The sequence below is a fragment of the Mitsuaria sp. WAJ17 genome, assembly GCF_014174515.1.
In the GTDB taxonomy this organism is placed as follows: domain Bacteria; phylum Pseudomonadota; class Gammaproteobacteria; order Burkholderiales; family Burkholderiaceae_C; genus Roseateles_B.
This window is the reverse complement of the sequence record NZ_JACJUG010000003.1, coordinates 224,933-280,721: the sequence shown is the minus strand read 5'-3', so window position 1 is coordinate 280,721 and position 55,789 is coordinate 224,933. Positions and strand designations below refer to the sequence as shown.

52 protein-coding genes (2 of these 52 cut by a window edge) are annotated in these 55,789 nt (G+C 68.3%); 29 read left to right on the top strand and 23 right to left on the bottom strand.

Annotation, left to right across the window (positions count from 1 at the left end; genetic code table 11):
* Positions 1–1,246: the 5' portion of a PhoX family phosphatase gene (locus tag H5407_RS04330; RefSeq protein WP_183103185.1), read on the bottom strand. The gene continues 1,013 nt to the left of window position 1, outside the view; the window shows 1,246 of its 2,259 coding nt (coding positions 1–1,246); its start codon is at positions 1,244–1,246; its stop codon lies off the left edge, out of view.
* Positions 1,247–1,529: 283 nt separating this feature from the next.
* Here H5407_RS04330 and H5407_RS04325 point away from each other — a divergent pair, with 283 nt between their 5' ends.
* A complete protein-coding gene (locus tag H5407_RS04325; protein ID WP_183103184.1) occupies positions 1,530–2,966 on the top strand; it encodes a peptide MFS transporter in 1,437 nt (478 codons plus the stop codon).
* A gap of 107 nt (positions 2,967–3,073) precedes the next feature.
* Here H5407_RS04325 and H5407_RS04320 read toward each other — a convergent pair whose 3' ends face one another.
* Positions 3,074–5,584 carry a UvrD-helicase domain-containing protein gene (locus H5407_RS04320; RefSeq protein WP_183103183.1) on the bottom strand — a complete coding sequence of 837 codons (2,511 nt, stop codon included), beginning with the start codon at positions 5,582–5,584 and terminating at the stop codon, positions 3,074–3,076.
* Between the two features lie 55 nt (positions 5,585–5,639).
* On the opposite strand from H5407_RS04320, the gene H5407_RS04315 reads away from it, so the two are divergent.
* Both H5407_RS04315 and H5407_RS04310 read left to right on the top strand, forming a co-directional pair.
* A complete protein-coding gene (locus H5407_RS04315) occupies positions 5,640–6,056 on the top strand; it encodes a YchJ family protein (protein ID WP_183103182.1) in 417 nt (138 codons plus the stop codon).
* Positions 6,053–6,820 carry a pseudouridine synthase gene (locus H5407_RS04310; RefSeq protein ID WP_255501053.1) on the top strand — a complete coding sequence of 256 codons (768 nt, stop codon included), beginning with the start codon at positions 6,053–6,055 and terminating at the stop codon, positions 6,818–6,820. Before H5407_RS04315 ends, H5407_RS04310 begins: the two co-directional genes overlap by 4 nt.
* A 60-nt stretch (positions 6,821–6,880) precedes the next feature.
* Here H5407_RS04310 and H5407_RS04305 read toward each other — a convergent pair whose 3' ends face one another.
* The 5 genes from H5407_RS04305 to H5407_RS04285 form a co-directional block, all read right to left on the bottom strand.
* Entirely contained in the window at positions 6,881–8,176 is a 1,296-nt protein-coding gene (locus H5407_RS04305) for a C2 family cysteine protease (protein WP_183103181.1), read from the bottom strand.
* Positions 8,177–8,356: 180 nt separating this feature from the next.
* Positions 8,357–9,181, bottom strand: a complete 825-nt coding sequence (locus H5407_RS04300) for a hypothetical protein (RefSeq protein WP_183103180.1) — start codon at positions 9,179–9,181, stop codon at positions 8,357–8,359.
* A 119-nt stretch (positions 9,182–9,300) separates the two neighbouring features.
* On the bottom strand, positions 9,301–11,247 hold the full coding sequence (locus H5407_RS04295) for a CocE/NonD family hydrolase (RefSeq protein ID WP_183103179.1): 1,947 nt from the start codon (positions 11,245–11,247) through the stop codon (positions 9,301–9,303).
* A 40-nt stretch (positions 11,248–11,287) separates the two neighbouring features.
* On the bottom strand, positions 11,288–12,388 hold the full coding sequence (locus H5407_RS04290) for a sialidase family protein (protein ID WP_183103178.1): 1,101 nt from the start codon (positions 12,386–12,388) through the stop codon (positions 11,288–11,290).
* 32 nt (positions 12,389–12,420) lie between these two features.
* On the bottom strand, positions 12,421–12,690 hold the full coding sequence (locus H5407_RS04285; protein ID WP_183103177.1) for a MoaD/ThiS family protein: 270 nt from the start codon (positions 12,688–12,690) through the stop codon (positions 12,421–12,423).
* Between the two features lie 153 nt (positions 12,691–12,843).
* Between H5407_RS04285 and rarD the strand changes: the two genes are divergently transcribed.
* Positions 12,844–13,734, top strand: coding sequence for an EamA family transporter RarD (gene rarD / locus H5407_RS04280; protein ID WP_404935586.1), 891 nt, complete (start codon positions 12,844–12,846; stop codon positions 13,732–13,734).
* 6 nt (positions 13,735–13,740) lie between these two features.
* Here the strand turns inward: rarD and ahpF are convergent, their stop codons facing one another.
* From ahpF to lysA, 3 genes are all read right to left on the bottom strand, one after another.
* A complete protein-coding gene (ahpF, locus tag H5407_RS04275; protein WP_183103176.1) occupies positions 13,741–15,306 on the bottom strand; it encodes an alkyl hydroperoxide reductase subunit F in 1,566 nt (521 codons plus the stop codon).
* 185 nt (positions 15,307–15,491) lie between these two features.
* Positions 15,492–16,055, bottom strand: coding sequence for an alkyl hydroperoxide reductase subunit C (gene ahpC / locus H5407_RS04270; protein ID WP_183103175.1), 564 nt, complete (start codon positions 16,053–16,055; stop codon positions 15,492–15,494).
* Between the two features lie 155 nt (positions 16,056–16,210).
* Complete coding sequence (gene lysA, locus H5407_RS04265) at positions 16,211–17,455, bottom strand: diaminopimelate decarboxylase (protein ID WP_183103174.1); 1,245 nt, start codon at positions 17,453–17,455, stop codon at positions 16,211–16,213.
* 107 nt (positions 17,456–17,562) lie between these two features.
* On the opposite strand from lysA, the gene H5407_RS04260 reads away from it, so the two are divergent.
* Positions 17,563–18,483 (top strand): LysR family transcriptional regulator, encoded by a 921-nt coding sequence (locus H5407_RS04260; RefSeq protein ID WP_183103173.1) that lies wholly within the window; start codon positions 17,563–17,565, stop codon positions 18,481–18,483.
* A 208-nt stretch (positions 18,484–18,691) separates the two neighbouring features.
* Entirely contained in the window at positions 18,692–18,868 is a 177-nt protein-coding gene (locus tag H5407_RS04255) for a hypothetical protein (RefSeq protein ID WP_183103172.1), read from the top strand.
* A 166-nt stretch (positions 18,869–19,034) separates the two neighbouring features.
* Here the strand turns inward: H5407_RS04255 and H5407_RS04250 are convergent, their stop codons facing one another.
* From H5407_RS04250 to xseB, 5 genes are all read right to left on the bottom strand, one after another.
* A complete protein-coding gene (locus H5407_RS04250; RefSeq protein ID WP_183103171.1) occupies positions 19,035–21,662 on the bottom strand; it encodes a TonB-dependent siderophore receptor in 2,628 nt (875 codons plus the stop codon).
* 662 nt (positions 21,663–22,324) lie between these two features.
* Entirely contained in the window at positions 22,325–23,119 is a 795-nt protein-coding gene (gene folE2 / locus H5407_RS04245) for a GTP cyclohydrolase FolE2 (protein ID WP_183103170.1), read from the bottom strand.
* Between the two features lie 180 nt (positions 23,120–23,299).
* Positions 23,300–25,222, bottom strand: coding sequence for a 1-deoxy-D-xylulose-5-phosphate synthase (gene dxs, locus H5407_RS04240; RefSeq protein WP_183103169.1), 1,923 nt, complete (start codon positions 25,220–25,222; stop codon positions 23,300–23,302).
* 25 nt (positions 25,223–25,247) lie between these two features.
* Positions 25,248–26,135 (bottom strand): polyprenyl synthetase family protein, encoded by an 888-nt coding sequence (locus tag H5407_RS04235; protein ID WP_183103168.1) that lies wholly within the window; start codon positions 26,133–26,135, stop codon positions 25,248–25,250.
* Between the two features lie 3 nt (positions 26,136–26,138).
* Complete coding sequence (gene xseB / locus H5407_RS04230) at positions 26,139–26,411, bottom strand: exodeoxyribonuclease VII small subunit (RefSeq protein ID WP_183103167.1); 273 nt, start codon at positions 26,409–26,411, stop codon at positions 26,139–26,141.
* Between the two features lie 358 nt (positions 26,412–26,769).
* Between xseB and H5407_RS04225 the strand changes: the two genes are divergently transcribed.
* The 4 genes from H5407_RS04225 to H5407_RS04210 all read left to right on the top strand — a co-directional run bounded on the left by H5407_RS04225 (position 26,770) and on the right by H5407_RS04210 (position 30,331).
* Positions 26,770–27,876: an SRPBCC family protein gene (locus tag H5407_RS04225; RefSeq protein WP_183103166.1), complete on the top strand. Its 1,107-nt coding sequence runs from the start codon at positions 26,770–26,772 to the stop codon at positions 27,874–27,876.
* Between the two features lie 79 nt (positions 27,877–27,955).
* The gene (locus H5407_RS04220; RefSeq protein ID WP_220800460.1) at positions 27,956–28,864 is read left to right on the top strand and encodes a DMT family transporter; all 909 of its coding nucleotides are present in this window, start codon (positions 27,956–27,958) and stop codon (positions 28,862–28,864) included.
* Positions 28,861–29,715 carry a sulfurtransferase gene (locus H5407_RS04215; protein ID WP_183103165.1) on the top strand — a complete coding sequence of 285 codons (855 nt, stop codon included), beginning with the start codon at positions 28,861–28,863 and terminating at the stop codon, positions 29,713–29,715. Before H5407_RS04220 ends, H5407_RS04215 begins: the two co-directional genes overlap by 4 nt.
* A gap of 181 nt (positions 29,716–29,896) precedes the next feature.
* Positions 29,897–30,331, top strand: coding sequence for a universal stress protein (locus tag H5407_RS04210; protein WP_183103164.1), 435 nt, complete (start codon positions 29,897–29,899; stop codon positions 30,329–30,331).
* 60 nt (positions 30,332–30,391) lie between these two features.
* Here H5407_RS04210 and H5407_RS04205 read toward each other — a convergent pair whose 3' ends face one another.
* Positions 30,392–31,168, bottom strand: coding sequence for a ZIP family metal transporter (locus H5407_RS04205; RefSeq protein WP_183103163.1), 777 nt, complete (start codon positions 31,166–31,168; stop codon positions 30,392–30,394).
* A 231-nt stretch (positions 31,169–31,399) separates the two neighbouring features.
* Here H5407_RS04205 and H5407_RS04200 point away from each other — a divergent pair, with 231 nt between their 5' ends.
* Positions 31,400–32,938: a Ppx/GppA phosphatase family protein gene (locus H5407_RS04200; protein WP_183103162.1), complete on the top strand. Its 1,539-nt coding sequence runs from the start codon at positions 31,400–31,402 to the stop codon at positions 32,936–32,938.
* A gap of 22 nt (positions 32,939–32,960) precedes the next feature.
* Here the strand turns inward: H5407_RS04200 and ppk1 are convergent, their stop codons facing one another.
* Positions 32,961–35,021 carry a polyphosphate kinase 1 gene (gene ppk1, locus H5407_RS04195; protein ID WP_183103161.1) on the bottom strand — a complete coding sequence of 687 codons (2,061 nt, stop codon included), beginning with the start codon at positions 35,019–35,021 and terminating at the stop codon, positions 32,961–32,963.
* A gap of 9 nt (positions 35,022–35,030) precedes the next feature.
* Complete coding sequence (locus H5407_RS04190) at positions 35,031–35,969, bottom strand: UDP-2,3-diacylglucosamine diphosphatase (protein WP_183103160.1); 939 nt, start codon at positions 35,967–35,969, stop codon at positions 35,031–35,033.
* Positions 35,970–36,054: 85 nt separating this feature from the next.
* On the opposite strand from H5407_RS04190, the gene H5407_RS04185 reads away from it, so the two are divergent.
* The 14 genes from H5407_RS04185 to H5407_RS04120 all read left to right on the top strand — a co-directional run bounded on the left by H5407_RS04185 (position 36,055) and on the right by H5407_RS04120 (position 50,232).
* Entirely contained in the window at positions 36,055–36,972 is a 918-nt protein-coding gene (locus H5407_RS04185) for a hypothetical protein (RefSeq protein WP_183103159.1), read from the top strand.
* Positions 36,969–38,705 (top strand): single-stranded-DNA-specific exonuclease RecJ, encoded by a 1,737-nt coding sequence (gene recJ / locus H5407_RS04180; RefSeq protein ID WP_310737610.1) that lies wholly within the window; start codon positions 36,969–36,971, stop codon positions 38,703–38,705. Before H5407_RS04185 ends, recJ begins: the two co-directional genes overlap by 4 nt.
* A 176-nt stretch (positions 38,706–38,881) precedes the next feature.
* Positions 38,882–40,447 (top strand): methyl-accepting chemotaxis protein, encoded by a 1,566-nt coding sequence (locus tag H5407_RS24635; protein WP_183103158.1) that lies wholly within the window; start codon positions 38,882–38,884, stop codon positions 40,445–40,447.
* Positions 40,448–40,545: 98 nt separating this feature from the next.
* Positions 40,546–41,412 (top strand): 3',5'-nucleoside bisphosphate phosphatase, encoded by an 867-nt coding sequence (locus tag H5407_RS04170; RefSeq protein ID WP_183103216.1) that lies wholly within the window; start codon positions 40,546–40,548, stop codon positions 41,410–41,412.
* A 94-nt stretch (positions 41,413–41,506) separates the two neighbouring features.
* Entirely contained in the window at positions 41,507–41,878 is a 372-nt protein-coding gene (locus H5407_RS04165; RefSeq protein WP_183103157.1) for a BlaI/MecI/CopY family transcriptional regulator, read from the top strand.
* Positions 41,868–42,536 carry a M56 family metallopeptidase gene (locus H5407_RS04160; protein ID WP_183103156.1) on the top strand — a complete coding sequence of 223 codons (669 nt, stop codon included), beginning with the start codon at positions 41,868–41,870 and terminating at the stop codon, positions 42,534–42,536. Before H5407_RS04165 ends, H5407_RS04160 begins: the two co-directional genes overlap by 11 nt.
* 126 nt (positions 42,537–42,662) lie before the next feature.
* Positions 42,663–43,049, top strand: a complete 387-nt coding sequence (locus tag H5407_RS04155; RefSeq protein ID WP_183103155.1) for a hypothetical protein — start codon at positions 42,663–42,665, stop codon at positions 43,047–43,049.
* A gap of 79 nt (positions 43,050–43,128) precedes the next feature.
* Positions 43,129–43,761: an L-threonylcarbamoyladenylate synthase gene (locus H5407_RS04150; protein ID WP_183103154.1), complete on the top strand. Its 633-nt coding sequence runs from the start codon at positions 43,129–43,131 to the stop codon at positions 43,759–43,761.
* 202 nt (positions 43,762–43,963) lie between these two features.
* Positions 43,964–45,514 carry a methyl-accepting chemotaxis protein gene (locus tag H5407_RS04145; RefSeq protein ID WP_183103153.1) on the top strand — a complete coding sequence of 517 codons (1,551 nt, stop codon included), beginning with the start codon at positions 43,964–43,966 and terminating at the stop codon, positions 45,512–45,514.
* A gap of 23 nt (positions 45,515–45,537) precedes the next feature.
* Entirely contained in the window at positions 45,538–45,900 is a 363-nt protein-coding gene (locus H5407_RS04140; protein ID WP_183103152.1) for a TonB family protein, read from the top strand.
* A 210-nt stretch (positions 45,901–46,110) separates the two neighbouring features.
* Complete coding sequence (locus tag H5407_RS04135) at positions 46,111–46,476, top strand: BlaI/MecI/CopY family transcriptional regulator (RefSeq protein WP_183103151.1); 366 nt, start codon at positions 46,111–46,113, stop codon at positions 46,474–46,476.
* Complete coding sequence (locus H5407_RS04130; protein ID WP_183103150.1) at positions 46,469–47,998, top strand: M56 family metallopeptidase; 1,530 nt, start codon at positions 46,469–46,471, stop codon at positions 47,996–47,998. The genes H5407_RS04135 and H5407_RS04130 overlap by 8 nt, the downstream gene beginning before the upstream one ends.
* Positions 47,995–49,290: a M56 family metallopeptidase gene (locus H5407_RS04125; protein WP_183103149.1), complete on the top strand. Its 1,296-nt coding sequence runs from the start codon at positions 47,995–47,997 to the stop codon at positions 49,288–49,290. The genes H5407_RS04130 and H5407_RS04125 overlap by 4 nt, the downstream gene beginning before the upstream one ends.
* A gap of 162 nt (positions 49,291–49,452) precedes the next feature.
* Positions 49,453–50,232, top strand: coding sequence for an MBL fold metallo-hydrolase (locus H5407_RS04120; RefSeq protein WP_183103148.1), 780 nt, complete (start codon positions 49,453–49,455; stop codon positions 50,230–50,232).
* 76 nt (positions 50,233–50,308) lie between these two features.
* Here the strand turns inward: H5407_RS04120 and H5407_RS04115 are convergent, their stop codons facing one another.
* From H5407_RS04115 to ybaK, 3 genes are read right to left on the bottom strand one after another with little or no spacing between them, the layout of a single operon-like run.
* Entirely contained in the window at positions 50,309–50,656 is a 348-nt protein-coding gene (locus H5407_RS04115) for a RidA family protein (RefSeq protein WP_183103147.1), read from the bottom strand.
* Positions 50,656–51,384 (bottom strand): glycerol-3-phosphate 1-O-acyltransferase PlsY, encoded by a 729-nt coding sequence (gene plsY, locus H5407_RS04110; RefSeq protein ID WP_183103146.1) that lies wholly within the window; start codon positions 51,382–51,384, stop codon positions 50,656–50,658. Before plsY ends, H5407_RS04115 begins: the two co-directional genes overlap by 1 nt.
* Positions 51,385–51,390: 6 nt before the next feature.
* Positions 51,391–51,885, bottom strand: a complete 495-nt coding sequence (ybaK, locus tag H5407_RS04105) for a Cys-tRNA(Pro) deacylase (protein WP_183103145.1) — start codon at positions 51,883–51,885, stop codon at positions 51,391–51,393.
* Positions 51,886–52,012: 127 nt separating this feature from the next.
* On the opposite strand from ybaK, the gene H5407_RS04100 reads away from it, so the two are divergent.
* The 3 genes from H5407_RS04100 to H5407_RS04090 are packed head-to-tail and all read left to right on the top strand — an operon-like array spanning position 52,013 to position 53,519.
* Positions 52,013–52,573 carry a DUF2975 domain-containing protein gene (locus H5407_RS04100; RefSeq protein WP_183103144.1) on the top strand — a complete coding sequence of 187 codons (561 nt, stop codon included), beginning with the start codon at positions 52,013–52,015 and terminating at the stop codon, positions 52,571–52,573.
* Positions 52,573–52,818, top strand: coding sequence for a helix-turn-helix transcriptional regulator (locus H5407_RS04095; RefSeq protein ID WP_183103143.1), 246 nt, complete (start codon positions 52,573–52,575; stop codon positions 52,816–52,818). The genes H5407_RS04100 and H5407_RS04095 overlap by 1 nt, the downstream gene beginning before the upstream one ends.
* Complete coding sequence (locus tag H5407_RS04090; RefSeq protein WP_183103142.1) at positions 52,815–53,519, top strand: hypothetical protein; 705 nt, start codon at positions 52,815–52,817, stop codon at positions 53,517–53,519. The genes H5407_RS04095 and H5407_RS04090 overlap by 4 nt, the downstream gene beginning before the upstream one ends.
* 6 nt (positions 53,520–53,525) lie before the next feature.
* Here the strand turns inward: H5407_RS04090 and H5407_RS04085 are convergent, their stop codons facing one another.
* On the bottom strand, positions 53,526–55,259 hold the full coding sequence (locus H5407_RS04085; RefSeq protein WP_183103141.1) for an acyl-CoA synthetase: 1,734 nt from the start codon (positions 55,257–55,259) through the stop codon (positions 53,526–53,528).
* 134 nt (positions 55,260–55,393) lie between these two features.
* Here H5407_RS04085 and arsC point away from each other — a divergent pair, with 134 nt between their 5' ends.
* On the top strand, positions 55,394–55,732 hold the full coding sequence (gene arsC, locus H5407_RS04080; RefSeq protein ID WP_310737612.1) for an arsenate reductase (glutaredoxin): 339 nt from the start codon (positions 55,394–55,396) through the stop codon (positions 55,730–55,732).
* A gap of 21 nt (positions 55,733–55,753) precedes the next feature.
* On the opposite strand, the gene H5407_RS04075 is transcribed toward arsC, so the two are convergent.
* Positions 55,754–55,789, bottom strand: partial view of a GNAT family N-acetyltransferase gene (locus H5407_RS04075; RefSeq protein WP_183103139.1) — the end only. Its footprint extends 456 nt past the window's final position; 36 of the gene's 492 nt are visible here — the last part of the coding sequence; its start codon lies off the right edge, out of view — the gene reads right to left on this strand; it ends in the stop codon at positions 55,754–55,756.

Here is a 55,789-nt window from a genome sequence, read left to right as displayed (position 1 = left end):
CAGACCAGACCGCCTCAGACACCCACTTGTAGATGTACTCGCCTCGCGAGTCGTCGCCCATGTAGACCGCCAACGGCTTGCCGACCACCAGCGCACTGAAGGCCGCGCTCTCGTGAGCAAAGCGGCCCAGGCTGGTCCGCTTCTTCACGGCGGCGGTCTTGCTGTAGCCGTCCACCTCGACCAGGTAGCCGAAGGTATTCATCTCGTTGCGGTAGTCGTCGCTGCCATCGGCAGAGGCGCCCTTCTTGCTGATGTCCCAGCGCTGGTACTTGTCGTCAGCACCGGACGTCTCCCAGCCATGGCGGCTGGCAGCCCCCTGGCTGCGGCCATAGCGCTTCAGGGCCGCCACCGACTTGTCATTGCCGCGGGCGGCATCATCGGTGGCGGAGCGGAAGAAGTAGCCGGACCAGTTCTCCTCGCCCGTCAGCACCGTGCCCCATGGGGTGAGGCCGGTGCCGCAGTTGTTCAGCGTGCCGCGAGCAGCCACGCCGGTGCTGCTGTAGCGGGTCTTCATCAAGGCATGGCCAGCGGCGGCGCCAGACAGCACCACCGGCGTCAAGGGGGTGATGCGGCGGTTGAAGCTGGAGTCCTTGAGGTAGGAGAAGGTGCCGCCGCCACGGCGGATCTCCACCACCGACAGGCCGTGCAGCGGCACCTCGCGATCCGTCTCGGCCGCGGGGCGCGGCAGCGTGTTCGTGCCGCCGTTGACATGGACGAAGGCCGAGGCGCGCTCGCTGCCGGCATGGCTGGTGGCCTCGTGGTTCATCACCAGCAGGGCGCGGTCGCTGGACTTGGGGTCCGGCTTGCCATCGGCGGACAGCCCCAGGTACTCCATGCCGTCATGGTGGTCGCCTGCACGATTGTCGAAGTCACCGTCGCTGCCATCGTTCTTGTAGGCGGTGGCGGCCGCGGTCAGGGGATCGCCCAGGGCGAACAGCACGGTGGCCGTGTAGCCCGCAGGCACCGAGACCGCGTCTGCCGTGGACTTGGGCACGGCGGAAAAGCCCAGCTTCTGCAGCTTGGGCACGGGTGCGGGAGCGGGTGCGGGGCTGTTGTCATCACCGCCGCTGCCGCAGGCGGTGAGCGCGAAGCCTCCCAGCATGGCACTGGAAACGCCGCCCAGGGCCCCTCGCAGCAGGGAGCGCCGGGCCATGCGGGCCCCCAGGACGCTCTGGAAGTCTGGGTTGGCGCTGCTGTTGTGTTCTTCGTCCGCCCAGGAAGGCTGGTTCTGGTCTTGCTTGTTCATTTGACGGGATACCCTCGGGTTGAAAGCGCCCCGAGTGTCCCGGCGGGCCATGAAGCACGCATGACCGCCCTGCGACAGATCCATGACAGCGCCGGCGGCGCCCTGCCCTGTGCCTGGCCTGGCCACTGCCGCCGCCAGGGCCGGCCGCGCTCTAACCTGCATATTTCGTACCTCGTCTCCGCATATCGTCATCCAGGGAAGCCTGGATGGCGCTTCACCCCCAGTTCAGCCACAGTGGCGGACCTTTTGCAGTAGCCCCCTTCATCCACTGACAAGGCCTGCCATGTCTGCCGTCCTTCCTTCCGATGCCGCCACAAGCGGCGCCCCCCCCCTCCCAGCGTCAGGCGAGCGCCTGGACCGCGCCTTCCTCGGACACCCCGTCGGCCTGGGCTGGCTGGCCTTCTGCGAGTTCTGGGAGCGCTTCTCCTACTACGGCATGCAGGCCCTGCTGGTGCTGTACCTCAGCAACTACCTGTTCCTGCCCGAGAACATCGGCAATGTGGCCGGCATCGACAGCCTGCGTGCCCTGATCGAGTCCGTGACCGGCCCGCGCAAGACGCAGCAGCTGGCGTCCATCGTCTTCGGTCTCTACGCCGGCCTGGTCTACCTGACGCCGCTGCTGGGCGGCATCGTGGCCGACCGCTGGCTGGGCCGCACGCGCACCATCACGATCGGAGCCTCGCTGATGGCCCTGGGCCACTTCCTGATGGCCTTCGACCGCAGCTTCCTGCTGGCCATCGCCTGCCTGCTGGTGGGCGTGGGCGCCTTCAAGGGCAATATCGCCGCGCAGGTCGGCTCGCTCTACAAACCCGAGGACAAGCGCCGTGCCAGCGCCTTCCAGATCTTCATGCTGGCGGTGCAGATCGCGGTGATCGCCTCGCCCCTGGTCTGCGGCACGCTGGGCGAGAAGGTGGCCTGGCACTGGGGCTTCGGCGCCGCGGGCGTGGGCATGCTGATCGGCCTGATCGTCTACCTGGCCGGCCGGCGCTACCTGCCGGCCGAGGAACCGCGCCGGGCCAAGGCCCAGGACGCCACCCCCAAGGCACCGATGAGCAGCCGCGACAAGCGCCGCCTGGCCCTGCTGGTGTGCATGATCCCGGTGCTGATGCTGTCCATCGTGGGCAACCAGCAGTTCAACAACGCCTATCCGCTGTGGGCACAGAAGCACATGGACATGGTGCTCTTCGGCTGGTCCGTACCCCTGACCTGGCTGCAGGCCCTGGATGCCACGACCAGCCTGCTGACCATGCTGGGCTCCATCGCCTTCTGGCGCTGGTGGGCCGAGCGCCGCCGCGAGCCGGACGAGCTGACCAAGATGGCCCTGGGTTCCGCCCTGGCCTGCACGGCGCCGCTGCTGATCGTGCTGGCCGCCGGCATGATCGAGCAGGACCACAGCCGCGTCAGCCTGGTCTGGACCATTGGCTACAACCTGCTGAACAACCTGGGCTTCGCCAACATTCTGCCCGTTGGCCTGGCCCTGTACTCGCGCACGGCGCCCCAGCGCATGGAAGGGCTGATGATCGGTTGCTACTACCTGCACCTCTTCCTGGGCAACACCTTCGTGGGCTGGCTGGCCGGCCTGCTGGACGAAATCAGCGGCCCCAGCTTCTGGGCCCTGCACGCGGGCCTGGTGGGCTCGGCGGCGGTGCTGCTGCTGCTCATCAAGCTGGCCTTCGGCAAGCTGCTGGACGACGAGCATGCGAAGCCGGTGACGGCCTGATCGCCGCGCCAGCGACTGAAATGCAATGGCCGGGGTGATCCGGCCATTTCCTTTCTCTGCTGGGCGCAGCGTGCGGTGGCCGGCCCGTGCTCCTGCCCAGCCCTGAATCAGTCGATCGGCGTCAGTTTCGCCACCGAGAGCGCCAACCACTTGGTGCCGTGGCGCCCGAAGTTGACCTGCGCCCGCGCATCCGGGCCGCTTCCTTCCAGCGTCAGCAGCACACCCTCGCCGAACTTGTTGTGGAAGACGGCCTTGCCCACGCGCAGGCCACCGTGCTCGGCGCCCACCTTGGCGGCGGCGGCCTGCTTCATGGTCTTGGGGACGGGGGCACCACCGAAGGACGGCGCATCCTTGCCCTCGCGCTCCTGCTGCCAGGCCGGTGCCTGCCGCTCGACCCGGCCGGCGCCCACCATGGACTTCAGCCCCGAGCCCCGCTCCCAAGCCTGCTGGTACTCGCGCGCAAAGCCCGAGCCGAAGCCCTGGTTGCGCGGCGTGAGCCACTTCAGCGAGGCCTCGGGCAGCTCGTCCAGGAAGCGGCTCTTGACGTTGTAGCGCGTCTGGCCGTGCAGCATGCGCGTCTGGCTGAAACTCAGGTAGAGCCGCTGGCGGGCCCGGGTGATGGCCACGTACATCAGGCGGCGCTCCTCCTCGAGCCCGTCGCCGTCGGACAGCGAGTTCTCGTGCGGGAACAGGCCTTCCTCCAGGCCGGTGATGAAGACGGCGTCAAACTCCAGGCCCTTGGCCGAGTGCACCGTCATCAGCTGGATGGCGTCCTGGCCGGCCTGCGCCTGGTTATCGCCCGCCTCCAGCGAGGCGTGGGTCAGGAAGGCGGCCAGGGGGGAGACGATCTCGCCCGTCTCGGCGTCCGGCGTGAGGTTTACCGCGGCGATGGCAGGCGGGTCGCCGGCCGCGATCTGTCCCGGCGTGAATCCCCCCAGTTCATCCACCGGCAGCGCGACGGCATCCTTGCCGAAGCCCTCCTGAGTGACGAAGGCCTCGGCGGCGTTGATCAGTTCGTCCAGGTTCTCCAGGCGTTCGGCGCCGTCCTTGTCGGTGCGGTAGAACTCGGCCAGGCCGGAGGTCTCCAGCATCTGCTCGATGATCTCGCGCAGGGTCAGGCCTTGCGTCAGATTGCGCATGGACTCGATGAGGTTCACGAAGGCGGCCAGGTTGCTGCCGCCCTTGCCCGGCACCGCCGCCACGCTCTGGTAGAGACTGCGGCCGCTCTGGCGCGCTGCGTCCTGCAGTTGCTCCAGGGTGCGTGCACCGATGCCGCGGGCCGGGAAGTTCACCACGCGCAGGAAGCTGGTGTCGTCGTTGGCGTTCTCGATCAGGCGCAGGTAGGCCAGGGCGTGCTTCACTTCTGCACGCTCGAAGAAGCGCAGACCGCCGTACACGCGATAGGGCACGCCGGCATTGAACAGCGCCGACTCAATCACCCGCGACTGCGCATTGCTGCGGTACAGGATGGCGATCTCCGAGCGCGGCAGCCCCTGGCGGTGCAGGGCCTGCGCCTCCTCCAGCAGCCACTGGGCCTCGTTGAAGTCGCTGGCGGCTTCGTTGACGCGCACCGGCTCGCCGGGGCCCATCTCGGTGCGCAGGTTCTTGCCCAGGCGGTGGCTGTTGCGGCTGATCAGCTCGTTGGCGGCATCCAGGATGTGGCCGTAGCTGCGGTAGTTCTGCTCCAGCTTGACCACGCGGCGCACGCGGTACTCGCGCTCGAAGTCGCTCATATTGCCCACGCGGGCGCCGCGGAAGGCGTAGATGCTCTGGTCGTCGTCGCCCACCGCGAACACGCCCTGGCCGCGGCCCGGCGGCGCAAACATCTTCAGCCAGGCGTACTGCAGCTTGTTGGTGTCCTGGAACTCATCGACCAGCAAGTACTGGAAGCGGTGCTGGTAGTGCTCGCGCACGGCGGCGTTGTCGCGCATCAGCTCGTAGGCGCGCAGCATCAGCTCAGCGAAATCGACCACGCCCTCGCGCTTGCACTGGTCCTCGTAGGCCTGGTAGATCTCGGCCAGCTTGCGGGTCTGCTCGTCGCGCAGGTCGATGTCCTTGGGGCGCAGGCCGTCCTCCTTGGCGCCGGCGATGAACCAGCTGACCTGCTTGGGCACGAAGCGCTCCTCGTCCAGGTTCATGGCCTTGATCACCCGCTTGACGGCAGAGACGGTGTCGGAGGCGTCAAGGATCTGGAAGCCCTGCGGCAGGCCGGCCAGCTTCCAGTGCGCGCGCAGGAAGCGGTTGCACAGGCCGTGGAAGGTGCCGATCCACATGCCCCGCACGTTGTAAGGCAGCATGGCCGACAACCGGGTGCTCATCTCCTTGGCCGCCTTGTTGGTGAAGGTCACGGCCATGAGGCCGCCGGGCCCCACATGCCCCTGCCTCAGCAGCCAGGCGATGCGGGTGGTCAGCACCCGGGTCTTGCCCGAGCCCGCGCCGGCCAGGATCAGGGCCGGCTCCTGCCCCAGGGTCACGGCGGCCAGCTGCTCCGGGTTCAGGCCCTTGAGCAGGCCGTTCTGGGCCTCGGCGGCCCCCAGGGCGGGGCGTGGCGCGGGCGCGTCGCCGAAGAGGTCGTCGAGGGAATCGGTGCCGGGAGCGTCGTGGGGGTGGGCGGTCATCCGCGCATTTTAGAGAGGCCTCCGGACAGCCTCTGTCAGCTGGCATGATGCCGCCATGCTCGACGCCTCTCCCTGCCCCTGCGGCCGTACCGCCCCCCAGGCCCGCCCCCTGCCCTATGCCGCCTGCTGCGGCGCCCTGCACCAGCGCTTTGCAGGTACCGGGCGGTGGGATGCGCCTGACGCCGAGGCCCTGATGCGCTCCCGGTACAGCGCCTACGTCCTGGATCTGCTGGCCTACCTGCGTGCCACCTGGCACCCCGACACCCGCCCCGCCACGCTGGCGCCTAACGAGGCCGGTCTCAAGTGGCTGGGCCTGCAGATCAAGGCCCGCGCCCAGCAAGACGCGGACCACGCCACGGTAGAGTTCGTCGCCCGCTCCAAGGTGGGCGGCCGCGCCTTTCGCCTGCACGAGACCAGCCGCTTCGTCCGCCTGGGCGGGCAGTGGCACTACCTGGACGGAGACCTTCGTTGAGCGAGGCACCCGACGCAGCGCTGCAACTGCTGTACCTCGACGAGCACCTGGCCGTCATCGACAAGCCCGCCGGCCTGCTGGTGCACCGCACAGCGCTGGACGCCCATGAGGAGCGCTTCGCCCTGCAGATGCTGCGTGACCAACTGGGCCGCCCCGTCTGGCCCGCCCACCGTCTGGACAAGGGCACCTCGGGCCTGCTCGTGTTCGCGCTGGACGCCGACACCGCCTCACGCCTGGGCCAGTCCTTCGAGCTGGGCGAGCCGCGCAAGCGCTACCTGGCCCTGGTGCGCGGCTGGCCCGCGGACGCCGGCACCATCGACCACCCGCTGGCACGCGATCCGGAGCGGCCTTCGCAGGGTCAGGTCTTGCTCGAGGCCCGCACCGACTACTGCTGCCTGGCGCGCGTGGCCTGGCCCTTCAGTGTGGACGGGCGCTTCCCGCAGAGCCGCTACGCCCTGGTCGAAGCCGCCCCCCGCAGTGGCCGCCGGCACCAGATCCGCCGGCACTTCAAGCACATCGCCCACCCGCTGGTCGGCGATGCCACACATGGCAAGGGCGCACACAACCGGGCGGTGGCCAATTTCCTGGGCCTGCAACGCCTGTGGCTGCATGCCTGGACGCTGAGCCTGCGCCATCCGCACACCGGGCAGATCCTGGATCTCCAGGCGCCGCCTGGGGCCGAGTGGACGGCCCTGGAGCAAAGGGGCGACTGGCGCTGGCACCTGGACGCCAGGCCGGCGTTCGCTGAGCTGGCACAGCGCTGACCGTGGTGCGGCGCCTGCTCGCCCGCTGTGGCGGATGCCCGAGCGCAGGCTCAGCCCGCCCTAGGGCAGCGAGGTCCGCAGCACGCGGCTGAACAGCCGACGGAACTTGTCGATCTTGATCCGCACGGTGCCGCTCACGACGGGGTCCCACAGGATCAGGCTATGGTCCTTGCAGACATCCTGGATCACATAGACATGCGAGTCCCGCACGTCCTTCTCCTTGTCGAGGAAGACGACGTGGTCCCCTTTCTCGTTGCGGCTCTCAGCCACGAGCATGGCATTCGGGTCCAGCCGGGCGGCCCGCAGCAGGGCGTGCAGTTGGTCGGCATCGATGTCCTTGGCGGCCCGGGGCCCGATCTCTCCGTCCTCCAGCTCGCCCTCAGCCGCACGGTCTTCCAGGTCCTCCTGGCGGAAGGTGTCTTGCGCCCAGGCATCCGCCAGGTCTTCCAGCGCGCTGTCTGACTCGGTATCCCAGGCCAGGGATTCGGGCTCCTGACCGGTCAAGTGGGCGATGGCGCGCGAGGCGGCTTGCATGTCCAGGCCGGCATAGCCGTCAGGGTCCCACTGCGCATAGGCCTTCTCGAGCAGGGAGGCCCAGGTCGGCAGCGACTGGGGCGGGCTGTGCTGGGGGCGGTTGTAGAGCAGACCGCCGTCCTTGTCGCTGGGCAGCCAGCGGTCCACGATCGTTTCCTCACGCGCACCGATGGTGTTGTCGTCATTGAGCTCGGCGAAGCTGGCGCTGATGCGGCCGTCGTCCAGCTCCTTGATGATCTGCGGGATCAGCTGCTTGCCTCGCGGCGTGGCGGCCAGGGCGGCCATCGGGGCGAGCAGGAAGCAGTCGTTCAGGTTGCCCTGGTGTACATCCCTCATGCGTGGCCCCTTGCTTCCCACCAGGGGGCCCGGCGCCTGGGTCCAGTGCCGCGGCGCCGCACCGCGCTCAGGCCAATGGGGTGCGGGCTGGCTCAGCAGCTGGTCAAGGCGCACGAGGCCGATGGCGTCGTCGTCCACGTCATCCGGCGCTTCTGCGTCCCCTTCCCCGTCGTCCTCCACCCCCTCCTTCCCGTCACGTGCTTGCTCGCCCTCTTTGTCCTTCGCGTCCTCGTCCTCTTCCTCGTCCTCTTCCTCGTCCTCTTCTTCGTCCTCTTCTTCGTCCTGGTCCTGCCCCGAATACTCCGCCACCCGGGCATATTCGCCCTCCGTCCGAATGACCCACAGGCTGTAGCCGGCAGGAAAGTTGCGCACGGGCTGGCGGTCCGAGTTCAACAGCGCGGCCGCCGCGCCGGTGATGTGGTGGCTGCACTGCACGACGTCCGCATCGGGATCCACGGGGGCGCGCAGGCTGGCCAGCCGATGCATCTGCAGGGGAAGCCTGTCACCCTCCTGCAGCCGCGACAGCCTGTCGCGCTCAGCCTGCTGCCGCGGCGCCCATGGCGCGAGGCCGGCGCCAGGCCGTCGGGCCAGGCCTGCAGGCTGTCTCGCCGGCAGCGCCTGCACAGCGTCCTGGCCTGTCCTCATACCCGCTCCCGCCTTGCGGCCTCAGATATCGGTGACATAGCCGTAGTAGTGCCCGGACTTGTCCTTGATCAGCACCGCCTGGACCGCCTCCGCCAGCTTCCGGGCCGCGTCGTCGTTGTCGATCTGGTTCAGGCGAACGTAGACCGAACTGCCCAGGATGCCCAGATCGGGGTTCTTTCGCCCGCTCACGGCGCGAAGCCAACGGTTCAGCCCCTTCTGCTTGCCGCTGTGCATGTCCCTGGCCGTCGAGTCCGAGATCTTGTCGCGCACCTTGCCGCTGACCTCGCGAAAGTAGGCGCCGCCGTCCTTCTCGTCGGACGAGTCGTCTTCGGACTCGTCACCGCCGCTGCCCTCAAGGTCCAGGGCATTGGCCGCCCCCTGCTCTTCGAGCGCCCGGATGTCTTCCTCGGAGAAGCCCAGGTGCCGCAGTTCCGCGTCGTCCTCGGCGCGCACATCGCTGCGGATCTCGTCCATCAGTGTCGCGTGGGCCTCCTCGCTCAAGACCCTGCCGCCACCGCCGGTCAACGACGCCAGGGTCCGGGTCTCCGGGTCGTAGGTGAGCATGCGGTCTGCATCGAAGTACAGCACCTCCCCCTTCAGCTCCGCCAGATCGCGGTTGAAGCTCCACCTCGCCTGCAGAACCGGACGTGCACCGGCCGGACTCGCGGTGGCCAGTTGCCGGACCTGCGCCTGTTGCCGGGGTCCGGACTGCAGGCCCTGCACGACCCGCCTTTGCAACTGCTGGCGGCTCGTCTGAACCCAGCCGGGATCGCCCTGGCCCCGCTCGCCGGCCTGAGATGCCGGCGAGGCGCCGGCGCGCTGTAGATCCACCTGATGCTGCTTCATGCCCTGGGCTCCTTGCAGTGCCTCGGAGACTAGGGACGAAGGGAGCCACTGTCCATCAGCAAAGTGCTGAATTTTCGCTGGAGGCAGGCGCGAACGCGGGCCCAGCCACGCGCCCTCGCTCACCGCCCGTTGTCGATCACCCGCAGCTGCACGGCCGAGGGCTGTTCCTTCCAGTGGAAGACCTTGTGCGTCGCGGCTTTGAAGTCTTCCGGCCTGGCGCTGCGGATCGTCACGAAACTCTGCGGGTTGCGGTCGATCAGCGGGAACCAGGAGCTCTGGATCTGCACCATGATGCGGTGCCCGCGGCGGAAAGTGTGGGCCACGTCGGGGATGTCAAAGCGGATCTCCTCCACCTGCCCTGGCACCATGGCCTCGGGCTTCTCGAAGCTCTTGCGGAAGCGGCCACGCAGCGGGTCGCCACGCACCAGCTGCTGGTAGCCGCCCAGCTGAAAGCCCGGGGGCGGCGGCACGTCGGCAATCTGCTCGCGGTTGCGCAGCGGCTCGTCGCCGAGGTCCGGCGGATAGACATCGATCAGCTTGACCACCCAGTCCGCATCCGTGCCCGTGGTGGACACGAAGAGCCGCGGGCTCACCGGACCGGCCACGGTCAGGTCCTCCTCCAGCACCTCGGTCTGGTAGACCAGCACATCGGGGCGCGTCGCGGCGAAGCGCTGGTCCGCCACCATGTACTCCTGCGGCATGCCCAGAGCCGTGTAGCCGATGAAGGGCACGGGCTTGTTGGGGTCGCTGATGTAGCTGTCGGACTCAGCCTTGCCGGCAGCCGGAGGCGTCCAGCTCAGCTTGCCGCCGGCCTGCAGGTAGAGGCTGCGCGGCTTGGCCTCGGCCGGCGGCCAGGCGCTGTACTGGCGCCAGACATTGGTGCCCGTCTCGAAGATGCTGGCCTCTGGCAGCTTGGCATCGCTGCCCCCGCGCAGGTGCTGCTCGAAGAAGGGCAGAAGGATCTGCTTCTGGAAGTGCTCGCTGGTCTTGCTGCCGAAATCGACCGCTCCCAGGCCCTTGCCCACGTTGCGTACCCAGCCGCCATGCACCCAGGGGCCCATCACCAGGGCATTGTTGATGCCGGGGTTCTGCTTCTCGATGAACTGGTAGGTGGCCAGGGCGCCGGCCAGATCTTCGGCATCGAACCAGCCGCCCACCGTCAGCACGGCGGCCTTGATGTTCTTCAGGTGCGGGCCGACGGAGCGGGCCTTCCAGTAGTCGTTGTAGCGGTCGTTCTCGATCAGCTCGTCGAAGTAGGGGTTGCGCTCCTTGCCGATGGACTTGGCGATGTTGTCCAGGTTGCCGAGCTTCAGGAAGTAGTCGTAGGCGTCCTTGCTGTTGTAGTCGAAGCTGGCCCAGCGCTTGGGCTCCACCGTGGGGTTGTCCTGGGGCTTGAAGCCGGTCAGGAAGCCGTAGTTGTGGGCCAGCATCACGGCGCCGCCGTGGTAGCCGTCGTCGCGGTGGAAGTAGTCGGCGATGGGCGCCTGGGGCGACGCCGCCTTGATGGCCGGGTGCGAATCGATGATGGCAGTGGACGTGTAAAAGCCCGGGTAGGAGATGCCCCAGATGCCCAGCTTGCCGTTGTGGCCCTTTACATGGTCCAGCAGCCACTGCACGGTGTCGTGCATGTCGGTGCTGGCGTCGGCGTCCTTGGGGCCCTTGCCCGCCTTGATGGGTGCCATCTCCTGGTAGACGCCCTCGGACATGAAGCGCCCGCGCACGTCCTGACAGACGAAGATGTAGCCGGCCTTGAGGAAGTCCTCGGAGGGCGCGAAGCGGCTGCCGTAGCGGTCCACGCCATAGGGCCCGCAGCTGTAGGGCGTGCGGGTCATCAGGAAGGGGTAGCGCTTGCCCGAGGACTCGGCCTCCTTGGGCACGTAAACCACCGTGAAGAGCTTCTTACCGTCGCGCACCGGCACGCGGAACTCGTACTTGGTGTAGTGGGCCTTGAACTCGTAGGGCGGCGGGCCGGGCGGGGCGGCGGGTGGCGTCTGGGCCAGGGCCTGCAGGGACAGTCCCAGGAGCGCCACGGCGCAGGAGATCGGAGCAGTTCGCTTCACAAGCATCGTCGGGGAAGGTTGAGAAAATGGGGGGGGGGGCGGCGATTCAGCAGCCCTCGAATCGCACGGCGTAGATGGGCGGCAGCCGCAGGGTCAGGTCTTGCCAATGGTCGCCGCCATCGTCGCTGGCCCAGAGGCCGCCGGTCGTGCTGCCCATCAGCAGGTGCTGCCCGCTGGCATCGACGGCCAGGCCGTGACGGTAGACGAGGTCATAGCAGCCCGCCTGCGGCAGGCCGGCGCGCAGCACCTCGAAGCTCTGACCGCCGTCACGGGTGCGCTGCACGCAAAGGGCGCCATCGACGGGCACTCGGCACTGGTCCTTGATGGCAGGCACGAACCAGGCCGTGCCAGCGTCCGTGGGGTGGGCGGCCACCGCGAAGCCGAAGCTGGACACCGGGCCCTGCAGGCGCTGCCACAGCCGGCCGTTGTCCGTGCTGCGCCAGATGCCGCAGTGATGCTGGCACCACAGCACCTCCGGCTGCGCCGCGCAGCGAACGATGCGGTGCGGATCCTGCGTGTTCAGCGCGCCCTGCAGCTCCGGCGGCATGTAATCGGCCGCCAGGCCCTCGCCCAGCAGCTCCCAGTGCTCAGCGGCATCCTGTGAATGCCAGACGCCGCCGCAGCTGATGCCCAGCAGCAACTCGTCGGGCACCAGTGGGTGGGGGCAGATGGAATGGATGCCCGGTGTGTCGTAGCCGCCGCCGAACCACTCGAGGCGCTCGGGGCGGTCCCACAGCCCGTGCTGCAGCGCCCAGCTGGCGCCGCCGTCGTCGCTGCGGAACAGGCCGCCGGGATTGGTGCCGCACCAGAGGCGCTGGCCGTCGCGCTCCATGGACCAGATCTGAACCAGCTTCCATGCCGGCCCGGGCGCCCCTTCAGGCTGCGGCGGATAGGCGGGGGCCGGCAACTCGTGCCAGGTCTTGCCCCCGTCGTCAGAGGCCTGCACCTTGACGCCGAAGTGGCCCAGGTTCAGGCCGGCCAGCATGCGCCCGGCATGGGCCCCCGCATGCGCCCCGGCACCGCGCGGCAACACCATGCTGACCGGGTCCCCCAGAAAGCTGGTGCCCGCCACCTGCCAGCCACGGGCGCCTTCGTGGCGCAGTTCAAAGAGCCCCTTGCGGGTGGCGATCCAGGCTTGCAGACTCATGCGAGGCTCCTTTCGGAAGATGGGCGGCGGTCTCAGCCGCCGGACAAGGCCTGCAGCACGTGGACGACAGAGGCCGGCCGCAGGGCGTGGTCCAGCCGCTGGCGATCATGCACCACGCGCCCGTCGATATAGATCACCACATTGGCCCGCAGATGGCCCTGGTCGTCCAGCACATAGCCCCGCAGCAGGCCATGGGCGGCAAAGGCCTGCTCCAGCGCCTCGCGCAGGACCAGGGCCGTGGCCTCGAACTCGGGCGCCTCGATGAATCGCCGCAGCTGGGGCGTAAAGACGATGCGGGGCATGGCCGCATTAGGCCGCGAAGGGCCCGGGCCCCGAAGCGGGCTTACCCGCCATGACTTTGCGCACCCTGTGCCCAGCGCAATGCCCCGCGCCAAGACAGAACGGGCACGGCCCGCGACAATGCCGCACCTCCAGCAGTACCACCGTCCCCTCCCATGACCGCTTCCCTGCGCCACGGCGTCATCAGCGCCGCCCTCGCCTATGCCATTTGGGGACTGTTCCCCCTGTACTTCAAGCACCTGGGCGGCGTGCCCTCCATGGAGGTGGTGGCCCACCGCATCGTCTGGTGCCTGCTGCTGATGGTGGGGGTGCTCAGCGTCATGAAGCGCTGGGCCTGGCTGGGCCCGGTGCTGCGCAGCCCCAAGGTACTGGGCGCCTTCACCGCCTCGGCCCTGCTGCTGTCGGCCAACTGGCTGACCTATGTCTGGGCCGTGCAGCACGACCATGTGCTGGATGCCAGCCTGGGCTACTTCATCAACCCCCTGGTCAATGTGGCCCTGGGCTTCTTCTTCCTGCATGAGCGGCCGCGGCCCGCGCAATGGCTGGCCGTGGGCCTGGCCGCGGCGGGCGTGCTGTGGCTGACGTTGCAGACCGGCCGTCTGCCCTGGGTGGCCCTGATCCTGGCCGGCAGCTTCGGCGTCTACGGCCTGCTGCGCAAGATCGCCGTGCTGGGTGCGCTGGAAGGCCTGGTGCTGGAATGCCTGGTCGTGGCGCCGGTGGCCGTCATGGCGCTGGCCTGGTGGGGCCAGCAGGGCCACAGCGCCCTCAACAGCGGCGATGCGAGCCTGATCGGCCTGCTGCTGCTGGCCGGCCCGCTGACGGCCGCGCCCCTGCTGCTCTTCGCGGCCGGCGCGCGCCGCATCCCCATGGCCACGCTGGGTCTGCTCCAGTACATCTCGCCCAGCATCCAGTTCATCCTGGGCGTGTGGCTGTACCACGAGCCCTTCTCGGCCGCCCGCGTGCTGGGCTTCGGCCTGATCTGGGCGGCGCTGGCCGTCTACAGCGCCGAGGGCTGGTGGCGCAGCCGCCAGCCCTCCCTGGCCTGAAGCGGATCAGGCCGCAGCCGGCGTGCGGATCAGGTAGTCGAAGGCGCCCAGCGCGGCCTTGGCGCCGTCACCCGCGGCGATGACGATCTGCTTGAAGGGCACGGTCGTCGCATCGCCCGCCGCAAAGACGCCGGGCAGCGAGGTGCGGCCGTGGCTGTCCACGATGATCTCGCCGAACTTGGACAGCTCCAGCATGCCCTTGAGCCATTCGGTGTTGGGCACCAGGCCGATCTGCACGAAGACGCCTTCCAGCTCGACATGGCGGGCCTCTCCCGTGGCGCGGTCGGTGAAGCGGATGCCGTTGAGGCGATTGCCGTCGCCCGTGAGCTCGGTGGTCTGGGCCTGGGTGTGGATGCTGACATTGGGCAGGCTCTTGAGCTTGTCCACCAGCACGGCGTCAGCGCGCAGCTGGTCGGCAAACTCCAGCAGGGTCACGTGGCTCACGATGCCGGCCAGGTCGATGGCGGCCTCGACGCCCGAGTTGCCGCCGCCGATCACCGCCACGCGCTTGCCCTTGAACAGCGGCCCGTCGCAATGCGGGCAGTAGGCCACGCCCTTGTTCTTGTACTCGGCCTCGCCGGGCACGTTGATGTTGCGCCAGCGGGCACCGGTGGAGAGGATCACGCTGCGGCTCTTGAGCACCGCACCGTTGGCCAATTGCACCTCGATCAGACCGCCGGGCTGCGCGGCCGGCACCAGCTTCTCGGCACGCTGCAGGTTCATGATATCGACGTCATAGGCCTTCACATGGGCTTCCAGGGCCATCGCGAACTTGGGGCCGTCGGTCTCCAGCACGGAGATGTAGTTCTCGATGGCCAGGGTGTCGTTGACCTGGCCGCCGAAGCGCTCAGCCGCCACACCCACACGGATGCCCTTGCGCGCGGCGTACACGGCCGCGGCCGCTCCGGCGGGGCCACCGCCGACGATCAGCACTTCATAGGGATCCTTGGCGCTCAGCTTCGCGGCATCGCGGGCGGCGGCGCCGGTGTCCAGCTTGGCGACGATCTCCTCCACGGTCATGCGGCCCGAACCGAAGTGCTGGCCGTTCAGGTAGACCGAAGGCACGGCCATGATCTCGCGGGTGGTGACCTCCTCCTGGAAGGCGCCCCCCTCGATCACGACGGTCTTTACCTTGGGATTGAGCACGGCCATCAGCGACAGCGCCTGCACCACGTCCGGGCAGTTGTGGCAGCTGAGGCTCATGTAGACCTCGAAGCGGAAGTCGCCGTCCAGGGCCTGAATCTGCTCGATCACGGACTGCTCGACCTTGGGCGGATGTCCGCCGGTCCACAGCAGGGCCAGCACCAGCGAGGTGAACTCATGGCCCAGGGGCAGGCCGGCGAATCGGAGGCTCTGGGACGTGCCCAGGCGCTGCAGGCTGAACGAGGGCTTGCGGGCGTCGGTGCCGTCCAGGCGCAGCTGGATCTTGTCGCACATGCCGTGGATCTCCTGCAGCAGCTCCTTCATTTCGGCCGCGGCGGCGGAGTCATCCAGGGAGGCGACGATCTCGAAGGGCTCGCGAACGCGCTCCAGGTAGGCCTTGAGCTGTTCCTTCAGTGCGGCGTCCAACATGGTGTGCTCCTTGTTCAGTCGTGGTCATCCAAGCCACTCTGAAAGCACCCATGAAACTCAGGGCGTTTTGAGGATGGCTCGAGGGGTTGGATCGAGAGGAGCCCGTGGATCCGGCTTTGCCGGGCCATCGGGCTCGCCCCCTTGAGGGGGAGCGCCGCAGGCGCTCCGGGGGTGGGTCATCAGACTCAGATCTTGCCGACCAGATCCAGCGAGGGGGTCAGGGTCTTGGCGCCTTCGTTCCACTTGGCGGGGCAGACCTGGCCGGGGTGGCTGGCGACGTACTGGGCGGCGCGCAGCTTGCGCAGCGTTTCCTTCATGTCGCGGGCGATGGCGTTGTCATGCACTTCGGCGGTCTTGATCACGCCCTCGGGGTTGATCACGAAGGTGCCGCGCAGGGCCAGGCCTTCTTCCTCGATGTGCACGCCAAAGGCGCGGGTCAGCTTGTGGGTGGGGTCGCCCACCAGGGGGAACTTGGCCTTGCCCACGGCGGGCGAGGTCTCGTGCCACACCTTGTGCGAGAAGTGGGTGTCGGTGGTGACGATGTAGATCTCGGCACCGGCCTTCTGGAATTCAGCGTACTGGTCGGCGGCGTCTTCCACTTCAGTCGGGCAGTTGAAGGTGAAGGCGGCCGGCATGAAGACCAGCACGGACCACTTGCCCTTCAGGCTGGCGTCGCTCACCTCGACGAACTTGCCGTTGTGGAAGGCTTCGGTCTTGAAAGGCTGGACTTGGGTGTTGATCAGGGACATCGAGAATCTCCGCTGTTGGGTTGTTGGGATGGCCTGAATCTTATGGTCATCACGAGTCCCTTAGCTTTGATTTATCAAATCGCCCCTATTGGCCCTGTCTATTAAGCGACCCTATCAAACGGCATGTTCGATAGAAATTCCCTGTCACACGATGCTCACAGGCCCTGCTCCAGGGCCAGCAATTCCTCCACTGTCTGGCGGCGGCGGATCAGGCGCACCTGTTCGCCATCCAACAAAACCTCGGCGATCAAGGGCCGCGAGTTGTAGTTGCTGGACATGGAGGCGCCATAAGCCCCGGTGTCATGGATCACCAGAAGGTCGCCCACCGCGGCCTGCGGCAACGGCTGGGGCTGGACCACGCCGCCATCGCCCTGGGTGAAGACATCCCCCGATTCGCACAGCGGGCCGGCCACCACGGTGGGCCGCACCGGGCGCTGGATGCCGTCCTGCGGCACCAGGCTCATGGCATGGAAGGCGCCGTACATGGCCGGGCGCATCAGCTCGTTGAAGCCGGCATCGACCATCATGAAATGGTTGCGGCCGGCATCCTTCACCGCACGCACCTCGGTGATCAGACTGCCGGACTCGGCCACCAGGTAACGGCCCGGCTCGATTTCCAGGTGCAGGGCATGGCCCATCAGCGCCGCGGCCGTCTTGCGGGCGGCATCCCAGAGGCCGAAGTAATGGGCGGTGTCCACGACCGGCTCACCCTCGCGGTAGGGGATGGAAAGCCCGCCGCCGCTGGAGATCGCCTGCAGGTCCAGGCCCGCGGCCTTCACCTGCTTCACGAGATCGACCATGGCATCGCAGACCTGGGCCAGGTGGCTGTAGTCCACGCCGGAACCGATGTGCATGTGCAGGCCGACCAGCTGCAGCCCCTGGGCTTTCACCTCGTTCAGGGCGACGCCCAGCTCGGCGTGCCAGATGCCGTGCTTGCTGTGCTCGCCGCCGGTGTTGGTCTTGTTGCTGTGGCCGTGGCCGAAGCCAGGATTTATGCGCAGCCAGACCGGATGGCCCGGTGAGCGCGGGCCCAACTGGCGCAGCATGTCAATGGAGCCGGCGTTCACGGGGATGCGGTGCTGCATCACGGTGTCCAGCGTCGCGCGGTCCAGCAGGTCGGCGGTGAAGACGATCTCCTGGGCCGGCGTGCCCGGCTGGTAGCCGGCGGCCAGGGCACGCAGGATCTCGCCGCGCGAGACCGCGTCCACCTTCACGCCCTGCTCGCGCATGAGGCGCAGCAGGTGGGTGTTGGAGCAGGCCTTTTGGGCGAAGCGGATGGTGTCGAAAGACTTCAGCGCCGCGATGCGCTCGCGGATGATGGGCGCGTCATAGGTCCACAGCGGCGTGCCGAACTGTTGGGCCAATTGCTGGGTGCGGGCGGGGTTCAGGGGCAGGGTCATGGTCGGCACCGGGATGGGTCTGGGATGCCTCACAGGATGCCGGCGCCACTCCATATCTGCAAATAGCATTTTGTTCATCATGCATTCATGATTGATATGCTTGCACCATGAACCCCGACCTGATCAGCCACCGGCACATCGAGATCTTCCGCGCCCTGATGCTCAGCGGCGGCGTCAGCGAGGCGGCGCGAAGCCTGCACAGCTCGCAGCCCACGCTCAGTCGGGAGCTGGCCCGGCTGGAGTTCCTGCTGGGCTACGCCCTCTTCGACCGTGTCAAGGGCCGGCTCAAGCCCACACAAGCTGCACTGGTGCTGTTCGAGGAGGTGCAGCGCAGCTACGCCGGGCTGGACCGCATCGTGCAGCGCGCCCGCTCGCTGGCGCAGGGCCACGAGACCGTGCTGGAGCTGCTGTGCCTGCCGGCCCTGACCCAGGCCCTGCTGCCCGGCGCCTGCAAGCGCTGGCAAGACCTGGCCCCCGAGGGCCGGCTGAGCATCACGCCGCAGGAGTCCCCCCTGCTGGAGGAATGGCTCAGCGAGCAGCGCTATGACCTGGGGCTGACCGAGCAGGCGCAATCACCGCCGGGCACACAGAGCGAGCTGCTCTTCGAGGCGGACGAGGTCTGCGTGCTGCCGGACGGCCACCCGCTGCTGGAGCGCACCAGCCTGGCCCTGGAGGACCTGCGCGGCCAGGCCTTCATCAGCCTGGCCAGCCAGGACCCTTACCGGCAGCAGCTGGATGCCCTCTTCGACGCCGCCGGCATCGCCCGCCGCCTGCAGCTGGAGACCCACAGCGCCGCCGCCATCTGCGAATGCGTGCGCCAGGGGCTGGGGCTGTCCATCCTGAACCCGCTGACGGCGCTGCAGTTCAGCGGTCAGGGCCTGCAGCTGCGGCGGCTGCAGGTGTCGGTGCCCTATCGGATCTATATCATCCGGCCGCTGCTGCGCAGCCGTCATGCGCTGCGGGCGAGTCTGTGCCGGGCCATCCAGGAGGAAGCCGCTGCAGCCCGGCAAGCCTTGTCACCACATTGAGCGGTGCCCGCCGGGCGCAGCGTCTGTCTCACTCTTCGCACAGCGAGAGCAAGGCATGCATTTCTAGCGCTAGCGCCTGCCTAGAATCCCTTCACCATTGCAGAGTTCGTCGGCGGGCAACAGGCGCAGAGGCCGCCCACCTGCGAGTTCGGTGTGCTCCTGGGTCATGCCAGTTGCACCAGGCGATGGCATCCAAGGAGGGAGATCCATGATCGCACTGAGTCCTGACGAACTGCTGGCCGTCGCTGGCGGCACCAACACCCTGCCCACGGTCACCATCGACGGCAGCAGCAACAAGCCTGGCGACGGTGGTGCTCTGTTCGACCCGCCCCGCAAGGACCGCCTGACGCCGGAGCCCGACGAGACGTCTCCTCCTCCGCTGTAAGAGCAGCACCACCGACTCAAAATACCCACTCAGCGCAACAGCGCTGAGCACCTCGGTGCCCGTCGCACGGCTTGCGGCGGGCACTTTTCATTGGCCCCTGCGAAATGGAAAAGGCCCGCTTGCGCGGGCCCCATGGGAATCAGGACGGGGTCGATCCCGCGCCGGGTCAGTAGAAGGTGTAGCGCACGCTGACGTAGGCGTTGGGGCCGTCGGTGCCGTCCAAGAAGCTGCCGTACTGCGTCGAGAAGCGCGGGCGCTTGTCGGTGAAGTTGGTGATGCCGGCATTGACCACCATGTTCTTGAAGCCCTTGTAGCGGACGTTGAAGTCCAGCGTGGTGTAGCTGGGCAGGCGGTCCACTTCCTGGCCGTCCAGGATGTGCGTGGGATCGTCGATGTTCAAGACGCTGGCGCTGGTGTTGGCCCGCAGGCTGCCCGCCCAGGCGCCACGCTCGTAGCCCAGGCTCAGCACATTGCGCCACTTTGGACGGTAGTAGCTGTCCAGGCGCTCGGTGGGGTCCTGATCCTGAACGTCGGACTGCTTGAAGTGGAACTGGTAGTTCAGCTCGTTGCGCACCGAGAACCTGCCGCCAGCCAGGTCGAAGGCGTAGCGGCCCTCGATGTCCGCGCCATCGGTCTTCACGCGGCCCACGTTGATGAAGGGCGTGACGATGGTGTTCAGGCGCCCGTGGCGCAGACCGGGATAGCGTGCTTCCAGCACCGGGTTGCGCGGATCGCGGATCACCAGCTTGTCGAAGCCCGGGGTGTCGAACTCATGGTCCAGCAGGTACTGGCCGTCCAGCAGCTGGATCGCGTCACGCTGTTCGAGACGGTAGTAGTCCAGGCTCAGCAGCAGGTCGCGCGTCGGGTTGAACACGGCACCGAAGGTGGCGATCTTGGTCTTCTCCGGCTTCAGCTCGGTGTTGGAGACCAGCAGCATCTTGGGGTAGTAGTGGCACTTGTCGGGACCTAAACCCAGCGGGCGGCAGCGAACCCAGTCGGCCACGCCGGACGAGTAGGCCGTCGTCTGGGCCATGTGCATCTGGGGCAGCGTCGGCGCCTTGAAGGCCGTGTTGTAGCCGCCGCGCAGCAGCAGGCTGTCGGTGGGACGGAAGGCCACGGCCACCTTGGGGTTCACCGTGTTGCCGAAGTCGCTGTAGTGGTCGCTGCGCAGGGCCAGCTGCACTTCCAGCTTCTTGATCGGCTGCAGGCTCATTTCCACGAAGCCCGAGCTGACACGGCGGCTGCCATCCGAGCCGGTGCCGCCATAGTTCTCGATGTTGTGGGCCTGGATCTGTGCATCCGGCGTGTCGCTCATGGACTCGCTCATGAACTGCACGCCGGCAGCGATGCCCACCGGCCCGCCCAGACGGAAGGCCTCGGGATTGCTGACCTTGGCATCCAGCGTGCTCAGCTTGGACTTGGCATTGCGCTCCACCGAGGTCAGCAGCGGACGCCAGGCCGACTCGGGGTTCTTCAGTGCGAAGGGATCGTAGCTGCCCGTCTTCAGCGCCTGGGTGACGGCATCGCGCTTGAGCACCCCGTCCTGCGCCAGCGACAGGGTGTTCGTGCTGTGGCTGGCTGCAGCTTCCCAGTCGTAGTTGCCGAAGGAGCCACGGGCGCCCGCCAGCAGGCGGCTGTTGTCGGAGACAGCTTTGGACTGCGAGCGGCCGGCCTCATAGACCGAGCGGAAGACCATCAGCGGCGCACCACCGCCCAACTCGGCCCTGTAGGAGCCCCAGTCCGACTGGATGTAGCGGTCGGCCTGGTAGGTCTCGATGCTCTGGTAGCCCTCGGCCCAGTCCGTCTTGTTGCGATTCAGGGAGAGCTCGCCGAAGAGCTGAGTGTCCTTGCTCAGGTCGAAGGTGCCCACGAGGATGCCGGTGGCGCGCTTCAGATTGGGCGAGAGCTTGGTCGCGGGATCGACGTCAGTGCGGCAATACTCGTCGCCACGGTCGTCCACTTGCACGACGGACGGCGCGACGCAGCCCGGCATGGCATGACGCTCACCCGTGCCCACGTTGTAGTAGGAGCCCGGGTTCAGGTTGGTGGAACGGTTGTCCTGGCCGCCGATGGAGCGCAAATCGTTCGTGCGGGTGAACTCGTGCTTGCCGGCAACTTTGGCGCCGCGCTGGTACAGGTCCAGCGTAGCCAGCAGGTTGAAGCGGTCACGGCCCAGGTCACCGAAACCGGCGGTCAGGTTGGCCGAGCCCGTCTTCAGGTCACCGGCGGTGTTCTGCGAGTACTTCGCGCCCATCTCCAGGCCCTGGAAATCGCGGCGCGTGACGAAGTTGATCACGCCGGCCACGGCGTCCGAACCGTAGATGGCGGAGGCACCGTCGCGCAGCACCTGGATTTCATCGATGGCCGACAGCGGCAGGCTGTTCAGGTCCACGAAGGTGGAGTCGGTGCCCTGTGCAAAACCGTAGTTGGCCAGGCGGCGGCCGTTCAGCAGCACCAGCACGTTCTTCTCGCCCATGCCACGCAGCGACACGGCTGCGGCTCCGGGGGCGAAGGAGTTGCTGTTGGTGCCGTCAAAGCCGCCGGTGGTCGAGCTCATGGTGAACAGAGCATCCACCAGCGTGGTCGCCCCGGTGGCCTCGATGTCCGCGCGCTTGTAGATCTGGATCGGCGACGGGCCTTCGGCGTCAATGCGCTTCAGGTTCGAACCGACGATCACGACACGCTCCAGCTGCTTCGGTGCCTCGTCGGCCAGCGAGGCCGTGCACGTCAAGGCGGCAGCAGCAGCCACCACGCCCAGGGCCCAGGCCCGGCGTTTACCCAAGGAATCATTCATTTCAATTGCTCCTGCATGGAGCCGCCAATGGTTTTGGAATGTGGCGGCCCGTCCCTCGTCTCTGTTGCACCAGCCTCACGGCTGGCGCGGCCTTTGCCGGGCGCGGATTTCAGAGGATCCGCTGCCGGGCAAGTCGCATTCTTGAGACCGTGATACGGAATGTTTCGCCAAGTTCCGCTGAGAAAACGGTGAGGCTTTCTGGCGACGTCTACGCCCAATCCCTGAGGCGCATCCCGCCGAAACTTGCTAGCACCCCGAGCACGCGAATGTGGCATTCGCTGCTGGCGAATACAGAAGAGGGCCATCACCCATTGCCAAGCGCCCTGTCGCCACGTCTGGACGGTCGCTGCCGTCTGCAGCTCGGGTCAGACCCTGAGAAGCGCCGCCCACTGGACTCACATTGGTCTTTCATTGCCCGCCGACGAATATTCGGCCTCAAGCAGGCCACCCCGCCAACAATTCACGGGGCCTGGGACAAATCCGGAGCGCGGCAACGGGGACGGCTGTTGCGCCCAGGCTGCAAGGCGGGCCTGCCCGACGCCGACAGCTGGAGCACCCGCACCGCGGGCGTGCCAGCTGCAGGCTGGCGCTCGGCTGAAGTCGCTGCGATCGAGGCGCTGAGATCGAGGCGTTCAACTCAAGCCGCGCTCGGGTGCGCCCGCTCAGCCGCGCTCGATGCAGGCGTAGGCGCTGTGGTTATGGATGGACTCGAAGTTCTCCACCTCGGCCCGGTAGGCGCCGATGCGCGGCTCGGCATTGAGGCGCAGGGCCACGTCACGCACCAGGTCCTCGACGAACTTGGGGTTCTCGTAGGCATGCTCGGTGATCCACTTTTCATCGGCCCGCTTGAGCAGCGGCCAGATCTCGCTGGAGGCGCTCAGCTCAGCGGCGCGCACCAGTTCGGCGAGGCCCAGGCTGTCGTCCAGCAGTTCGACGCGGATGGTGACCAGCGAGCGCTGGTTGTGGGCCCCGTAATCCGAGATCTCCTTGGAGCAGGGGCACAGGCTCTTCACCGGCGCGGCGATCTCCAGCCAGACGCGGCTGCGGCCCTCGCGGGTCTCGGTGATGAAGGCGCCCTGGTAGTCCAGCAGGCTCTCGATGCCGGAGACCGGCGCGCGCTTGCGCAGAAAGAAGGTGAAGCGCACCTCGATGCGGCCCTCGCGGGCCTCCAGCTTGGCCAGCATCTCCTCGTGAAGGTGGCGCAGCACGGCGGCATCCAGGGGCTGCTTCAGCGCATCCAGCCAGGCCACGAAGCGGGACATGTGGGTGCCCTTCTTCTCGGCGGGCAGCATCACGTCCAGGGTCCAGGTGCCCACGGTGGGCTGGGTGTCACGGTCCAGGCGCAGCTGCAGCGGATAGCGCACATCCTTGACGCCGACGCGCTGGATCACGAGATGACGCTCGTCGCGCTCGCTCTGGGTGTCGGGGATGTGCAGACTGCTGGTGACTTGGTTCATATGCGAGGAATACGGCCGGCCAGGTGAAGCACCGGAAGCCGCAAGCATGACACGACCCGGGGAAACCCGTGCGGGCAAGGTCTCTAAAAATGCCTGCCGCGTGACATCAGCCGTCGGTCTGGGCAGGCCGGGCTTCACTCGGGCAGGCAGGGCAGCAGGCCGCGGGGCCTGCCCACACCTTCACTCGTTGGCGGCTGGACGCAGCAGCTCAGGGCGCGCACCGAATCGCTGCAGGATGGATTGGGCGATGCCCGTCGCATCCAGACCGCACATGGCCATCAGCTTGGCCGGGTCGCCGTGCTCGACGAACTGGTCCGGCAGCCCCAGCTGCAGCACCGGCAGGTTCAGGCCCATGGACTGCAGGGCCTCCATCACCGCACTGCCTGCGCCGCCCATGATGCAGCCCTCTTCGACCGTCACCAGCGCGTCATGGCTCTCGGCCAACTGGCGCACGAGGTCGATGTCCAGCGGTTTCACGAAGCGCATATTGGCCACGGTCGCGTCCAGCTGCTCGGCGGCCTGCAGGGCAGGGTACAGCACGGTGCCGAAGGCCAGGATGGCGATGCGCGGTGCGCCCGAGCGGCCCTGGGCCTTGCCGGACTCGCGGCGGATCTCGCCCTTGCCCCAAGGCCAGGCCTGCATGTCCTTCTCGATGGCCGTGCCCACGCCGGATCCGCGCGGGTAGCGCACCGTCACCGGGCCTTCGTGCTGGTAGCCGGTGTACAGCGCCTGGCGGCACTCGTTCTCGTCGGCCGGGGTCAGCACGCTCATCAACGGGATGCAGCGGGTGAAGGCGATGTCGTAGTTGCCGGCATGCGTGGCGCCATCGGCACCGACCAGGCCGGCGCGGTCCAGGGCGAAAAGCACATCCAGGTTCTGCAGGGCAACGTCATGGACCAACTGGTCGTAGGCGCGCTGCAGGAATGTCGAGTAGATGGCCACGACTGGCTTGAGGCCCTCGCAGGCCAGGCCAGCGGCGAAGGTCACCGAATGCTGCTCGGCGATGCCGACGTCGTGATAGCGGGTGGGGAAGCGCTTGTGGAACTCCACCATGCCCGAGCCCTCGCGCATGGCCGGCGTGATGCCCACCAGGCGCGGGTCCTGCTCGGCCATGTCGCACAGCCATTCGCCGAAGATCTGCGTGAAGGTCGGCTTGGCCGGCGTGGCGGACTTGACGAAGCCCACGGCCGGATCAAACTTGCCCGAGGCCGCGTGGTACTTGACCGGGTCGGCCTCGGCCAGCTTGTAGCCGGCACCCTTCTTGGTCACCACGTGCAGGAACTGCGGGCCGCCGCGGTCGCGCAGGTTCTCCAGCGTGGGAATCAAGGAGTCGAGGTCGTGGCCGTCGATGGGGCCGACGTAGTTGAAGCCGAACTCCTCGAAGATGGTGCCGGGCACCACCATGCCCTTGGTGTGCTCCTCGAAACGACGGGCGAACTCGTACAGGGGCGTGTTCTTCAGCACGCTCTTGGCACCTTCGCGGGCGGCGGCGTAGAAGCTGCCGCTCATCAGGCGGGCCAGGTACTTGTTGAGGGCACCGACGGGCGGGCTGATCGACATGTCGTTGTCGTTCAGGATCACCAACACGTCGCCCATCAGGCCGCCATGGGCGACGCCCGCGTTGTTGAGGGCCTCAAAGGCCATGCCCGCGGTCATGGCGCCGTCACCGATGATGGCCACGGCCTTGCGATTCTCGCCCTTGATCTTGGCGGCCATGGCCATGCCGTGGGCCGCGGAGATCGAGGTGGAGGAATGACCCGTGCCGAAGGTGTCGTACTCGCTCTCGTCGCGGCGCGGGAAGCCGCTGATGCCGCCCAATTGGCGCAGGCCGGGCATGCGGTCGCGCCGGCCCGTCAGCACCTTGTGCGGATAGGTCTGGTGGCCCACGTCCCAGACCAGGCGGTCCTCGGGCGTGTTGAAGACGTAGTGCAACGCCACCGTCAGCTCGACCGTGCCCAGGTTGGAGCCCAGATGGCCGCCGGTCCTGGACACGCTGTCCAGCACATAGGCACGCAGCTCGTCAGCCAGCTGCTTGAGCTGCGCGCGCGGCAGGCGGCGCAGGTCGGCGGGGCTGTCGATGGTCTGCAGCAAGGGAAAGCTCATGGGGAACCCTGCTTCTTCTTGGGGGTCAGTTGTCGCGATCCACGACCTTGTCGGCCAGCACGCTGAGCCAGGCCGTGTTCTCGAGGCCGCTGGCGGCCAGCGCCGCATGGGCCTGGGCCCGCAGCTGCTCGGCGTAGCTGCGGGCGCCGTCCAGGCCGAGCAGGCTCACGTAGGTGGGTTTGTCGCAGGCCTGGTCCTTGCCGGCGGTCTTGCCCAGCACGGCCGAGTCCTGGGTGACGTCCAGGATGTCATCGACCACCTGGAAGGCCAGGCCCAGGGCCGAGCCGTAAGCGCTGAGGGCCTGCCAGGCGGACTCGGAGACGTCGCCACAGGCGGCGCCCATCAACACGCTGGCCTGCAGCAGCACGCCGGTCTTGCGGCGGTGCATGTCGCGCAGGGTATCCTCGTTCAGGAACTTGCCGATACTGGCGAGGTCGATGGCCTGGCCGCCCGCCATGCCGGCATGGCCGGAGGCACGCGCCAGCAGGCGGCACAACCGGGCCTGCAACGGGGCATCCATGCCGCCATCGGGTGTCAGCACCTCGAAGGCCAGGGCCTGCATGGCATCGCCGGCCAGCATGGCCTGGGCCTCGCCGAACTGCACGTGCACGGTGGGTTTGCCGCGGCGCAGGACGTCGTTGTCCATGCAGGGCATGTCGTCGTGGACCAGGGAGTAGGCGTGGATCAGCTCGACGGCACAGGCGGCTCGCAGCGCGGCCTCGCCCTGGGCCGCGGCGGCCTCGGCGGCTGCCAGCACCAGCAGCGGTCGCAGCCGCTTGCCGGCACCGAGCACGGCGTATCGCATGGCTTCGCCCAGCCCTGCCGGGGCATCAGCCGGCGTCCAATCATCCAATGCCTGTTCCACCTGCGCCAGACTGCGCGCGGCCCATTGATCAAACACGCCTGCATCCATTCCTTATTCGTCCTCCCACGGACGCATTTCGCCCGTCTCCAGCACCTTGACCTGCTGCTCGACGGCCTGCAGACGATCCCGGCACAAGGCCAGGAGCTCGGCGCCCCGACGGTAACTGTCAAGTAACTGGTCCAAGGGCAGTTGCCCCGCTTCCATGGCAGCCACGAGTCGCTCCAGCTCATCGAGCGCCTGCTCGTAGCTGATTTTCTGGGCGATTCCAGGCTCATCGGACGATGCGCCGGAGGCCAGACGGGGAGTCGCTGTGGCTTTGCTCATAAAAATGCGAAAGGCGCATTGTAGTGGGCTACCAACATGCCCCGCTCACCACCGAAGGGAGCAATGTAACCAGTCCACCTCGGCCAAAGGCCCTGATCCTTGATCCAACTCAGCAGGCGGCGCTCCCGCGACCCGGGTACAATCCCGCCCTCGCCCGCTGCCCTACCAGGTGGCGGACTTCGGGAGCCCGGCCATCGCATGGCGGCGCCGCACATCGAAATTCCTCGACATGCAGTGCCTCGCCGCGAGATTGGCCGGGCTTTTTGACACAAACCCGGTCCCGCACCTGAAGCAGCTGCCCTGATCTGATGACGGGCCCGGGGGGTTGACATTGGTTTCTTGGAGACCCTCTTGGATCATGTCCGACCTGAGCCTCACTCTCTCAGCGCTTGACAGCAGCATCACCCAGCTGCCCGTTTCCTCCTACTTCGACGAGGGCTTGTTCCGCAGGGAACTCGAGCTCATCTTCCAGCCAGGACCCCGCTACCTTGGCCACGCCCTCAGCGTGCCCGAGGTGGGTGATTACTACGCACTGCCCCAAGAGGGCGACGGGCGCGCGCTCGTGCGCACGCCGGAGGGCATCGAGCTGATCTCCAACGTCTGCCGCCACCGGCAGGCGGTGATGCTGCGCGGCCGGGGCAATACGAAGAGCAACATCGTCTGCCCGCTGCACCGCTGGACCTACGACCTCAAGGGCACCCTGATCGGCGCCCCGCACTTCGACCACGACCCCTGCCAGCACCTGAACCGCTACAAGCTGCGTGACTGGAACGGCCTGCTGTTCGAGGACAACGGTCGCGACATCGCTGGCGAGCTGTCCCGCATCGCGAAGGCCCAGGACCTGGACTTCAGCGGCTACGTGTTGGACAAAGTCCAGGTGCACGAGTGCGACTACAACTGGAAGACCTTCATTGAGGTCTATCTGGAGGACTACCACGTCGGCCCCTTCCACCCCGGCCTGGGGCAATTCGTGACCTGCGACGACCTCGCCTGGGAATTCGGCAGCAACCACTCGGTGCAGACCGTGGGCATCCACAAGGATCTGAAGACGCCGGGTTCGCCTGTCTACAAGAAATGGCACGAGCAGGTGCTGAGCTTGCGCAACGGCCAGCCGCCCGAGCAGGGTGCGATCTGGCTGACGCTGTACCCGCACATCATGGTCGAGTGGTACCCGCACGTGCTGGTGGTCTCCACCCTGCATCCCAAGGGCCCGCAGAAGACGACCAATATCGTCGAGTTCTACTACCCCGAGGAAATCGCCGCCTTCGAGCGCGACTTCGTCGAGGCCAATCAGGCTGCCTACATGGAGACCTGCATCGAGGACGACGAGATCGCGCTGCGCATGGACTGGGGCCGCAAGGCCCTGATGGACCGCGGCGACAACGAGGTCGGCCCCTACCAGAGCCCCATGGAGGACGGCATGAAGCACTTCCATGAGTGGTACCGCCGCGAAATGAAGTTCTGACGCCCCCGGGCGTCCACCAACCGCCCAACGGCCCCGCGCCCTGGGCGGTTTTTTCTTTGCCCTTAATCTGCGCCGCACGATGCCTGCTTCCCTCATGATGGCCCTGGCCACCCTGCTCTTCGCCACCATGGGCGTCTGCGTCAAGCTGGCTTCGGCCGCGTACGGCTCGGGCGAGATCGTCATGTACCGCGGCCTGGTCGGCGTGGCCATGGTCTCAGGCCTGGTGCTGGCTCGCGGGCTGAGCCTGCGCACCGCCGTGCCGGCCATGCATTTCTGGCGCGGGCTCTCTGGCGTGGCCGCCCTCTCGCTGTGGTTCTACGCCATCGGCAAGCTGCCCCTGCCGACAGCGATGACGCTCAACTACATGTCCTCGGTGTGGATGGCGCTGTTCCTCATCGGCGGCAGCGTGCTGATGGGCGGCCGGCGCGTGGATGGGCGACTGGTGGCCTGCGTGCTGGCCGGCTTCCTGGGGGTGGCCCTTGTGCTGCGTCCCGCCATGCACCAGGAGCAGGCCTGGTACGGCCTGGCCGGGCTGCTGGCCGGCATGCTCGCGGCCATGGCCTATCTGCAGGTGACGGCCCTGGGGCGCGCGGGCGAGCCGGAGTACCGCATCGTCTTCTACTTCTCGCTGGGCAGCGCGCTGGCCGGTGCGCTGGTCAACCTTTGCGAGCGCTGGGGCCAGGCCACGGTCTGGCATGCCCACAGCGGACGTGGCCTGCTGCTGCTGCTGGCGGTGGGCCTGCTGGCCACGGCGGCACAGCTGCTGATGACGGCCGCCTACCGCCATGGCAAGACCCTGGTCAACGCCAGCCTTCAATACCTGGGCATCGTCTTTGCCTGCCTCTACGGCGTCTGGATCTTCCAGGAACGCCTGGACCCGGCTGCGATACTGGGCATGCTGCTGATCGTCGGCGCCGGCCTCGCGGCCACGCTGCTGCGCACACGCAGCCTCCCCCCTGACAGCCCGCAAGGCACGACCGAATCATGAGCCACACCACCCTCATCAGCGCCCAGGAACTGCAGACCCTGCAGGCCGCTGCCCACCCGCTCCTCTTGATCGACGCCAGCTTCGACCTGGCGGACACCACCGCTGGCGAGCGCGCCTATGCCCAGGGCCACCTGCCCGGCGCGCACTACCTGCACCTGGACCGCGAGCTCAGCGCCCCCAAGGCAGGCGAGGGTCAGGTCTTCACCGGTCGCCATCCCCTGCCTGATCCGACGGCCTTCGCCCAGCGCCTGACTGCCCTGGGGCTGGACGCCGGCATGCAGGTGGTGGCCTATGACGGCCAGGGCGGCATGTACGCGGCGCGCGTCTGGTGGATGCTGCGCTGGCTGGGCCACGAGGCCGTGGCCGTGCTGGATGGCGGCCTCGCGGCCTGGCTGGCCGCCGGCGGCTCGCTGAGCACCGAAGTGCCCGGCACACGCAGGGGCAGTTTCCAGGCGAGCGCCTCGATCGCGCCTTCCCTCAGCGCCGATGCCCTGCAGGCCCAGCTGGGCCGCGTGCGTCTGCTGGATGCCCGGGCCGGCGAACGCTTCCGCGGCGAGGTGGAGCCCCTGGACAAGCAGGCCGGCCACATCCCCGGTGCCCTGAACCGCTTCTTCAAGGACAACCTGCAGGCCGACGGCCGTTTCAAGCCGGCGCAGCAGCTGCGGGCCGACTTCCAAGCCCTGCTGCCGCCCTTCGCCGCCTCGGAAGTCGTGCACCAGTGCGGCTCGGGCGTCACCGCCTGCCACAACCTGCTGGCCATGGAGCATGCAGGGCTGCGGGGCTCGCGCCTCTATCCAGGTTCGTGGAGCGAATGGTCGGCCGACCCGCGCCGCCCGGTGGCCCAGGGTTGAGCCCCTGTCGCTCGCGCGGCGAAGGCCGTTCGAGTCTTGACATAGCGCAAGCGCGGCGGCCTACTGAACAGCAACACTCTGTGCATCAGCACCGGATTCCACCAGCGGCCGGCACGGTCGCCCGAGGGGTCCGGCGAGGTCTTCACCCAAGGCTTGCAGGATCAGCTCAAAGGAGGCTCGCATGTACAAGCGCATCATCGTTCCGACCGACGGTTCCGACATCACCGCCAAGGCTCTCGAACAGGCCCTGGGCCTGGCTCAGGAACTGGACGCCAAGATCTTCGCAATCAGCGTCAAGGAACCCTTCCCCTACAGTGCCGTGTCGGAGATGCAGCCCACGCCGCCGCAGGAGTTCTTCGACGCCCAGGAGCGCATCGCCCAGGTCCGCCTGAAGGCCGTGCTGGCCGCGGCCGAGAAGGCCGGCGTGCCCGCCGAGGCGCACAGCATCGAGGCCCTGCACCCTTGGGAGGCCATCATCGAGCACGCCAAGCGCATGGAAGCCGACCTCGTCGTGATGGCCTCGCACGGCCGCCGCGGCGTGCAAGCCCTGCTGCTGGGCAGCGAGACCCAGAAGGTCCTGACCCACTCGACCATCCCGGTCCTCGTGGTGCGCTGAGATCCGGCGCTCCTCGAACAAGGCCCGCCCCCCGAGGCGGGCTTTTTCATGGCCGCGTGCTCAGTGGCTGCGGCCCAGCACCAGCACCAGCGCAATGAAGCCCATGCCCGCGGCCAGCCAAAAGAGCTGGGCGGCGGTCTCGCGCCAAGGCAGGCGGCGCTGCAGCTGGGGGATCAGGTCCGCCACGGCCACGTAGATGAAGCTGCTGGAGGCCAGCACCAGCAGATAGGGGAACAGCGATTCCCAGGGCCCTACGATGAAGTAGCCCAGCAGGCCGCCCGCCACCGCCGCCAGGCCGGACAGGGCGTTGAACAGCAGGGCCTTGCCGCGGCTGAAGCCGGCATTGAGCAGCACGATGTAGTCGCCCACCTCCTGCGGGATCTCGTGGGCGATGATGGCCGCCGCCGTGACCCAGCCCAGGTGCTGGTCCGCCAGGAAGGCGGCCGCAATGATGAGGCCGTCGCAGAAGTTGTGGATGCTGTCGCCCACCAGCACCGACAGCCCGCCCCGCCCCGCCTGCTCAGCATCGAAATGGTGGTGATGGTGGTGACCGTCGCCCTCGTGGTGGTGGGTGTGGCGGTAGAGCTCGGCCTTCTCCAGCAGGAAGAAGAACATCAGCCCGCCCAGCAGGGTCATGAAGAGGGCATGCGAGCTGGCCTGGCGCTCGAAGGCCTCGGGCAGCACATGCAGCAGGGCCGTGGCCAGCAGCACCCCGGTGGAGAGGCTGACCAGATGCCGCACCAGGCGTCCCAGCAGGGCCACCGTCAAGCTGGCGGCGATCAGCACGGAGAGCAGGCCGCCCACGAAGGTGGCAAGCAGGATGTAGGACAGGGTCATGCGTGGGGCGAGGCGCGCCGGCATCTCCGGCGCCCGACAACAAAAGGCGCACCGGGTGGCGCGCCTTCAGGGTTTGCACATCAGGGGATTCTCTCAGACCTGTCAATGGCCTCATTGGAGACGGGCCGCTGGCGGGATCCGCCGCGCGGGCCGGGGCGCTTTGTGCAAGCCGCCACACCCCGCGCACGCTTACACAATGACACCCCGCATCAGCCGCGACAATCCGGCGCCATGAACGCGCTCCGCTCCGAATCCCCGCTCATTCCGTCCGGCGAGCCCCTGGCCGCCATCGACATGGGTTCCAACAGCTTCCGGCTGGAGATTGCCCAGCTGCACCGCGGCCAGTACAAGCGACAGCTCTACCTGAAGAAGACAGTGCGCCTGGGCGCCGGCCTGGACGCCGACTGCCAGCTGACGCCCGAGGCCATGCAGCGCGGCCTGGACTGCCTGGCCGGCTTTGCCGAGCACCTGCGCGACTTTCCGGCCGGCCGCGTGCGCGCCGTGGCCACCCAGACCCTGCGCGAGGCACGCAACCGCAACGCCTTCCTGGCGCTGGCACAGAAGACCCTGGGCCATGGCATCGAGGTCATCTCGGGTCGCGAGGAGGCGCGCCTGATCTTCGCCGGCGTGGCCCGGCTGCAGCCCTCCGAGCGGCCGCGCCTGGTCATCGACATCGGCGGCCGCTCCACCGAAATGATCCTGGGCCTGGGCAGAAAGCCGCTGAAGGCCGAGTCCTTCCAGATCGGCAGCGTCAGCCTGTCCCTGCGCTACTTCCCCGACGGGCGCTTCACGCCCGAGGCCTTCCGCGCCGCCCAGGTGGCCGCGGGCGCCGAGCTGGAGGAGGCGCTGAATCTCTTCGCCCGCGAACGCTCCCAGCCGGTCTGGCAGGAAGCCCTGGGCTCCTCGGGCACGGTGGGTGCCGTTTCTCAGCTGCTGGCCGCCAGTGGCGTCACCGACGGCAGCATCACGCCCGAGGCCCTGCGCTGGTGCATCGAGCGCTGCCTGGCAGCCGGCCACATGGATGCCCTGGACCTGCCCGGCCTCAAGGACGACCGCCGCGCCGTGGTGGGTGGCGGCCTGTGCATCCTCTACACCCTGCTGACCCAGTTCCAGATCGAACGCCTGCAACCAGCCAAGGGCGCGCTGCGCCAGGGCGTGGTCTTCGACCTGGCCGAGCGCCTGCAAGCAAGCCAGGGCGAGCTGAGCCGGGGCCGCGACATGCGCGACCAGTCCGTGGCAGCCCTGCAGCTGCGCTTCGGCGTGGACACCGAGCAGGCCCAGCGCGTGCAAGACCTGACCCTGCAGTTGCACGAGCAACTGGCCCCCAAGGCCGAGCGCGAGCGCCAGCGCGAGATGGCCTGGGCAGCCAAGCTGCATGAGATCGGCATGATGGTCTCCCATCACGACCACCACCGCCACAGCGCCTATCTGCTGGCCCATGTGGACGCCCCCGGCTTCTCCCAGAACCAGCTGCACCGCCTGGGTGACCTGGCCTTGGGCCAGCGCGGCGGCCTGCGCAAGCTGGAGCAGGAGCTGCAGGACGAGGGCCTGCTGTGGCAGCTGCTGGCGCTGCGGCTGGCGCTGATCATGTGCCATGCCCGCCAGCCCATCGACGCCCAGGCCATGCGCCTGCAGCGCGAGGGCGAGCGGGTGACGGTGCGCATGGCCGAAGGCTGGGCGGCCTCGCATCCGCGGGCCCTTTACCTGCTCAACGAGGAGCTAGAGGCCTGGCGCAAGCTGGGCCGCCTGCAGTTGAGCCTCCAGACCTGAGACCGCCCCCGGCGGCCCGCTTTCACTCGACGGCGTAGCGGCGCATCAGGGCCTGCTGGGCGCTGCGGCCCTCCCCTTCGATGCGACGGTAGTGGCCATCGGGCAGCTGCTCCCAGGCGTCGAGGCTGTCGTGCAGATAGGGCTGCAGCGTTTCGTCGATGAGGCGCTGGCGCAGCTTCGCGTCGAGCACGGGCCAGGCCACCTCGATGCGCCGGAACATGTTGCGACTCATCCAGTCGGCGCTGGAGAGGTACAGGGCCTCGTCCTCCTCACCCTCGCCCCAGCGGAAGTAGCTGACACGCGAATGCTCCAGGAAACGGCCCACGACGGAACGCACGCGGATGCGGTCCGAAATGCCCGGCAGCTGCGGCGGCAGCATGCAGGCGCCGCGCACGATGAGGTCGATCTCAGCCCCGGCCTGCCCACAGCGCAGCAGAGCGTGGATCAGTTCGGCGTCGGTCAGCGCATTGACCTTCAGCACCACCCGCGCCGTCCGCCCCTCGCGGGCCGACTGCTCCACACGCGCCAGGCACTCGACCATGCGCTCGTGCATGTGAAAGGGTGCCAGCAGCAGGCGCTTGGCGGGCCTGGCCTTGCCCAGCGAGGCCAGCTGGCGGAAGACGTTGTCGATGTCGGACGTGAGGTCCGGATCGGCGGTGAGGCAGCCGATGTCGGTGTAGAGCCGCGCCGTCCTGGGGTTGTAGTTGCCGGTGGAGAGATGGGCATAGCGGCGCAGCACATGCTTGCCACCGGGCTTGCCCTCGCGCCGCGTCACCAGCAGCATCTTGGCGTGGGTCTTCAACCCCACGATGCCGTACACCACCTGCGCACCCACGGCCTCCAGCCGCTCGGCCCAGTTGATGTTGGCCTCTTCGTCGAAGCGGGCCTTGAGCTCCACCACTGCCATCACTTCCTTGCCGCGGCGGGCCGCCTCAATCAGCAGGTCCATCAGCACGGACTGGCTGCCGGTGCGGTAGATGGTCTGCTTGATGGCCAGCACGTCCGGGTCCTCGACGGCCTCGCGCAGGAACTGCACGACGGGCTCGAAGCTCTCGAAGGGATGGTGCAGCAGCACGTCGCCCTTGCGCAGGCGCTCGAAGCAGCGCTTCTGGCGCGGCAGGCTGGCCTGGGGCCAGAGCGGTTCATGAGGCACGAAGCGCAGCTCGGGCGCGTCGGTCAGGTCGATCAGCTCGTTGAGCCGCACCAGGTTCACCGGCCCGTTGACGCGGTACAGGGCCGCGTTCGGCAGTTGAAACTGCTCCAGCAGGAAACGCGAGAGCTCCTCGGGGCAGGAATTGACCACCTCCAGGCGCACGGCCCGGCCGAAGTGGCGCGTGGTCAGCCCCGAGCGCAGGGCGTGGCGCAGGTTGGCCACCTCCTCCTCATCGACCTCCAGGTCCGAGTCGCGAGTGACGCGGAACTGCGAGAAGGACTCCACCTGCCGCCCCGGGAACAGCTCCTCCAGGTGGGCTCGGATCACGCTGGTCAGCAGCACGAAGACCTGCCGCCCGCCGCTGACCTGCTGCGGCAGCTTGATCACCCGCGGCAGCACGCGCGGCACCTTGACGATGGCGATGCGGTTGTCGCGCCCAAAGGCATCCTTGCCCGAGAGCCGCACCACGAAGTGCAGGGACTTATTGGCCACCTGCGGGAAAGGATGAGCCGGGTCCAGGCCCACGGGCACCAGCAGGGGCTTGACCTCGCGCTCGAAGAAGCGGGCGACCCAGTGGCGCTGCGCCTCGTCGCGGTCGGCGTGGTTGTGGATCACGATGCCCTGCTCCAGGAGCCTGGGCATGATCTGCTCGTTGAACACGCCGTACTGGCGATCGATCAGCTCGTGCGCCTCGCCGGCCACGCGCTCGATGTCGCGGCTGCTGACCGCGCTGCCCGGCTCGCGGGCGGCGTCCAGCATGTCGGCGAAGCGCACCTCGAAGAACTCGTCCAGGTTGGAGGAGACGATGCACACATAGCGCAGCCGCTCCAGCAGCGGGACATCCTCGCGCTGGGCCTGGGCCAGCACGCGGGCATTGAATTCCAGGATGGCTTGTTCGCGATTGAGCAGGGCAGGAGGCATCAGGGTCATGTCCCCACTTTATGAAGGCATCGTGACAGGCACATGACGCTGTTCGGCGCATGCGGCCGCTTCCGATTCTGCCGTGCGAGGGACGGACGCCGGCCCACCGCCCTGGCTAAAGGACGTCCAGTCCAGGATCTCCAGGCGGCCGTCGGCATGCTCGACCAGGGCGGTGAGGCTCTCGACCCAGTCGCCGTCATTGGCATAGAGCACGCCGTCAATGGTGCGCAGCTCCGCATGGTGGATGTGGCCACAGACCACGCCCTGCACGCCGCGGCGCCGGGCCTCGCGCGCCACGGCCTCCTCGAACTGCGAGACATAGCTGACCGCCCGCTTGACCTTGAGCTTCAGGTAGCGCGAGAGGCTCCAGTAGGGCAGGCCCATGCGGGCCCGCAGGCTGTTGAGGTGGCGATTGAGGCGCAGCGTGAACTCGTAGAGCGAGTCCCCCACATGGGCCAGCCACTTGGCGCACTGGATAACGCCATCGAAGAGGTCGCCATGAGTGATCCAGAGCTTGCGGCCATCGGCCGTTTCGTGGATCCAGTCCTCGGCCACCTCGATACCGCCGAAGCTGTGCTGCACGTACTTTCGGGCGAACTCGTCGTGGTTGCCGGGAATGAAGATCACGCGGCAGCCCTTGCGCGCCTTGCGCAGCAGCTTCTGCACCACGTCGTTGTGGGCCTGCGGCCAGTACCAACTGCGCCGCAGTTGCCAGCCGTCGATGATGTCGCCCACCAGGAAGAGCTGCTCGCACTCGACGGAGCGCAGGAAGTCCAGCAGATGGCGCGCCTGGCAGCCAGGCGTGCCCAGGTGCAGGTCGGAGATCCAGACCGTGCGCACCCGCAGCCGCGGCAGCCCCTCGCCGGCCTCTGCGGGCGCATCACCGGCAGGGCCGGCTGAGCCGGTGACTCGCGGGACCAGGGTGGCGGCGCGCGCCAGGAGGGTGTCGTGCTGCATGCCGCGCAGCTTGCCGCTGCGCGATGTCCGCCTGATGTCCGGACCGTGGCCGGGCGATGACAAACCGCACCGGATAATCCGCCCCATGCACCTCGTGATTCCCTACGCCAGCGCCATGGACCCGCAGGCCCAGGCCGTCCTGGCCGACCTGCGACTGCCCGCCCTGGAGCGCGCGCTGGCAGACCTGGCCCCCGGCCCCCGGTACGGCGACGACGAATACAGCCCCGCCCTGCCCCAGGAGCGCCTGCTGGCCGCGCTCGCAGGCCTCCCGGGCGACGCACCGCCCCCTCTGGCCGCCTGGGCGCTTGGCAGCTCAGCTGGCGCACGCGCGTGGGCCCGCCTTACGCCCCTGCACTGCGATGTGGGCAGCGACCAGGTCACTGCCCTGGACCCTGCCGAGCTGGGCCTGGGCGCCGACAGCTCCCGGGCCTTCGTCGATGCCCTGGCCCCGCTCTTTCCCGAGGAGGAAGGCTGGGCCCTCCAGCACCTGGCCCCAGGGCAGTGGTTCGTGGCCCATGAGCAGCTGCAAGGCCTGGAGACCGCCAGCCTGGACCGCGTCATCCATCGCAATGTCGATGCCTGGCTGCCCGAGCCGCGCCAGCTGCTGCGCCTGCAGATGGAGGCCCAGATGACCCTGCACGGCCACCCACTCAATGCTGCGCGCGAGCAGGCCGGCCAGCGCCCCGTCAACAGCGTCTGGATCTGGGGCTGCGGCAGCGCCGCCGGGCACGCGCTGCCCACCGGCCTTGAGGTGGACAATCAGCTGCGCGCCGCCTGGATCACCGGCGACTGGACCGCCTGGGCCGAAGCCTGGCGCGAACTGGACGCCCGGCGCATCGCCCCCCTGCTGCCGGCCCTCGCGGCTGGCACCGCAACGCTGAGCCTGGCCGGCGAGCGGCAAGCCCTGACCCTGCACCCGCAGCCGCGCGGCGTCGTGCAGCGCCTGTGGCAGCAGTTGCGACCGTGCCGCGGGCAGGCCGCCCGCCTCCTGGAGAGCCTGTGAGCCCCCGCATCAACCCCACCCTGCTGAGCCGCGACGCCCCTCCGCGCGCTGCCTGGACGCTGGAGCAGGCCGGCTTCTCCCCGCTGCTAGCACGGCTCTTCGCTGCCCGCGGCGTGCGCAGCCCCGAGGAGCTGGATGCCGGCCTGGACAAGCTGCTGCCGCCCGAGGGCCTCAAGGGCATCGCCGCAGCGGCAACGCTGCTGGCCGACGCCATCCAGCAGGGCGAGCGCATCTGCCTAGTCGCCGATTACGACTGCGACGGCGCCACCGCCTGCGCCGTAGCCCTGCGAGGCCTGGGCCTGTTGGGGGCAAAACCTGACACCCTGCACTACGTCGTTCCCGACCGCGCCATCCACGGCTACGGCCTGACCCCCGCCATCGTGGACCTGGCCCTGCCCCTGCAGCCCCGGCTGCTGATGACGGTGGACAACGGCATCGCCAGCCTGGCCGGCGTGGCCCATGCCAAGGCCTTGGGGCTGAAAGTCCTGGTGACCGACCACCACCTGCCCGCCCTGGTGGACGAGGCGGTGCAACTGCCCGAGGCCGATGCCCTGGTCAACCCCAGCCAGCCGGGCTGCACCTTCGAGAGCAAGAACCTGGCCGGCGTCGGCGTGGCCTTCTACGTGCTGCTGGCGGTGCGCGGCGAGTTGCGCCGGCGGGGTGCCTACGAGGGCCGCGAACAGCCGCGCCTGGACGGGCTGCTGGACCTCGTCGCCCTGGGCACCGTGGCCGACGTGGTCAGGCTGGACGCCAACAACCGCCGCCTGGTCGCGCAGGGCCTGCGCCGCATGCGCGCGGGTCGCATGCAGCCCGGCGTGGCCGCGCTGTTCACGGCGGCCGGCCGCGACGCTGGCCGCGCCAACACCTTCGACCTCGGCTTCGCTCTGGGCCCGCGCATCAATGCGGCCGGGCGGCTGTCCGACATGACCGTGGGCATCGAGTGCCTGCTCTGCGAGGACCCTGCCCGTGCACTGGAGCTGGCCCGCCTGCTGGACACCATCAACCGCGAGCGCCGCGAGATCGAGGCCGGCATGCGCGAGCAGGCCGAGGCCCAACTGGCCCGCCTGCAGACCCGGCTGGCGCAGCAGACGCCGCCGGCCCTGGTCCTCTTCGACGAGGACTTCCACGAGGGCGTGGTCGGCATCGTGGCCTCGCGCATCAAGGACGCCGCCCACCGCCCCACTTTCGTGCTGGCCCGCGGCGCCGACGGGCAGCTCAAGGGCTCCGGGCGCTCCATCGCGGGCTTCCACTTGCGTGACGCATTGGATCTCGTTTCCAAGCGCCACCCCGAGCTGCTCAAGCGCTTCGGAGGCCATGCCATGGCCGCCGGCTGCACGCTGGCCGAGGGCGGGGTCGAGACCTTTCGCGAGGCGCTGACCCAGGTCGCGGCCGAATGGCTGGACGAGGCCGCGCTGCAACGCACCCTGCGCACGGACGGCCCGCTGCCGGCCGAGGCCTTCAACGCCCAGACTGTCCAGGAGCTGGAAGCCCAGGTCTGGGGCCAGGCCTTCGAGGCGCCGTTGTTCTGCGACGAGGTCCAGATCGTGGCGCAGCGCATCGTGGGCGAGCGCCACCTCAAGCTGCGGGTGCGCCAGGGCGGGCTGCTGCGCGACGCGATCTGGTTCGGCCACACCGACCCCGTGCCCGAACAGGCCCGCATGGCCTACCGCCTGAGCCTGGACGAGTACCAGGGCCAGCAGCGGGTGCAGATGGTGGTGGAGGCCATCGTCTGAGCGCGTAAGCCCGCGATGGGTCTGCGAAGACCTGCGGCGTGAAGAGCGCCACGTCCGCGGCCCTTTTCTGCATGCAGGCCCCTTGCCGTCAAGCGCATGCTTGAGGGCTGCGCGGTCCGTCCGAACGCTTCGTCCGGCAGCGCGGCCACGACACCACAAGAAAGGGAACCGCCGCCATGTTGAGACAACTGTCCATCAAAGCCCGACTGGGCCTGGCCTTCAGTCTGATGGTCCTGCTGATGCTGGTACTGGGCGGGGGGGGCTGGATGGCCACCCGCACGATGTTCGGCGCCTTCGAGGCCTTCAATACCTCGGTCGTGGCCTCGCTGCGCAGCGTGGATGAGCTGCGCGCGGGCATGCTCACGGCCCGCCGCTACGAGAAGGACATGATCTTCGCCGCCATCGGCGTGGCCGACTTCAAACGGGCGCAAGGCCGCTGGGAGGAGGCCATGACATCGGCGGACAAGGGGCTCAAGGACTTGGAGCAGCGGGTCAAGGACCCCAAGGTCCGCGACGGACTCACCGTCATCCGCAACAACTTCGACGCCTACCGCAACGGCATGCAGCCGGTGATGGCCCAGCTGTCCAAGGGCGACATGGCGGGCGACCTCAAGGCGGCCTGGGATGCGCCGCGGGAAGCCAAGAAGTCCATCGACCAGGCAGAGCAGGACCTGGACCAAGCCCTGACCACGGTGGACCGCTTCATCGAGATGGCCCACGACAGGATCGCGGGGGTCTACAGCACCATCACCACCGTCATCATCGTGGCCTTGCTGTCCGGCATGGCCCTGGCGGCACTCATCGGCTGGCGCATCGCCCATTCGCTGCTGCTTCCCATCCAGCAGGGCATGGCCTTTGCTTCAGCCGTGGAGAGCGGCAATCTTGACGAGCACCTGCTCATCGAGGGCAAGGACGAGCTGAGCGCCCTGTCCACCAGCCTGGTCCATATGCAGGAGGGTCTGCGCGGCATTGTGCTGAAGGTGCGCGAGGGCTCGGAGTCCATCCAGGTGGCGGCCTCCGAAGTGGCCACCGGCAATCATGACCTGTCAGCCCGCACGGAACAGGCCGCGGCCAGCCTGGAGGAGACGGCCTCCTCGATGGAGCAACTCACCGAGAACGTTCGCCACAACGCCGACTCCGCCCGGCAGGCCAACCAGTTGGCCAGCAGCGCCTCCTCCGTGGCGCAGCGCGGTGGCGAGGTGGTCCAGCAGGTGGTGCAGACCATGGGGGAGATCAGCACGAGCTCGCGCAAGATCGGCGACATCATTGGCGTCATCGACGGCATCGCCTTCCAGACCAACATCCTGGCCCTCAATGCTGCCGTCGAGGCCGCCCGCGCGGGCGAGCAGGGCCGAGGCTTTGCGGTGGTAGCGGGCGAGGTGCGCAGCCTGGCCCAGCGCAGCGCCGAAGCGGCCAAGGAGATCAAGAGCCTGATCACCGGCTCCATGGACCGCATCGAGGCCGGCGCCGATCTGGTGCAGCAGGCCGGCAGCACCATGCAGGAGATCGTCAGCTCGGTGCAGCGGGTCACCGACATCATGGGCGAGATCAGCGCCTCCACTTTGGAGCAGAGCACCAGCATCGGCGAGGTGGGCCAGGCCATCACCAACCTGGACCAGATGACGCAGCAGAACGCGGCCCTGGTCGAGCAAGGAGCGGCGGCGGCCAGCAGCCTGCGCGACCAGGCGGTGGGCCTGACAGCAGCGATCAGCAGCTTCCGGGTCAGCCCGCGGCGCGCCTGAGCTGCGCCCCCGCAGCGCCGACTGCGCCGCCCACAGGGGCTTTGCTGCAGCGCAGCGAGCCCCGAGGGGGTGCCCTCTAAAATGGGCGCGTGAACACCATCAACGCTCTGAGCAACGCCGACCTCCACTGCCATTCCAAGGTGTCCGACGGCACGCTGGAACCCGAGGCCCTGGCCGCGCGCGCGCAGGCCAACGGCGTCGAGCTGTGGGCCCTGACCGACCATGACGAGGTGGGCGGCCAGGCTCGCGCCATCCAGGCCGCCGGCCGCCTGGGCCTGCACTACCTCACCGGTTGCGAGATCTCCGTGACCTTTGCCGGCCGCGTGGTGCACATCGTCGGTCTGGGCTTCGACCATGAGGACGAGGCGCTGGTGCAGGGCCTGCGCGAGACGCGCGGCGGCCGCGGCGAGCGCGCCCGCGAGATGGCCGAGGGGCTGGCCCAGGTGGGCATCAAGGACGCCTACGAAGGCGCGCTGAAGTACGTGGGCAACCCGGAGCTGATCTCCCGCACCCACTTCGCCCGCTTCCTCGTGGACGCCGGCCACTGCCAGGACGTGCCCGAGGTCTTCCGCCGCTTCCTCACCGAGGGCAAGCCCGGCTTCGTGCCCCATCGCTGGGCCCGCCTGAGCGACGCCGTGCGCTGGGTCACCCAGGCCGGTGGCGAGGCCGTCATCGCCCACCCCGGCCGCTACGATTTCACGCCCACCGAGGAATACGCCCTGATCACCGAATTCATGGCCCACGGCGGCCGCGGCATCGAGGTGGTGACAGGCAGCCATACGGCGGCGGAAGCGGCCAAATACACCGAGACTGCGCTGGAATTCGACCTGCTGGCCTCGCGCGGCTCGGACTTCCACAGCCCCGACGAAAGCCACACCGACCTCGGCAAGCTGGCCGCCCTGTCCGGTCGCCTGAAGCCGGTCTGGGAGGCGCTGCAGGCACGCATCATCGCCCCATCGCACTGAGGCCACCCGGGCCGTGCCAACCTAGGGTTTGCCTGAGCTAGGCGCACCGACAACATATGTTGACAATTCATTCGTCAACAACTGTTGTCGAATCATGGGCACCATTTCCGACGCCGAATCCCAGATCATGCAGGCCCTCTGGGGCCAGCACCCGCTCAGCGCCGAGGACATCCTCGCCGCGCTGCCCGCCGAGGCCGGCTGGCAGCTGGGCACCGTCAAGACCCTGCTGAACCGCCTGCTCAACAAGGGCGCGGTGCAGGCCCAGCGCGAGGGCCGCCGCTACCTCTATGAGCCGCTGATTGACCGCGCCCAGTGGGAGGGCAGCGAATCCATGGGTCTGCTGGACCGGGTGTTCGGGGGTCGGCTGTCGCCCCTCGTCGCCCATTTCTCGGCGCAACGCAAGCTGAGTGCCGAAGATGCAGAGGCCCTGCGGCGGCTGCTGAAGGAGCACGACGATGAACGCTGACGCCTGTCTTGACGCCCTGGTGCAGGGCCTGTGGCAGGCGCATCTCGGCCTGAGCCTGGGACTGCTTGCGGTGGTCCTGCTGAGGCGCCCCCTGCGCCGCTTCGCCGGCGCGCAGGAGGCCTATGCGTTGTGGCTGCTGCCTCTGCTGTGCATGGCCTGCGCCGTGCTGCCGGAGACCGGCCTGCCGCGCCTGCAGCTGGCGCCGGCGGCCTGGCAGGTGGCACGGAATTCAATGGATGCCAGCACGCAAGCAGCCTCGGTCCCGGTGCTCGCCTGGGCCCTGCTGTGGGTGTCAGGCGCGCTCCTGGTGACAGCCTGGCACGGGCTGCAGCATTGGCGCTTCATGAGAGGCCTGCCCCTGGACCCGCAGGATTGCCTGCGCACGCCGCGCGGCAGCTCGCCTGGCCTGGTCGGCGCATGGCGGCCGCGCCTGCTGCTGCCACTGGACTTCGAGGAGCGCTTCACACCACAGGAGCGCGGCTGGGTGCTGGCTCACGAGGCCCTGCACGCCCGCCGCCATGACAACGCCGTGCGCCTTTTCGCTGCCCTGGTGCAGGCCCTTGCCTGGTTCAACCCGCTGTTGTGGTGGGCCCTGCCGGCCCTGCGGCAGGACCAGGAGCTGGCCTGCGATGCCACCCTGCTGCGGCAGCAGCCCTAGCAATGGCGCAGCTATGCACAGGCCCTGCTCAAGGCCGACGCCCAATTCACCCCATCCCCCGCTTGCGCAGTACCGATCGCTGCCTCGGCCTGGCAGCACACCCATCCCCTGAAGGAGAGAATCGCCATGCTGAAGACCCAATCAACACTGCCCCTGTGGCGCCGCCAGTTCGGCCGCCTGGGCCTGTGCGCGGCAGCCCTGCTTGCCGCCGGCGCAGTCCAGGCCTTGCGGGCCGACCCGGCCCCGTCGCAGGCCCCCACGGCACCACCCCTGACCGCCTCCCAGGTCTGCCCGCAGATGCAGCGCCCCGAGATTCCCGAGCTGGATGTCAAGGGCGAGTTCTCGCTGACTGCGGTCTACGAGATCAATGCCAAGGGCCAGCCCGTCAACATCCGCGTGAGCGGCGAGCCCCTTCTGCGCGAGCCTGTGCGCGCGGCCATCAGCCGCTACGTCTGCTCGCCACCCAAGAGCGGCCTGGAGGTCGAGCAGCACTTCAAGTTCACCTTCGACTGAACTGTCCCCGGGCAAGTCCGCGCCAGACGCGCGGCATTCCCGCCACACCCACGGGCCATGGGAGGCACACAATGCCGCCATGGCCCAATTCTTTGAAGTCCACCCGGACAACCCCCAACCCCGCTTCCTGCGCCAGGCCGTGCAGATCCTGCATGCCGGCGGCGTGGTCGCCATCCCCACGGACTCCAGCTATGCCCTGGTCTGCCACCTGGACGACAAGGCCGCGGCGGATGCACTGCGCCGCGTGCGTGGGGTCGATGAGAAGCACCACCTGACCCTGCTGTGCCGCGACCTCAGCGAGCTGGCTACCTACGCCCGGGTCGATAACAAGCAGTACCGCCTGCTGAAGAACGCCACGCCAGGGCCCTTCACCTTCATCCTCGAGGCCACCAAGGAAGTGCCGCGCCGCGTCTCGCATCCTTCGCGGCGCACCATAGGCCTGCGCGTGCCGGACCACCGGGTCACGCTGGACCTGCTGGAGCTGCTGGGCCAGCCCCTGCTGGCCACCACCCTCATCCCACCCGGCGAGGAGCAGCCCCTGAATGACGCCCACGAGATCAGCGAGCGCTTCGACCGCCAACTGCAGGCCATCATCGATGCCGGCGCCTGCCCCATGCAACCCACCACCGTGATCGACCTCAGCGGCGATGAACCCGTGCTCATCCGGCAGGGCAGGGGTAACCCGGAGAGCCTCGGTTTGCAGCTCGAGTAAGCGTCCGGCACGCGGCATATTTGCCCGCGGACCGCGAAATGCGCATCAAATCAGGCCCATTTGCCCCACCCAAAAGAGCGGGCGCTGCCGACACAATCGGACACAGGCACGGCTCAATGCGGCACCGGTCCCGCCAGCATTCCGCGCCGGTCCTGGAGGCCTGAACCTGCGCCTCCAGGGCGCCAACCGCGAGGACAAGAAAATGAGCTTTTTGACAAGCCTGCGCATCAGCCAGCGCCTTTCTCTCAGCTATGGCCTGCTGATCGTGCTGCTGGTGATCATCGGTGCCTATGGCGCCAACAGCGCCAACCGGCTGTCCAAGGATCTGGATCGCACCGCCAACCAGAGCCTGGTCAAAATTTCCGCAGCCAATGCCCTGGAGGGCAACGTCAACATCATTGCCCGGGCCTCCCGCGATCTGCTGCTGCTGGACGAAGCCCGTCAGATCAAGAAGCAGAAAGCCGCCATCGACGGCGCCCTTCAGGAGATCGACAAGCAGCTGGGCGCCCTGCAGCAGTTGATCGACACGCCCAAGGAGACCGAGGTCCTCAACAGCGTCAAGGAGCGCCAGGCCAAGTTCTTCGCCTCGGTCGCCAAGTTTCTCAAGATCCAGGCCGACGGCAGCCCCGACGAGGCCCGCGAAAGCCTGATCACCGACGTCCGCCCCGCCCAGCAGGCCTACCAGGACGGCCTCAAGCAGCTGGTGAACCTGCAGTTCGACGCCGCCCACGACCTCGCCATCTCCGGCGGCGAGCTGGCCCGCAACTCGGTGATCATCACCGTGGTGCTGGTGATCGCCGCCGTGGTGCTGGGCGCTGGCGGGGGCCTGCTGATCACGCGCAGCATCATCGTGCCAGTCCATGAGGCTCGCAGCGCGGCCGAGGCCATCAGCCAGGGCGACCTGACCCACGACATCCGAGCCATGGGCCGCGACGAGCTCGGGCAGATGTTGGACGCCATGCAGGAGATGCAGCGGGCCCTGCGGGGCGTGGTCAGCAGCGTGAGCACCGCCGCCCGCGAGGTGGCCCAGAACTCAGGCGAGATCGCTGGCGGCAACAACAACCTCTCGGAACGCACCGCCCGTTCGGCCTCGAATCTGCAGACCACGGCCGCCTCGGTGGAAGAGATTGCCGCCAACCTCAGTGGCGCCAGCGAGCTGACCCGCAAGGCCGCCACCATTGCCGGCAAGGCCCGCCAGTCGGCCTCGGCCGGTGGCAATGCCGTGGCCCAGGTCGTCGAGACCATGCAGGAGATCAGCGCCAGCTCGAAGAAGATCGGTGACATCATCGGCGTGATTGACGGCATCGCCTTCCAGACCAACATCCTGGCCCTGAACGCCGCCGTGGAAGCCGCCCGCGCGGGCGAGCATGGCAAGGGCTTCGCGGTGGTGGCCTCGGAAGTGCGGGCGCTGGCCTCGCGCGCGGCTGCCGCGGCCAAGGAGATCAAGGTCCTGATCCAGGAGTCCTCAGTCCGCGTGGAGCAGGGCACCGGCCACGTCAACAATGCCGGCGCCACGATCCGCAGCGTGGTCGATGAAGTCAACAACATGGGCCAGTTGATTGAGGAGATCTCGCACTCCGCCCAAGAGCAGGCCTCCGGCGTGGGCGTGGTCAACCAGGCCATGAACGAACTGGACCGCAGCACCCAGCAGAATGCCAGCCTGGTGAGCGAACTGAGCCGCTCCACCGAGGCCCTGACAGACAGCTCCTCGCGCCTGCTGCAGGCCGTAGACTTCTTCCGTACCGGCACATGAACCAACACTTTCCAGGGGAAACCATGCAGATGAAGCGCAAGGCCATCAACTCCATGTTCGACAAGACCGGCATCTCCCGCTGGCTGCTGGCCTTCGCGGGGGCCGCCCTGCTGAGCGTCGCGGCCCACGCCAGCCCCAAGGTCATCAAGAAGGTGCCGCCCGAGTTCCCGCGCGAGGCCACGCAGAAGGGCGTGAACGCCGGCAGCGTCAAGGCCAAGCTGCTGATCGATGCCGAGGGCAAGGTCACCGGCGTCGAGATCCTGGAAGCCGAGCCCAAGCGCATCTTCGACCGCGCGGTGACCAATGCGCTGATGGAATGGCGCTTCGAAGCCACGGGCGAAAAGCAGACCCACGAAGTCAAGCTCGTCTTCAAGAACGAGGACTGACGCCGGACAGAAGACCGTCCCTGCGGACGGTCTTCTGCCAGCGTCAGGGCTTGGCGCATGCAAGCGCCAAGGCTCCCCGCTCCCAAAGGCCCGCCCCTCGGCGGGCCTTTGCATGTCCGCTCCATGATCGGGTAAATCCCTAGCGGGCCCTGCTTGCTCCTTTCGATTACACACGTAAACAATATCGACGTTTACAACCGTAATCCAACCATGAACATCAGCGAAGCCGAAGCCCAGATCATGGAAGTGCTGTGGGGCCACGCCCCGCAGAGCACGGACGACATCGCAGCAGCTCTGCAGGATCGCCAGGACTGGCAGCTGGCCACCATCAAGACGCTGCTCAATCGCCTGCTCAACAAGGGCGCCATCAGCGCCGAGAAGGACGGCCGGCGCTACCTCTACAGCCCCGTGCTGCAGCGCGAACACTGGCTCAAGCGCCAGAGCATGGGCCTGCTGGACCGCCTCTTCGGTGGCAGCCTGGCGCCCCTGGTGGCGCAGTTCTCGTCCGAGCGCAAGCTCAGCGAGGCCGACCTCCAGGCCCTCAAGCAACTGATCCGGGAGCATGAGAATGACTGAGGCCGCCTGGACCCAACTGCTGCCCGCGCAGACCCTGCTGTTCAGCGCCGCCGTGCTGCTGCTGGCCCTGCTGCGGCCAGTGCTGCGGCGCCTGCTGGACGCCGGCGCTGTCTACCTGGCCTGGCTGCTGGTGCCGCTGATGATGCTGAGCCCAGCGCTGCCCCGCATGGTGCGGGGTCAGGTCTTGCCGGTTCCGGTGCAAATGCTGGAGCGGGTGGTGCCCGGCTGGCCGGGTGCCTCGCCCGTCAGCGAGGGCCTGGCAGGGGCCAGCTCGGCCTCACCGCCGGCCCGCTTCGCAGGCCTGGCCTCTCGACGCGCCGCGGCGCCGGCCCTGATGCTCGGGCTCTGGAGCCTGGGCGCCGGCAGCTTGCTGATCCTGCTGGTGCGCCGCCAGCGCCGCTTCACCCGCGGGCTGCGGCGACTGGACCGCGCCTGGCAAGCCCCAGCCGGCGCGAGCCCCGCCCTGATGGGACTGCTGCAGGCCCGCCTGGTGCTGCCCATGGACTTCGAGCAGCGCTTCAGCGCCCGCGAGCAGGCCCTGATCCTTGCCCACGAGGCCGTGCATGCCCGCCGCCACGACAACGCCTGGAACCTGCTGGCCGCCGGCTTGCTGGTCCTGCAATGGTTCAACCCGCTGGCCTGGTGGGCGCTGCGCGCCATGCGCCTGGACCAGGAGCTGGCCTGCGATGCCGCCGTACTGAATCAACCCCAGACCCATCACCCAGGAGAGGAGACCCTTGTGAAGACCTATGTGACTGCCTTGCTGAAGTCCCATCCCCAGCGTGCACTGCCCGTGCTGAGCACCGGCTGGGCCCATCGCCATCCGTTGCTGGAGCGGGTGAAAGGCCTGCGCCTGCATCGCCGTCCGAGGTGGCAGCGCCTGCTGGGCCGGGGCAGCGCGCTGGGCCTGTGCCTGGGCGTGACGCTGCTGGCCCGTGCGGCACAGCCGGTGTCGGCCAACGAAGCTTATGAGCGGATGATGCAGTTTCTGGAGCGGGAGTCGGCCGTCATGGGCGTGCCCCCCCTGGGCCTGGTCGTGCAGCTGGACAGCCAGCAGGGGCAGGAAGGCTGGCAGCACAAGGACGCGGTCTTCGCCTTTGCCCACACGCTGCAGGACACCTACGCCCAGATGCAGCTGGTGGTGCCCATGAAGGACTGGTGCCTGGGCCTGCACCTCTACCGCTTCCCCGGCGGCGAGTTCCGGCCTCAGAGCGAGATCCTGGACAAGGACTGCAGGAAGACGCTCACCGAGCTGCAGCCCATGCAGCTGGGCAAGGGCCAGACCAGCCTCATGGCCCGTCTGCCCGGCGGCCCGCAGGAGGTGGTCCAGGCCCAGGTCGGCCTGCGCATGGAGGATCCCCGCGGGGATGGCTTCCAGGCCCTGTACCGCAAGCAGGTCGCCAGCATGAGCCCGGAGCAGCTGGCGCAGATGGCCGGCCACATCGAGGAACGCAGCCGGGACCGTTCGGCGCTGAGGGCCCAGGACAAGGCCTGGCGCCAGGCCCGCGGAGAGCAGCCTTGAGCCCTGTCCTGCCCTGGCTGGAGGCGAGCGCCGTCCTTCACGGCCTGGCCCGAAGCACCGCCTTCCTCAGCCTCGCCCTGCTGCTCCTGGGCCTGCTGCGCCCCTTGCTGATGCGTGCCGCCGGCCCACGTGCCGTGCATGCCGCCTGGATCGCCCTGCCCCTGGGCCTGCTGGGACTGCTGCTGCCCGCCCCCACCGCCCAGCCGCACCTGGCCGTGCTGAGCCTGGCGCAATCGGCCGCGCAACTGCCCTGGCGCGCGGAGCCTGCCTCCGCCCAGGGCGAAGCGTGGCCAGCGCTGCTGGTGCTGGGCTGGCTGTCCGGCGTCGCGGCCCTGCTGCTGCTGCAATGGCGGGCCCATGGCCGCGTGCTGCAGCAACTGGACCGCCGCGCGCTGCCCTGGCGCAGCCAGGCCGGCTGCAGCCCTGCGCTGATCGGCCTGTGGCGGCCACGCCTGGTCCTGCCGGCTGACTTCGAGCAGCGTTTCACGCCGGCCGAGCAGGCCCTGGTGCTCGGCCACGAGGCCGCGCATGCCCGCCGCGGCGACAACGCCTGGACCCTGCTCGCCCGCACGCTGGCCTGCCTGCACTGGTTCAACCCCCTGGCCTGGTGGGCGCTGCACCGCTTCGCCCAGGACCAGGAACTGGCCTGCGACGCCCTCGTGCTGCAGCAGGCCAGTGCCCAGGACCTGGCGCATTATGCGCACGCCCTGCTCAAGGCCGGTCAGGCCCCCGATGCCGAGGCAGCCTGGCCTGCCCTGGCCGCTTCTTGGCAAGACTGCCATCCACTCAAAAGGAGAATCCTGATGCTCAAGACCCACCCCCTGCATGCCCCCCGCCGCTGGCGTGCCCGTCTGGGCGCCGGCCTCTGTGTCGCGCTGCTGACGGGCCTCGGCTATGGCGTCCAGGCCCAGGATCAGCAGGCGGCAGCAACGACCGTCGATCTCAGCCTGACTGTCCATGAGGGCGCAGCCCTGCTGGGCCAGCCCCGCCTGCTGGTGCACGAGGGGCAGGCCGCGGCCGTGGAATTCAGCAGCGACACCGGTGAGCAATCCGGCCCCCCCCTGCGCATCGGCATCACGACCTGGGCTGAGGCAGGCGACCGCTATCACATGCTCCTGAAACTGGAGCAGGGTCAGCCCCTGACCCTGGTGGCCCAGCCCCGCCTGTCGTTCAAGGCCGGGCAGCCGATCCGGGTGGACGTCAATGAGGCCGGCCGCGCCTTGCGGATCGACATCCTGGCCCAGCCCCTGCCCCCGGGACAGCTGCCGGTGCAGAAGACGGCAGCCCTCTAAGCCTGACCGTCAGCGGCCCCGCCGGATCGAGGCCGGGCCCGTCAAAAGGCCCGGCATTTCTTGATCCAGGCCAAGAATTCGCCGCGCGTCTTGAGGTGCCTCAAGCCACAGCCACACTCCCCCACCTAGAGTAGGGGCTCATCCAAAGCAGGGAGAGAGCCCGTGGCCATCGAGTTGTTCCGCAAGGACGATCACGTCTGTCTGATGTTCGCAAAGCTGAGCGAAGAAGATGGCGAGGCGGTCCAGTCCAACCAGTTCCTGATCGTCAACAAGGGCACGGGCTGCATCATCGACCCGGGCGGCAACCTCGCCTACAACGAGCTCTACCTGGGCATGTCCCAGCACTTCCCGCCGCACAAGCTGGCGGCCATCCTGGCCTCGCATGCGGATCCGGACATCATTGCTTCGCTGGACCGCTGGATGACGGCCACCAGCGCCACCGTCTACATCTCGCGCATCTGGGAGCGCTTCGCGCCGCACTTCTGCAAGCCCGGCAAGACCGTGGGCCGCATCGTGGGCATCCCCGACCCCGGCCAGCGCCTGCGCCTGGGTGAGGGCAACGCCAGGTTCGACCTCATCGCCCTGCCGGCCCACTTCTTGCACTCCGAGGGCAATTTTCAGTTCTATGACCCGGTCAGCCGCATCCTCTTCTCGGGCGACCTGGGTGCGTCCATCGGCACCGACCTGAACCCCGAGAAAACCGTCACCGACCTGGGCCCGCACCTGCGCCGCATGGAGGGTTTCCACCGCCGCTACATGGTCAGCAACAAGGTCATGCGCCTGTGGGCTGCCATGGTGCGTCAGCTGGACATCGCCATGATCGTGCCCCAGCATGGCGCCCCCATGGCGGGCCCGGCGGTCAAGGACTTCATTGACTGGGCCGAGAACCTGCAGTGCGGCATCGACCTCATGGGCTCGGCGCAATACCAGATCCCCGAGTAGGCGCGGCGCGCCCTCCAATGACGAAGGCCCCGCCGGCGACCTGCCGGACGGGGCCTTTGCCTTGCGGGATCGAGGATCAGACCGCGGCGGTGACCACGATCTCCACCTTCCACTCCGGCTTGGCCAGCTTGGCCTCGACGGTGGCGCGCGGCGGCGTGTGGCCGGCCGGCACCCAGGCGTCCCAGGCGGCGTTCATGCCGGCGAACTCAGCCACATCGGCGATGTAGATCTGGGCACGCAGGATCTTGGTCTTGTCGCTGCCGGCGCGGGCCAGCAGGGCATCAATCTGGGCCAGCACGTCGGCCGTCTGGCCGGTGATATCCAGGCTGGCATTGGAGGCCACCTGGCCGGCCAGATAGACCACGCCGTTGTGCACGGCCATCTCGGACATGCGCTGCCCGACATCAAAGCGTTGAATCGTCATCAGTTGCCCTTCTTCTTGGCTTGGTTCTTCGTGTGATGGTGCGAATGGCCGCGAGACTGGTAGCCCTGGCCATGCGGATGCTTCTTGCTACTGCCCTGGGGCGGGGTGGCACTGCCGGCCTTCTGGCCGAGCTTGCTCTCGGTACCGTTGAGCAGCTTCCTGATGTTGGCCTCGTGGCGCCACACCAGCAGCAGGCCCATCAGCGCGACGTACAGCACCGTGGGCGAGGCCCCCCAGATCAGCATCTGGTAGAAGGGCGCGAACACCGCCGCCACGATGGCAGCCAGCGAAGAATAGCGGCTGAAGTAGGCAATGATGAGCCAGGTCAGCAAGGTGGCGCCGCCCAGCAGCGGGTTGATCGCCAGCAGCACGCCGGCGGCCGTAGCGACGCCCTTGCCGCCCTCGAACTTGAAGAACACCGGCCACAGATGGCCCAGGAAAGCGGCCAGGCCCACGAAGGCGGCGCTGTCCTCGCCCAGGCCGAAGCGCTCGCCGTACAGCAGCACCAGCAGCACCGGCACATAGCCCTTGAGCGCGTCAAAGAGCAGGGTCAGCAGGGCGGCCTTCTTGTTGCCCGAGCGCAGCACATTGGTCGCGCCCGGGTTGCCGGAGCCGTAGCTGCGCGGATCGGACAGGCCCATCACGCGGCTGATGATCACCGCGAAGGAGAGCGAGCCCAGCAGGTAGCCAGCCACGCCGGCCAGCAGGGGGTAGAGGAGGTCTTGCATGGGCCGCTATTCTGCACTGGCGCACTGCACCGGCCGGGCCTGCAGCAGCTCGGTGATCACCCGGGGCTCGATGCCCACCAGGTAGCCGCGCCGGCCGCCATTGATGCAGATGCGGGCCAGCTCCAGAATGCTGGCCTCCACGAAGACCGGCATGTCCTTGCGCGTGCCGAAGGGCGAGGTGCCGCCGACCATGTAGCCGCTGTGCCGCTGCGCGACGTCGGGCTTGCAAGGCTCGACCTTCTTGCAGGGGATCTGGCGGGCCAGCTCTTTAAGACTCACCGTGCGGTCGCCATGCATCAGCACGATCAGGGGCTGGGCCTTCTCATCCTGCATCACCAGGGTCTTGACCACCTCGTGCTCGGGCACGCCCAACTGGCGCGAGGACTCGCCCGTGCCGCCATGCTCAACGTAGTCGTAGACATGCTCGGTGAAGGCAATGCCGTGCCGGCGCAGCACCTGGGTGGCCGGGGTTTCGCTGACATGGGCGGACTTCTTGGACATGCTGGCGGACGCAAAACAAATGCAGGCTGCGCAGTGTGCCTCAGCCCGCCGACCCCACCCTGACGAATTTCATTGGCACATCAATTTATTACTGCCTTACAATAATTCCAAGACTTCGATCCCGATGATGGCCGCTTCGCACCGCCCTTCCCCGCCTTCGCCTTTCGCCCTCAAGGGCCTGGCGCGGGCCGTGCAGATCCTCGCGCTGCTGGGCGCCTGCGGCCTGGCCCAGTACGCCGTGCAGCTGGCCTGGGCGCCGGAGCTGATGATCCAGTACGTTCTGCACGAGGTGATGCCCGAGCTACCCTACCGCACACCAGACGGTCTGACGCTGGCCGTGCTGTGGATCTCGCTGAGCCTGCCGCTGGTGTCGGGCCTGCTGTTGCTGTGGCATGTGTGGCGACTGTTCGGGCACTACGCCGCGGGGCGTGTGTTCGACCTGGCCTCGGTGCGCCATCTGCAGTGGCTGGGCTGGGGCCTGCTGGCCCTCGCGGCGGCCCGCCCCCTGAGCCACACCCTGGCCGTGCTGACGCTGAGCTGGCACAACCCGCCGGGGCAGCGCCAGCTGCTGGTGGGCATCAGCTCGGACCACTACACCCTGCTGATGCTGGGCCTGGTGCTGGTGGCCATGGCGCGCATCATGCGCGAGTCCGTGCGGGTGGCGCAGGAGAACGCGGAGTTCGTCTGATGCCCATCGTCGTCACCCTGGACCTCATGCTCGCCCGCCGCAAGATGCGCTCCAAGGAGCTGGCCGAGCGGGTGGGCATTACCGAGGCCAATCTCTCGCTGCTGAAGTCGGGCAAGGTCAAGGGCGTGCGCTTCGACACCCTGGCCCGCATCTGCCGCGAGCTGGACTGCCAGCCCGGGGAGCTGCTGGCCTATGAGCCCGGCCCCGAGGCGGATCCGGCTGATGACGCCGGGGCGCAGGGATGAGCACCCGCCCCGCCCTTTCGCACCCCATGGACCACGTCACCCTGCCCGCCGCGCCCAGAAGATGGCCGCTGACTCTGCTGGTCATCGCCCTGCACCTGCTGCTGCTGGCCGGGCTGCAAGCCGGGCTGCTGCATCGCCCGGCGCCTCAGCCCGCGGAAACGCGCCGCGTCACCGTGACCCTGCTGCAGGACCGCCCTCAGCGCACGGCGCCTGGTGCCCAGGCCGCTGCAAAGCGCCGCGCCACCGCGCCACCGCAGCCCAGGTCCGAGGCTGCGCCCACCGCAGCCCTTGCGCCCGAGACGCCCCAGCCCCGCAGCGCGGAAGTGCCGCAGAGCCTGGCCCAGCCGACGGCACCCGCGGCCTCCGCGCCTCAGGAGCGCCTGATCGACAGCCCCGCCACCCGCGCGGCCCTGCGCCAGGCCGCCCGCGAGCCGCTCAATGGCGAGAAGCACTTGATGGCGCAAGAGCAGGAAACAGGCGTCAGCGCCAGTGAGAAGCTGGGCCGCAAGATGCAGCAGGCCGGCTACGGCGACTGCAGCAAGGGCCAGTTCGCCGGCGCCGGCCTGGGTCTGCTCAGCGCGCCCTTCTACCTGCTGGCCGAGGCCTCGGGCAAATGCGCCAAGGGCAGCCCGCCGCCCGCAGCGCCGCCGCCCGAGCCCAGCGGCCGCAACGGGGCACATGCCTCCATGCGGGAGCGCTGAAATCGCTCAGGCTGCGGCCGCGCGCTGCGCCTCCATCTGACGCAGCACCGCACGCTGCACCTTGCCGGTGGTGGTCATGGGCAGGGCCTCGATGAACTCGATCTCCTTGGGGTACTCGTAAGGCGCCAGCTGCCCCTTCACCAGGGCCTGCAGGGCCTCGACCAGCGCCGCGTCGCCCGCATGACCCGGCGCCAGCACCACGAAAGCCTTGACCAGGGCGCCACGCTCGGCATCGGGCTTGGGAACGACGGCGGCGTTGGCCACGGCCGGGTGCTTCACCAGGCAATTTTCGATCTCGCTCGGGCCAATGCGGTAGCCGGCGGACTTGAAGACATCGTCGCTGCGGCCTTGGTACCAGAGATAGCCCTCGGCATCCATCACGGCGGTGTCGCCGGTGCGGCACCAGCTGTCGGACGGATCGCCGGTGAACTTGGCCGCCGTGGCCTCGGGCCGGTTCCAGTAGCCCAGGAAGAAGACCGGGTCGGGATCCCCATGCACGTCGCGCCGGTGCACCGCCACATCGCCGGGCGTGCCCGGGGGGCAGGTCTTGCCTGCCTCGTCGATCACGGCCACCCGGTGGCCCGGATAGGCCCGGCCCATGCTGCCCGGCCGCGCCGGCCACAGCCGGCTGCAGTTGCCCACCACGTAGTTGATCTCGGTCTGGCCGAACATCTCGTTGACGGTCAGGCCCAGGGCCTGCTGGCACCAGCGGAAGACGGCATCGCCCACGGCCTCGCCGGCACTCATCACGGCCTCCAGGCGCAGCCGGTACTGGCGTCGGGGCTCGGGCACGGCCTTCATCATGGCCTTGAGCGCGGTGGGGAAGAGGAAGCTGTGCGTGACCCCATGGCGCTGCATCAGTTCGAAGGCCCGCTGCGGCGAGAAGCGCCCCTGGAAGGCCACGATGGGGCGACCGAAGTAGAGCGTGGGCAGCAGCGCGTCCATCAGGCCACCGGTCCAGGCCCAATCCGCGGGGGACCAGAACACCGCCTCGCTCGGCCGAGCCGGGTCGAAGGGGTCGAAGCCGAACCAGTTCTGGCTGGCGACGAAACCGCTGAGGTTGCCGATCAGGGCGCGCTGCGGGATCAGGGCGCCCTTGGGCGGGCCGGTGGTGCCGCTGGTGTAGATCAGCACCGCGGCCGCCTCGGCATGGGCCCCAAGCGAGGTGAAGCGCGCATCCTCGGCCTGCAGCGCCGCCGTCCAGGCGGTCTCGCCCGGACCGGCGCCCTCGCCCACCGCGATGAGCTCACGCAGGGCCGGACAGCTGTCACGCAGACCACGCAAGATCGGCAGCACGCTGCCCTCGGCAATGGCCAGCACGGCGCCGCTGTCCTGCAACCGGTACTGCAGCGCCTCCGGGCCGAAGAGCATGGACAGCGGCACAGCCACCGCCCCCAGCTGGTTGATGGCGATGTGGGCGACGGCGGTCTCGAAGCGCTGCGGCAGGATCAGCGCGATGCGCTGGCCCGCCACCACACCGCGTCGCGCCAGGGCATTGGACAGGCGATGGGCGGCGCGCTGCAGCTGGCCGTAGCTGTAGCTGGCCCGGCTGCCGCCCTCGTCCTCGAAGATCACCGCGGTGGCCTCGGGGGTCTCCCGGGCCCAGCGACCGCAGCAGGCCTCGGCCAGGCTGAAGTCGGGCGGGACCCGCCAGCGGAAGCCGGCGTGCAGCGCGGCATGGAGATCGCCCGGGCCATCCGCGAGGCGGGCGGCGGGAGCAGCGGCGGCATACTGGGCCATCGGGCCCTCCTTGCGTCGGCAGGTCAAGCGCCGCATGCTATCGAGCCGGCCCTGCCGGCTCCTCATGGATTCCACCAAGCCCGCCGGTTCTACACTGCGCCATTTGCGCCGGCCGCTTTTTTTTTTGCCCTGCGATCATGAAGATCTTCCACAACCCCCGCTGTTCCAAGTCCCGTGAGGCCCTGGCCCTGCTGCAGGAAGCCGGCCTGGCGCCTGAAGTCATCGAGTACCTGAAGACCCCGCCCGACCTGGGCACGCTCAAGGCCCTGGTGCGCCAACTGGGCCTGCCGGTGCGCGAGCTGCTGCGCAGCAGCGAGGCGCTCTATGCCGAGCTGGGCCTGGCCGACGCCGATGACGAACAGCTGCTCGAAGCCCTGCTGCAGCACCCGCAGCTGCTGCAGCGGCCCATCGTCGTGCGCGGCGAGCAGGCGCTGATCGCCCGCCCGCCGGAGCGTCTCAAAGCCTGGCTCTGAAGCCGCGGCCCGCTGACGGGGTCAGGTCTTGCCCAAGGCTTGCAGGGCCTCGCCGCT

Excerpts from the sequence above, each read along its gene's own strand:
- H5407_RS04315 (WP_183103182.1), top strand. The coding sequence starts at position 5,640 with ATGCTCGACGCCTCTCCCTGCCCCTGCGGCCGTACCGCCCCCCAGGCC.
- H5407_RS04130 (WP_183103150.1), top strand. The coding sequence starts at position 46,469 with ATGACTGAGGCCGCCTGGACCCAACTGCTGCCCGCGCAGACCCTGCTG.
- H5407_RS04085 (WP_183103141.1), bottom strand. The coding sequence starts at position 55,259 with ATGGCCCAGTATGCCGCCGCTGCTCCCGCCGCCCGCCTCGCGGATGGC.
- H5407_RS04185 (WP_183103159.1), top strand. The coding sequence starts at position 36,055 with ATGCACCTCGTGATTCCCTACGCCAGCGCCATGGACCCGCAGGCCCAG.
- H5407_RS04260 (WP_183103173.1), top strand. The coding sequence starts at position 17,563 with ATGAACCCCGACCTGATCAGCCACCGGCACATCGAGATCTTCCGCGCC.
- H5407_RS04255 (WP_183103172.1), top strand. The coding sequence starts at position 18,692 with ATGATCGCACTGAGTCCTGACGAACTGCTGGCCGTCGCTGGCGGCACC.
- H5407_RS04250 (WP_183103171.1), bottom strand. The coding sequence starts at position 21,662 with ATGAATGATTCCTTGGGTAAACGCCGGGCCTGGGCCCTGGGCGTGGTG.
- H5407_RS04115 (WP_183103147.1), bottom strand. The coding sequence starts at position 50,656 with ATGACGATTCAACGCTTTGATGTCGGGCAGCGCATGTCCGAGATGGCC.
- H5407_RS04100 (WP_183103144.1), top strand. The coding sequence starts at position 52,013 with ATGGCCGCTTCGCACCGCCCTTCCCCGCCTTCGCCTTTCGCCCTCAAG.
- H5407_RS04290 (WP_183103178.1), bottom strand. The coding sequence starts at position 12,388 with ATGAGTCTGCAAGCCTGGATCGCCACCCGCAAGGGGCTCTTTGAACTG.
- lysA (WP_183103174.1), bottom strand. The coding sequence starts at position 17,455 with ATGACCCTGCCCCTGAACCCCGCCCGCACCCAGCAATTGGCCCAACAG.
- H5407_RS04220 (WP_220800460.1), top strand. The coding sequence starts at position 27,956 with ATGCCTGCTTCCCTCATGATGGCCCTGGCCACCCTGCTCTTCGCCACC.
- ppk1 (WP_183103161.1), bottom strand. The coding sequence starts at position 35,021 with ATGACCCTGATGCCTCCTGCCCTGCTCAATCGCGAACAAGCCATCCTG.
- H5407_RS04225 (WP_183103166.1), top strand. The coding sequence starts at position 26,770 with ATGTCCGACCTGAGCCTCACTCTCTCAGCGCTTGACAGCAGCATCACC.
- H5407_RS04235 (WP_183103168.1), bottom strand. The coding sequence starts at position 26,135 with ATGGATGCAGGCGTGTTTGATCAATGGGCCGCGCGCAGTCTGGCGCAG.
- H5407_RS04200 (WP_183103162.1), top strand. The coding sequence starts at position 31,400 with ATGAACGCGCTCCGCTCCGAATCCCCGCTCATTCCGTCCGGCGAGCCC.
- ahpC (WP_183103175.1), bottom strand. The coding sequence starts at position 16,055 with ATGTCCCTGATCAACACCCAAGTCCAGCCTTTCAAGACCGAAGCCTTC.
- H5407_RS04150 (WP_183103154.1), top strand. The coding sequence starts at position 43,129 with ATGGCCCAATTCTTTGAAGTCCACCCGGACAACCCCCAACCCCGCTTC.
- H5407_RS04140 (WP_183103152.1), top strand. The coding sequence starts at position 45,538 with ATGCAGATGAAGCGCAAGGCCATCAACTCCATGTTCGACAAGACCGGC.
- H5407_RS04090 (WP_183103142.1), top strand. The coding sequence starts at position 52,815 with ATGAGCACCCGCCCCGCCCTTTCGCACCCCATGGACCACGTCACCCTG.
- folE2 (WP_183103170.1), bottom strand. The coding sequence starts at position 23,119 with ATGAACCAAGTCACCAGCAGTCTGCACATCCCCGACACCCAGAGCGAG.
- H5407_RS04160 (WP_183103156.1), top strand. The coding sequence starts at position 41,868 with ATGAACGCTGACGCCTGTCTTGACGCCCTGGTGCAGGGCCTGTGGCAG.
- ybaK (WP_183103145.1), bottom strand. The coding sequence starts at position 51,885 with ATGTCCAAGAAGTCCGCCCATGTCAGCGAAACCCCGGCCACCCAGGTG.
- H5407_RS04215 (WP_183103165.1), top strand. The coding sequence starts at position 28,861 with ATGAGCCACACCACCCTCATCAGCGCCCAGGAACTGCAGACCCTGCAG.
- H5407_RS24635 (WP_183103158.1), top strand. The coding sequence starts at position 38,882 with ATGTTGAGACAACTGTCCATCAAAGCCCGACTGGGCCTGGCCTTCAGT.
- dxs (WP_183103169.1), bottom strand. The coding sequence starts at position 25,222 with ATGAGCTTTCCCTTGCTGCAGACCATCGACAGCCCCGCCGACCTGCGC.
- H5407_RS04145 (WP_183103153.1), top strand. The coding sequence starts at position 43,964 with ATGAGCTTTTTGACAAGCCTGCGCATCAGCCAGCGCCTTTCTCTCAGC.
- rarD (WP_404935586.1), top strand. The coding sequence starts at position 12,844 with ATGACCGCTTCCCTGCGCCACGGCGTCATCAGCGCCGCCCTCGCCTAT.
- ahpF (WP_183103176.1), bottom strand. The coding sequence starts at position 15,306 with ATGTTGGACGCCGCACTGAAGGAACAGCTCAAGGCCTACCTGGAGCGC.
- H5407_RS04325 (WP_183103184.1), top strand. The coding sequence starts at position 1,530 with ATGTCTGCCGTCCTTCCTTCCGATGCCGCCACAAGCGGCGCCCCCCCC.
- xseB (WP_183103167.1), bottom strand. The coding sequence starts at position 26,411 with ATGAGCAAAGCCACAGCGACTCCCCGTCTGGCCTCCGGCGCATCGTCC.
- H5407_RS04155 (WP_183103155.1), top strand. The coding sequence starts at position 42,663 with ATGCTGAAGACCCAATCAACACTGCCCCTGTGGCGCCGCCAGTTCGGC.
- H5407_RS04095 (WP_183103143.1), top strand. The coding sequence starts at position 52,573 with ATGCCCATCGTCGTCACCCTGGACCTCATGCTCGCCCGCCGCAAGATG.
- H5407_RS04300 (WP_183103180.1), bottom strand. The coding sequence starts at position 9,181 with ATGAAGCAGCATCAGGTGGATCTACAGCGCGCCGGCGCCTCGCCGGCA.
- H5407_RS04210 (WP_183103164.1), top strand. The coding sequence starts at position 29,897 with ATGTACAAGCGCATCATCGTTCCGACCGACGGTTCCGACATCACCGCC.
- plsY (WP_183103146.1), bottom strand. The coding sequence starts at position 51,384 with ATGCAAGACCTCCTCTACCCCCTGCTGGCCGGCGTGGCTGGCTACCTG.
- H5407_RS04190 (WP_183103160.1), bottom strand. The coding sequence starts at position 35,969 with ATGCAGCACGACACCCTCCTGGCGCGCGCCGCCACCCTGGTCCCGCGA.
- H5407_RS04165 (WP_183103157.1), top strand. The coding sequence starts at position 41,507 with ATGGGCACCATTTCCGACGCCGAATCCCAGATCATGCAGGCCCTCTGG.
- H5407_RS04135 (WP_183103151.1), top strand. The coding sequence starts at position 46,111 with ATGAACATCAGCGAAGCCGAAGCCCAGATCATGGAAGTGCTGTGGGGC.
- H5407_RS04305 (WP_183103181.1), bottom strand. The coding sequence starts at position 8,176 with ATGCATCGGCTGGCCAGCCTGCGCGCCCCCGTGGATCCCGATGCGGAC.
- H5407_RS04285 (WP_183103177.1), bottom strand. The coding sequence starts at position 12,690 with ATGCCCCGCATCGTCTTTACGCCCCAGCTGCGGCGATTCATCGAGGCG.
- H5407_RS04205 (WP_183103163.1), bottom strand. The coding sequence starts at position 31,168 with ATGACCCTGTCCTACATCCTGCTTGCCACCTTCGTGGGCGGCCTGCTC.
- H5407_RS04320 (WP_183103183.1), bottom strand. The coding sequence starts at position 5,584 with ATGACCGCCCACCCCCACGACGCTCCCGGCACCGATTCCCTCGACGAC.
- H5407_RS04295 (WP_183103179.1), bottom strand. The coding sequence starts at position 11,247 with ATGCTTGTGAAGCGAACTGCTCCGATCTCCTGCGCCGTGGCGCTCCTG.